This window comes from Rhodococcus sp. NPDC059234, from assembly GCF_042754225.1.
GTDB lineage: Bacteria > Actinomycetota > Actinomycetes > Mycobacteriales > Mycobacteriaceae > Rhodococcus_G.
Genome location: NZ_JBHZAH010000009.1, coordinates 1 through 57,257 on the forward strand (window position 1 = coordinate 1; position 57,257 = coordinate 57,257).

The window sequence follows — 57,257 nt, forward strand, 5'->3', positions numbered from 1 at the left end:
CGCGCACAGGCGGCGGAGCCGCCTACTTGGCGTAGATGGCCTCGATGTCCTTGGCGAAGCTCTGGTGGATGACGTTGCGCTTGAGCTTGAGCGTCGGCGTCAGCTCGCCGGTCTCCTCGGTGAAGTCCACCGGCAGGATCCGGTACTTCTTGATCGACTCGGCGTGCGAGACGAGCTTGTTGGCGTCGGCGATGGCCGCGTCCACCTCGGCGACCAGGTCGACGTCGGCGACCAGGTCGGCGACGGTCGCGCCGGCGGACTTGCCGTTGCGCTCCTTCCAGCCGGGCCACGCCTCCGGATCGACGGTGATCAGGGCGCCGATGAACGGCTTCTGGTCTCCGACGACCAGGGCCTGGCTGATGAGCGGGTGCGCCCGCAGGTGATCCTCGAGGCCGGCGGGGGCGACGTTCTTGCCGCCGGCGGTCACGATGATCTCCTTCTTGCGGCCGGTGATGGTGATGTAGCCCTCGGTGTCGACCGAACCGAGGTCGCCGGTGTGGAACCAGCCGTCCTCGACGGCCTCCTTGCTGGCGGCCTCGTTGCGCCAGTACTCGGAGAAGACCACCGGGCCGCGCAGCAGGATCTCGCCGTCCTCACCGATGCGAACGGCGTTGCCCGCCAACGGCTTGCCGACGGTGCCGACCTTCTGGTGGCCGGGGGTGTTCACCGCGATCGCGGCGGAGGTCTCGGTCAGGCCGTAGCCCTCGTAGATGGTCACGCCCATGCCGCGGAAGAAGTGTCCGAGCCGCGCGCCCAACGGCGCGCCGCCGGAGATCGCGAGCTGGCACTGCCCGCCGAGCGCGGCCCGCAGCTTGCCGTAGACCAGCTTGTCGAACACCGCGTGCTTGACCTTCAGGACCAGCCCGGCGCCGCCGGTGTCCTGGGCCTCGCTCCACTGCACGGCCACCTCCGCGGCCGCGTCGAAGATCTTGCCCTTGCCCTCGCCGTGCGCCTTCTGTCGGGCGGTGTTGTAGACCTTCTCGAACACTCGCGGCACGGACAGGATGAAGTCCGGCTTGAACACCCCGAACGTCGCGACGAGGTTCTTGATGTCGGCGGTGTGGCCGACGGTGGCGCCGGCGTCGAACGCCGCGAGGCTGACGGCGCGGGCCAACACGTGTGCCAACGGCAGGAACATCAGGGTGCTGCGGCCGGGCCGCAGCAGGTCGCCGAAGCCGGAGGTGCTGATGCCACGCGACTCGGCGATCAGGTTCGAGTGGGTGAGCTGGCAGCCCTTGGGACGGCCGGTGGTGCCCGAGGTGTAGATCAGGGTGGCCGGATCGGCGGCGGAGAGGGCGTCGGCGCGGGCGCGGACCTCCTCGTCGGTGACCTCGGCTCCGAGCGCCACGAGCTCCGCGACCGCGCCCGCGCCGTCGCCGCCCTCGATCTGCAGCACCTTGCGCAGGGCGGGCGACTCGTCGGCGACCTGGCCGACGGTCGCGACGTGGGCGTCGTTCTCGACGACGAGCGCGACCGCGGCGGAGTCCTCGAGGATCCAGCGGACCTGCTCGGCGGAGGAGGTCTCGTACACCGGCACGGTGACGCCGCCCGCGGACCAGATGGCGAAGTCGATCAGCGGCCACTCGTAGCGGGTGGCGGACATCAGTGCGACCCGGTCACCGGGCTGCACGCCCAGTGCGATCAGGCCCTTGGCGACCTTGGTGACCTGGTCCGCGAAGTCGCGGGCAGTGACGGGCGTCCAGGTGGATCCGACCAGACGCTTGAAGACGACGAGGTCGGGTCGCTGAGCGGCGTGGGTGAAGACCGCGTCGACAGCGGATGCGTCCTCGGGGATGGTGAATGTTGAGGGAACGCTGAACTCACGCACGAAGACCTCCGACACTGAGGATTACTGACGAGTAGGTTTCTACTCGGTTCCACTGTAACGCCTGCGGATGCGACCTGGGCCACGCCGTGCATCCCCGCGTATGTGAAGCTAATCGGGTGAGCAGCATTCAGGTCGCGGACCAGACCTTCATCGCGGCGGCCCCGGCGCGGGTCGCAGAGTGGCTCGGCGCCCCGTCGAAATGGCGGCGCTGGTGGCCGGATCTCCAGGTCGCGGTGCGGGAAGACCGCGCAGACAAGGGGATTCGCTGGACCGTCAGCGGGGTGCTGACCGGGACGATGGAAGTCTGGCTGGAGCCGGTCCTGGACGGGACGATCGTGCACTACTTCCTGCATGCCGAGCCGACCGGAGTCGGGCCCGCCGATCTGGCGACGATGGATCTGGCTGCCGCGAACCGAACCCGTCGCGTCGCGGGTAAGGAGATGACCTTCGAAGCCAAGAAGTCCCTCGAGGCGGGCCGGGCCGCGGGCGAGGCGCCCGCCCCTGTCACGGGGTAGTCCGCACGTACGCGGCCCGCGAACCGGGCCGTCGGAAAGGAAGCGTTCGCCGCATGGCCGACAAGACCAAGATGTCGATCACCGTCGCCGCACCGCACGATCGGGTGATGGACGTGATCGCCGACTACGACGCGTATCCCGAATGGGTGGCCGCGGCGAAGTCGGTCGAGGTGCTCTCGACCGACCGGCGCGGGCGCGCGCAGCAGGTGCGATTCGTGCTCGACGCGGGCATGGTCAAGGACACCTACGTGCTCGAGTTCGACTGGGCCGCGGACGGCCGCTCGGTCTCCTGGGAACTGGTCTCCGGCGAGATCCAGAAGGCGCAGTCGGGTTCGTACACGCTCGAGCCCCAGCCCGACGGCTCCACCGTGGTGACCTACGAGCTGACGGTGGACCTGAACATCCCGATGATCGGGCTGTTCAAGCGCAAGGCGGAGAAGGCCATCACCGACACCGCGCTCAAGGAATTGAAGAAGAGGGTCGAAGGCTGACCGGGCCGGGCGCCGACGTGTACCCCCGGGTGCAGCTGATCGTCGGCAAGGGAGGCGTCGGGAAGACGACCGTTGCGGCAGCCACCGCGATCGCACTGGCCCGCAAGGGGATGCGGGTCCTCGTCGTCTCGCTCGACCAGGCACATTCGCTCTCGGACGTGTTCGGCGTCCCGCGGCACCCCGGGGACGCGGACACGGCAACCGAAGTGACCGACGGGGTCGAGGTGCTCGAGCTCGACACCCTGGCGCTGCTCGAACAGCGGCTGGCCGCGCTCTCGGCCATGGTCCCGGCCGGCGGCGACCACGAGCACGGGTCGCCGCTGTCGCTGCCGGACCCCGAGGAGCTGACCGGGCTGCCCGGCGCGCAGGAACTGGCCGGTCTCGTGGAGGTGACCCGGCTCGCCGAGTGCGGGGACTGGGACGTGGTGCTGGTGGACTGCCCGGCGACCGCGGACGCGCTGCGCCTGCTGACCGTTCCCGAACTGGTGGCCGACGCGGTCGAGCGGGTCTGGCCGCGGCACCGCCGGGTGACCGCTGGGGCGGGAGCGGCGCAGTGGCAACTGCTCGCCGCGCTGCTCGCGGATCGCCTCGTCGACTCCACGGCCCCGATTCGTGCGCTGCTCACCGACGGCACCAGGACCGGCGTTCGGCTGGTGCTCAGCGCGCGTGCGGTCGCGGCCGCCGAGGCGCGCCGGACCGTGACCGCGCTGGCGCTGCTCGGGCTGCGCCTCGACGGTGTGATCGTGAACAATGTTCTGCCACTCTATGATTCGCAGCCGTCCGGCAGCTTCGAGCATCCCGTGCTTCGGTGGTACGCGGACCGGTGCACCGATCAGCGAGCGGTCGTCGACGGGTTGCGCGACGCGCTCGGCGACGTCCCGGTCCTCGTCGGATCGGACTGTGGCAGTGAGCCGGTAGGGTTGGCCTCTCTCACTGCGCTGGCCAACGCACTCTTTCCGGGTGCGAGCGAGCCGTTGCCGGCCGGAGAGGCAGTGACAGGTCCGACAGTCGCACTGGAATCGGGGGCGGGAGTGGAGTCGTTGTATGCGCTTCGGCTGCCGTTGCCGTTGGTCGACCCGTCGACGCTGACCGTCGGCCGGGTCGAGGACGACCTGCTCATCGGTGCCGCGGGCATCCGCCGCCGGCTCACCCTGGCGTCCGTGCTGCGGCGGTGCGTCACCGACAGCGCCGGCTTCGAGGGCGGCGACCTGGTGGTGCGCTTCCGCCCGGACCCGGAGGTGTGGCCGACGTGAGCGGCGACCACGCGGACCTGATCGCGGAGTTGCGCGCGCTCACCCATCTCGCACTCGAGCGGCTCGAACCGATGCTGGACCGGGCGGCGGAGGCGGCCGCGAACGCGGCGGATCCCGACGACGGCGAGCCCGGACCCTACGGCTGCACCTGGTGCCCGGTCTGCGCGCTGGCGGCGCTGGCGCGGGGCGAGCAGCACGACCTGGTCACGTTGCTGGCCTCACAGGCCGCGACCCTGCTCGCGCTGGTCCGGGCCCTGCTCGACGAGCACGGGTCGCACCCGGGCCCCGGCGACGGTCCGGGCGGCGGCGACGCGCCGACGGGCCGGCCACGCTCGTTCGTCCCGATCACCGTGCGGGTCGAGGACAATCCCTGACATGGGCACTCGCGCGGGCACCTCGGCACTGACGGTCGGGATCGACGTCGGCGGAACCAGCATCCGGGCCTCGGTGGTCGACGCGGACGGGCAGGTGCTCGACTCCGCGCAGGCGCCGACCCCGCAGTCCGCCAAGCCGCTCGACGAGGCGCTGGACCGGACGGTGCGCGAACTGGTGGACCGGCACGAGATCGGGGCGGTCGGGCTCGCGGTCGCCGGCTTCGTCAACCGTGACCGGACGCGGGTGCGGTTCGCACCGCACCTGCCGTGGGCGGACGTGTCGGTGGCGCGCGAGCTGTCCGACCGGGTCGGGCTGCCGGTGGTCCTCGAACACGACGCGAACGCGGCGGCCTGGGCGGAGCATCGATTCGGTGCGGCGTCAGGGGGCGGCAACGTGGTGACGGTCGCGATCGGCACCGGAATCGGTGCGGCCCTGTTGATCGACGGTGTGCTGTACCGCGGCAGTCACGGCGTCGCACCGGAACTCGGTCACCTGCAGGTCGTGCCGGACGGTCGGGCCTGTGCGTGCGGCAAGCGCGGGTGTTGGGAACGGTATTGCAGCGGAACGGCATTGGTGCAGACGGCAATCGAGATGCTGGCCGCGAACCCGGACGAGTCGACGGTCCTCGCCCCGGAGGTCGCCCGGGACCCCGGGTCGCTCACCGGCCGGCGGGTGGCGGGGGCGGCGCAGGACGGCGACAAGCTGGCGCTGCGCACGATGGCGGACTTCGCGCAGTGGCTCGGGGTCGGGCTGGCGATGGTCGGGGACGTCTTCGACCCCGACCTGGTGGTGATCGCGGGTGGGGTGGCCGGCTCCGCCGGGTTGTACCTCGACGACGCGCGCGAGCACTACACCCGGCTGCTGACCGGCGCCGGGCACCGGCCGCGCGCGCGGATCAGGCGCACCCAGCTCGGAGAGGCGGCGGCGATGATCGGCGCCGCGGAGCTCGCCCGCGTCGCACTCACGTGACTGCCCGGCCCGCTCCGGACGGCCGGGTCCGGCTGTGAGCACGACCACCGTGGGTCCCACGTGTGGTCGTCGGAACGGGCTGCCCGGTACAGTCGTGGAACACGAAAATACGGTGTGAGCACGGTTGACTTCGGGAAGGCGCCATGTGGTACTGGCTGTTCAAATACGTTCTTCTCGGGCCGATTCTGTTCGCCCTCGGCAGGCCGCGCATCGAAGGCGCGGAGCATCTTCCGACCAAGGGTCCGGCGATCCTCGCCAGCAATCACCAGGCCGTGATGGACTCGTTCTACCTGCCGCTGATGTCGCCGCGGATGATCACCTTCCTCGCCAAGAGCGAGTACTTCACCGGCACCGGGTTCAAGGGCCGGTTCCAGAAGTGGTTCTTCTCCGCGGTCGGGCAGGTTCCGATCGACCGGACCGGTGCCGACGCGGCCAGTGACGCCCTCAATGCGGGTCTGCGGGTCCTCGGGGAGGGCAACCTGCTCGGCATCTACCCCGAGGGCACCCGGTCGCCGGACGGTCGGCTGTACAAGGGCAAGACGGGGATGGCGCGGATGGCGTTGCAGGCCGGTGTGCCGGTGATCCCGGTGGCGATGGTCGGCACCGACAAGCTGAACCCGATCGGCTCGAAGTTTCCCCGGCCCACGAAGATCGTGGTGAAGGTCGGTGCGCCGCTGGACTTCTCGCGTTTCAACGGTATGGCGGGGAACCGGTTCGTCGAGCGGGCCGTCACCGACGAGGTGATGTACACGTTGATGAAGCTCTCGGGTCAGGAGTACGTCGACATCTACGCCGCGACGCTGCGGAACCGGCCCGCCGCGTCCGGTCCGGTCGCCCCGGAGGTCTCCGCCGTCACCGACGGCGACACCGGTACCCAGGGCGACGGTGGCGGCGCCGACCGGATTCCCGACACCCAGGCCAGCTGACCCCCGGCCGCCCCCGGCCGTCTGTCAGCCGACCGGGACCGGCGTCAGGTCCGCCTCGTCGACGCTGCGCTCTCGTCCCACGGGCACCGGTGCGATCCGGACCGCCGCGATGAGGACGAGGGTCGCGATGCCCCACCACACGTACGAGGACGCCAGGAACTGGTCCCACAGCGGCCAACCCAGCCCGCTGCTGCGGCCCGGGGCCAGACGCCAGTGCGGCGCGATCACCAGCAGGGCGACGCTGCCGATCGTCCAGCCCGCCCACAGTGCCCTCCGCCACGCGTCCTGCGGCGCCGCCGCGAACGCCAGGTGGCCGAAGATCATCAGGACGGGCACCACCCACACCCAGTGGTGTGACCACGACACCGGCGAGGCCAGCAGGCCGAACAGGGCCGTCGCGGTGAGCGCGAGCGCGGGTTGCCCGGACGCGAACGCGCGCCGCACCGCGATCACCGTCACCACGAGAACGAGCAGGCACAACAGCGCCCACACCGGAGTCCGCAGCGACGGGTCGAGGCCCAGCCGGGCCAGCATCCCGGTGATCGACTGGTTGCCCGGGTAGGCGGGCTTGCCGATCCGGTTCGAGTCGATCAGGGTGTCGGTCCAGTACTGCTTCGAGTCCGAGAACGTGACCGCGAAACCGATCGCGGTGCCGCCGAGGAATCCGATCGCGGTCCACACGGTGGCACGGAAGTCCTTGCGCAGCAGGAAGTACAGCACGAACACGGCGGGCGTCAGCTTCACCGCGGCGACCAGGCCGACCAGCAGTCCGCGCGGCCACGGCGTCTTCGGCAGCAGGCAGTCCGCGACGACGAGGGCCATCAGCACGATATTGATCTGGCCGTAGTCGAGGGTCGAGTAGACCGGTTCGAGGACGAGGGCGCCGGCGAACACCGCGCCCGCCGTCCACCACGTCGTCGTGCGGTCGACGAAACCGAGGGAGCGCAACGTCAGCAGGACCGTCGCGAGCAGTGCGGCCAGCGACAGCACCGTCAGCGCGACGCTGGCCTGATCGAGGGTCAGCGCGGACAGCGGACCGAACACGATCGCGGCCAGCGGGGGGTAGGTGAACGGCAGCGGATTGCCCAGCGCGGTCGCGGGCAGCTGACCGTACAGCGGCACGCCGTGCGCGAACGCGGTTCCCCCGATCCGGTACACGTCGAGGTCGATCCGGTAGAAGCTGCCGACTTCGCGCAGTCGAGGGAAGCCCACCAGGTTGTACGCCACACCGACGACCACCGCGACCAGCACGCCGAGGCGGGCCAGCGCGCCGAGCGCCGTCGCGCCCGAAGGGCGTGCGCCGGGGTCGGCGGTGCGGGCAGCGTCGGTCCCAGCGTCACGGGGAGTCTGCACCAGTCATCCTTCGGGTCGGGGGCAGTCGCAGCACCAGTGTGCCGGGCGCACTACTGTTCCTGCGTGCGCTACTTCTACGACTGCGAGTTCATCGAGGATGGTCGCACAATCGACCTGGTGTCGATCGGTGTGGCCGCCGAGGACGGCCGGGAGTTCTACGCCGTCTCCACCGAGTTCGACCCCGACCGGGCCGGGAAGTGGGTGCGGGCGAACGTGCTCCCGAAGCTCCCGCAGCCGTCCTCGCCGCTGTGGCGTTCTCGTGAACAGATCCGCAACGACCTGCTGAAATTCCTGATCCCGAGGCCGGGCATCACCCCCGAGCTGTGGGCCTGGGTCGCCGCCTACGACCACGTCGCGCTGTGTCAGCTGTGGGGTGACATGACCGCGCTGCCGCAGTCGATGCCGCGATTCACCCGCGAGCTCAAGCAGTACTGGGAGGACTCCGGATCGCCTGCGCTCCCCGCGGCGCCCGGTGACGCCCACGACGCGCTCGCCGACGCCCGCCACAACCTGGTCAAGTTCGAGGCGATCCGCACTGCGCTCACGCTTCGCTGACAGTCGAACGACGGACACGGCCCGCCGAATCGCACCCATCGCGCCGCCGGATCGGGATTGCGAATATCCTGTACGGGTGAACTGGACTGTCGACGTGCCGATCGACCGCTTGCCCGAACTCCCGCCGCTGCCCGCAGCGATGCGTCAGAAGCTGGACGAGGCGCTGAGCAAGCCCGCCGCTCAGCAGCCGTCCTGGCCGGAGGACCAGGCCGCGGCGATGCGCACCGTTCTCGAGAGCGTGCCGCCGATCACCGTGGCGAGCGAGGTGGAGCAGCTCCAGGCCAACCTCGCCGACGTGGCCCGCGGCGAGGCCTTCCTGCTGCAGGGCGGTGACTGCGCGGAGACCTTCGCCGACAACACCGAGCCGCACATCAAGGGCAACATCCGCACGCTGCTGCAGATGGCGGTCGTGCTGACCTACGGCGCGAGCCTGCCGGTGGTCAAGGTCGCCCGCATCGCCGGTCAGTACGCCAAGCCGCGGTCGGCGGACGTCGACTCGCTCGGGCTCAAGTCGTACCGCGGCGACATGGTGAACTCGCTGGTCGCCGACGCGGCCGTGCGTGAGCACGACCCGTCCCGGCTGGTGCGCGCGTACGCCAACGCCAGCGCCGCGATGAACCTGGTGCGCGCCCTCACCGGCGCCGGGATGGCGGACCTGCACAAGGTGCACGACTGGAACCGCGAGTTCGTCGCGTCCTCGCCCGCCGGCGCCCGCTACGAGTCGCTGGCCAAGGAGATCGACCACGGCCTCCGGTTCATGAGTGCGTGCGGCGTCACCGACCCGACGCTGCACCAGGCGAAGATCTTCGCCAGCCACGAGGCGCTGGTCCTCGACTACGAGCGCGCGATGCTGCGCCTCGACAACGACGACGACCACCCCAAGCTCTACGACCTGTCGGCTCACTTCCTGTGGATCGGCGATCGCACCCGTCAGCTCGACGGCGCGCACATCGCGTTCGCCGAGCTGGTCTCGAACCCGATCGGCCTCAAGATCGGTCCGACGACGACGCCGGAGATGGCCGTCGAGTACGTCGAGCGCCTCGACCCCACCAACAAGCCGGGCCGGCTCACGCTGATCTCGCGGATGGGCAACGGCAAGGTCCGCGACCTGCTGCCCGCGATCATCGAGAAGGTCCAGGCCACCGGTCACCAGGTGATCTGGCAGTGCGACCCCATGCACGGCAACACGCACGAGGCGTCCACCGGCTACAAGACCCGCCACTTCGACCGCATCGTCGACGAGGTGCAGGGGTTCTTCGAGGTGCACAACGGTCTGGGCACCCATCCGGGCGGCATCCACGTGGAGCTCACCGGCGAGAACGTCACCGAGTGCCTCGGCGGCGCGCAGGACATCTCGGACCTCGACCTGTCGGGCCGGTACGAGACCGCGTGCGACCCCCGGCTGAACACCCAGCAGTCGCTCGAACTGGCCTTCCTCGTCGCGGAGATGCTGCGCGGCTGAGCGAAACGACGTCGACGCGACACGGTCCGTCCCCGATGTGGGGCGGGCCGTTTCGCGTCTCGGCCGGACTCGAACATGTCGGTGCCCGGCGCTACCGTCGCGGTGATCGGTTCGACACACCAACCGGAGTGAGGGAATCGCCATGAAGATCACCGAAACGCAGCTCGGCGCGCCCTGTTGGGCGGAGCTCGGCACCACCGACACCGACGCCGCCGGAGCGTTCTACGGCGGACTGCTCGGCTGGCAGCCGGAGGCCGAACCGAACACCGAGGCCGGCGGCTACACGATGATGCTGCTCGACGAGGATCCCGTCGCCGCGGTGACGCCGCTGTTCCAGGAGGGACAGCCGGTCGCGTGGACGGCGTCGATCGCGGTCGCCGACGTCGATGCGACGGTGCGGGCGGCCACCGAGGCGGGCGGGACGGTGATGGTCGAGGCGATGGACGTGTTCGACCTGGGACGGTTCGCGGTGCTCGCCGACCCGACGGGCGCGGTGATCTCGGTCTGGGAGGGCCGCGCGTTCCCGGGTGCGGGACGCCTGAACGAGACCGGCGCGCTGTGCTGGATCGAACTGCGAACCCGGGACACCGCCGCGGCACAGGCGTTCTACACGAGGGTCTTCGACTGGACCGTCAACGCCGGCGACGGCTACACCCAGTTCGGGGTGGCCGGCAACGACTTCGGCGGGATGATGGCGATGGGCGTGGACTTCCCGGACGACGTGCCGCCGCACTGGGCGCTGTACTTCGGGGTCGACGACGTCGACGCCGCGGTCGCGAAGGCGACGTCCCTCGGTGGCCAGGTGCACGTGCCGGGTACCGACATCCCGGACACCGGCCGATTCGCGTTGCTGACCGATCCGCAGGGCGGCGCCTTCGCCGTGTTCAACGGGAAGGACTGAGCCGGGGCCGTGGGTCAGCTGCCGGTAACCCACATCGGGTAGACGAAGTGTCCGGGTCCGGCGCCGGGCAACAGCGATCCTGGCAACCGTCCCCGCGATCTCAGGGCAAGGCCACCAGCGTGACCTTGCTGCCCGGCCGGACTCGTTCGCCGGCCCCTGGCGTCTGCGTGAGGACCAGGGAACGGTCGGTCACCACCGCCTGCCTGACCTGTACCTCGAGTCCGAGTCCGGTCAGCTCCTCGCGGGCGGATCCGACCGTGCGCCCTAGCATCGACGGCAGCTTCACAGCATTCGAGACGGTCAGCTTCACCGTCGAACCCGCACCCACCGTGGTTCCGCCGGCCGGATCGGTCCCGACGACGTCGCCTGCGTCGACACCCGCGTCGAAGACCTCTTCGGTGCCGGAGACCACCACGCCGATTCCGTCCAGCGCCGCCCGGGCCTCGTCGACCGACTTGCCGCGCAGGTTGGGAATCTGGGCGGGCGGGGACCCCTTGCTCCGCACGATCCGCACCTGCGAGCCCACGTCCAGCACCGTGCCCGGCCCCGGATCGAGTGCCGCGACCGCACCGACCGGCGCCTTCGTGCTGAACGCCTCGCCACCGTCGACCGGCACGAACGTCCGGTCCTTCAGCTCCTGCTCGACCCGCGCGCGGTCCTCGCCGGCCGTCAGCGCGGGAACCGCAGGACGGCCCTGCGACACCAGCAGCGCGACCGTTCCGTTTCGGGCCACCCGCGAACCGGCGGTCGGATCGGTGCCGAGCAGGGCGTCGACCGGGGCAGTGTTCGAGTACTCGCCGCGGACCTCGGAATCGAGTCCCGCCGCCGCCAGCGTGGACGCGGCGGTCGCCCGATCCATTCCGTTGACCGCGGGCACCGCCGTGTAGCGGCCCGACCCCATCCACCAGCCGCCGATCCCGACCGCCAGCGCGAGCAACAGGATCACGGTCAGCCATACGAGCATCGAGCGCCGCGACCGCTGTCGCTGCGCCGCGAAGTCCGGGTACTCGTACTGCGCCGCCTCCCGGCGCTGGACCCTCGTCGCCTCGACGGGAGCCTCGTCCGAGCGGCGGGTCACGTCGGTGACCACCTTCGTGTGCTGGGGCGCCACGTGCTCGACCGCGGGATGGGGGCCGAGCGCGACGGTTGCGGGTGCGGGAGGCGCCGCCGTCACCACGGTGGGCGCGGCATCGGCCGCGGTCGGTCCCGCGGGACGCGGTTCGACCGCCCCGGCGACCTGCATCGCCGCGCTCAGGTGCTGCGCCGACTGGCGCGGGGCCGGCACTCGGTACGCGGGCAGCTGCAGCAGGTGACCGACCGACCGCAGTGCCGCGGCCATGTCGCCCGCGTTGGCGAAGCGTTCGTCGGGGTTGCGGGCCGTCGCGTCGAGCACCAGCTGGTCGAACTCCTCGGGCACCCCGGGAATCACCGAACCGGGGCTGGGCACGTCGGCGTTGATCCGCTGATAGGCGATGGACAGCGAGGTGTCTCCGGTGAAAGGCGTTCGCCCGGTGAGCATTTCGAACAGCAGCACGCCGGTCGCGTAGACGTCGCTGCGGGCGTCCGCATTGCCGCTCGTCACCTGTTCCGGTGACAGGTACGCCGCGGTGCCGAGGATCACGCTGGTCGAGGTCGCGTTCGACCCCGCCACCGCGCGCACCAGGCCGAAGTCGGCGATCTTCACCTCGCCGGAATCGGAGATCAGGATGTTCTCCGGCTTGATGTCGCGATGCACCAGCCCCGCACGGTGCGCGACGGCCAGCGCGTCGAGCACCGGACCGGTGACGGCGGCCGCTGCGTGCGGCGGCATCGGTCCGCGCTCGCGCAGCAGCTCACGCAGCGTGCCGCCGGCGACCAGCTCCATCACCAGGAAGGCGTGCTCGCCGTCGACCCCCTGGTCGTACACGGCGACCAGACCGGGATGGCTGAGCCGAGCCACCGCCCGCGCCTCGAACTCGAAACGGGCGACGAACTGCGGGTCCTGCGCGAACTTGGGATCCATCACCTTGATCGCGACCGGACGGTCCAACCGCAGGTCCATCCCGCGATAGACCATCGACATGCCGCCGCGCGCGATCGGGGAGTCCACCCGATAGCGGCGGTCGAGCAGTGTGCCGATCAGTCGCTGATCTCCTGGCCCCACCCGTGCATACCCCTCTTCCCGTCGACAATGTCCGCATCGATGGTAGCCAGCGGCGCGGAGCTGCGGCGGCACCCGATACCGTTAGCGGTGTGAGTGCCATCCCTTATTGCGACGACGTCCTCGACCCCTCCGTGGAACTGTGGCAGCTGCCCGACGTGGCGAAGCTGCTCGGCGTGGCCGTCACGCGCGTGCACCAGATGCTCCGCGACGGCTCGCTGATCGCGGTCCGCCGGTCAGGCGTGCTCGGCGTCCCCGAGGCCTTCTTCGTCGAGGAGGGCGAGGTGGTCCGGTTCCTGCCCGGACTGCTGGTGGTCCTGCGCGACGGCGGTTACAGCGACGAGGAGATCCTGCGCTGGCTGTTCACCGAGGACGAGACCCTGCCGGGCACCCCGGCCGCCGTGCTGCACACCGACTCCGCCCGCGAGGTGGTCCGCCGAGCCCAGGCAATGGCGTTCTGACCTGACCCAGGCAATGGCGTACCGACCTGACCCAGGTCGGGGCCTCCTGAGATCCGGCCGTCCCGGCGATTCCCGGTCGGGACCCGTCCGCGCGATCTAGGCTCGACAGTCATGACCAGTCTGTCCGGCAAGGTCGTCCTCATCACCGGTGGCGCGCGCGGGGTGGGCGCAGAGGTCGCCAGACGCCTGCACCGGCGCGGCGCTCGCCTGGTCCTGGTGGACCTGGACCGCGAACCCCTGGCGGCGCTCGCCGACGAACTCGGTCCCCACGCGCTGCCCGTCGTTGCGGACGTGCGTGACCTGTCCGCCATGGAGGCGGCGGTGGCGCAGGGGATCGAGCGGTTCGGCGGCATCGACATCGTGATGGCCAACGCCGGCATCGCCAGCTACGGCAGCGTGCTCGCCGTGGACCCGGCGGCGTTCCGGCGCGTGATCGAGGTCAATGTGCTGGGTGTCTTCCACACCGTGCGCGCCGCGCTCCCGTCGATCGTCGAACGTCGGGGCTACGTCCTGGTCGTCTCCTCGGCTGCGGCGTACGCGGCGGCGCCGGGACTGACGGCGTACTGCACTGCCAAGGCGGGGGTGGAACACTTCGCGAACTCGCTGCGGCTCGAGGTCGCGCATCTCGGCGTCGACGTGGGGTCCGCACACATGGCGTGGATCGACACCCCGATGGTCCAGGACGCGAAGGCCGACCTGCCCGCGTTCCGGAAGATGCTCGCCGCGCTGCCGGGCCCGCTGGGCAAGACGACGACCGTCGAGGCCTGCGGCCGCCGCTTCGAGCGGGGTGTCGAGCGTCGTGCCAAGCGGATCAACGTACCCGGCTGGGTCGGCGCGGCCCGCTGGCTGAAGCCCCTCATGCAGACCCCGCTCGCCGAACGCGACGTCCGGAGGAACGCGCGGAGGCTGCTGCCCGAGATGGACGCGGAGGTCGCGGGACTCGGCCGGTCGGTCAGTGCCCGCGTGCAGGCGCTCGGCGAGGCCGCCTCGACGGACTAGAAGCCGACCCCACGGACTAACGGACGGTCGCCGCGAGCATGCCCAGCAGCCGTGGGGCGGTGAGCGCGACCCGCCGGCGCCGGGGCACCACCGCCCGCCGGTCCAGCACCCGGTAGCCGCCGTCCTCGACCTCGCCGAGGATCGCCGCGTACAGCTCGAAGGCGGCGGTCATCCCGGGCCGCACCCGGCGGTCGAGCATCGCCAGCCCGGGCTCGGCGCGCCGGTAGTAGTCGCGGTTGACGGCCACGAAATGCGCCAGCGCCCGCTCGACCCGCGGATCCGTCCGGCCGGTGCGCTGGCAGTCGCGCAGCAGGTCCGCGTCCACGCCGAACGCCGAGAGCTCGTCGGCGGGCAGGTAGACCCGACCGCGGCGGAGGTCCTCACCGACGTCGCGGATGAAGTTGGTGAGCTGGAACGCCTCGCCCAGCGCCGCGGCGGCGGGCTCGGCTTCCGCGACCGTGGTCACGGTGCCGAGGACGGGCAGCATCTGCATTCCGATGGCGGCCGCCGACCCGTGCATGTACTCGCGCAACTCGTCCATCGTGCCGTAGACGGCCCGGTAGCCGGGGGCGCCGGGCAGGTCCATCCGCATGGACGAGAGAAAGGCGGTGAAGTGGTCGAGTTCGATCGAGTACCGGTCGATGGTGTCTGCGACGGCCAGTACCGCCGCCCGGGTGCCGCGCCGCGGCGCACCCGCGACCGCGGCGAGCAGTTCGGACTCCACCCGGTCGAGTTCGGCGAGGCAGTCCGCGGCCGGGCGACCGGCGGTCGCCTCGACGTCGACCAGGTCGTCGACGGTGCGGGCGAACCCGTACAGGGCGTGGACGGCTGGACGGCGCCGTTCGGGCAGGAGCCGGGTGGCCAGGTAGTAGCTCTTGCCGTGTTCGGCGGCGAGCCGACGGCAGTACCGGTAGGCGTCGGCGAGGTCGCCGACCGCCGGGACCGCCCCCGGCGCGGCGTCGTGCAGTGCGGTCATGTCAGTCCCGGGCGACGGCCAGGCCGGGCGTGGGCGCGCTCGAGGACGCTTCGGGCTCGGACCCGGGATGCCCGCTGACCGACCGGATCCGCAGCGGGTCCACGGTCACGAGCGAACGGGCCGCCACGACCGCCGCGAACGTCGCGAGCAGCACGTGGGGCAGGGTGTAGAGGCCGATCGAGCCGTCCGGCTGGAAGACCAGCATCAGCCAGGTCGACAGCCCGACCAGGATCACCAGCGTCGTGGTGGACATGGCGAATCCGGCGGCGATGGCCAGCGGCCACGAGTAGTACCAGGGCAGCGCGGCGGGGGAGAGCACCACGATGACCACCAGCGCGACGAGGATGCCGAGCACGGCCTGTCGTGGGGTCTTGCGGAAGCGCCACCAGACGGCCACCAGTGCGATCACCATCGCGACCGCACAGATCGCGCGGGTCACCTCGAGCACCGGGCCCAGCCGCAGGCCGGTGAACCAGGACGTCCCGACGGTGACCACGTGCGCCATGATCGTCGGCAGCGAGAGCCAGTTGATGATCTTCGCGGAGCCGGACAGTGCGGTGAGCCAGCCGAGGCCGACCCCGGCGATCAGCGAGGCGGCCGCGAAGACGGCGGCGAAGACCGCGAGCCCGGCGCCCGCGGTCTTCGCGAACAGCGCGATCGGTCCGGCCGGCTCCCGACGCTGCGCTACTTCGCCCGAGGCTTCGCCCGAGGAGGCCTCGGCGCGCTCGCGCTCGTGGATCATCCAGATCCAGACCAGGAACGGCAGCGCCACCCCGGCCATCGCCTTGACCGCGACGCCGAGCGCGACCAACGCGATGCCCGCGACGTGGTGCCGGTCCAGCACGAGTGTGATGCCGGCGACCATCAGGCCGACCATCAGGATCTCGTTGTGCACGCCGCCGATGAGGTGGATCAGGATCAGCGGGTTGAGCACCGCCAGCCACAGCGCCACCGCGGGGTTGCCACCGAGCTGGCGGGCCAGCCGCGGCAGCGCCCACATGGTCAGGGCGAGGCCGGGCAGCATGGTCAGGCGCAGCAGCATCGTCCCGGCGATCACGTTGTCGCCGGTGATCGAGGTGATGCCCTGGCCGAGCAGCAGCGACACCGGCCCGTAGGGCGCGGTGGTGGTGGTCCACACGTTGCTGACGTTGTCGAGCAGTACTCCGGGATTCGCGACGGGGCCGACCGCGTACGGGTCGAAGCCGTCGCGCAGCAGCGCGCCCTGGGCCAGGTACGAGAAGGCGTCGCGGCTGAACATCGGCACCGCGAGCAGCAGCGGTGCGGTCCAGGCCGGGACGATCCAGCGCAGCTCGCCGACACTGACGTCGTCGGCGAGCGTGGCGCGGCCGAGCCGCACCCACGCCGCGATCATGAGCAGCACACCGATCCAGACGATCGCGGTCGAGAGGACGAGACCGTGACCGAACCGCAGCCACGACAGGTGCAGGGCCTCGAGCAGGGGATCCTGTCGCCGTACCGCACCGGACCCGAACCCGCCGAAGGTGATCATCACCGCGCCAAGGAACCCGGTGACGGCGGCGTGCCCGGCATCGCAGCGCAGGAAGTCCGCGACCGCGCGCGAGCGGCCGCCGGCGGCGGCGGGGGCGTCACCGTCGGTGCGTCCGTCGACAGCGGGAGTGGGGGACGTCATCTGTGCGGATCTTCCCCCAAGGTTGCGCGGCGTGGCCACCGCGGTCGTGCGGGACGGCGGTGGCAGGTGTGGACGGTGGGCCAGTTTAGTAGCTCCGCGGCCGGGCCTGGGAAACGACGTGATCAGCGACGCCTGTCGGGTGCGTGTTCGCGCAGTTCACCTGCGGTTCGCCCGGGCGACACCCGGGCGAGCGCCGATGATCCGTTGTGCGGCCAGCTTGCCCGAGACGAGAACGGTCGGCACCCCGACTCCGGGCGTGGTGCCGCAGCCTGCCAGCACCACGTTCGAGGCTCCCGTATCGAGGTTGCCGCGCCGGAAAGGTCCGGTCTGCGCGAAGGTGTGCGCGGCCGCGAAGGGGGTGCCCGCGGACATGCCGAGGTCCGCCCACGTCTGCGGCGTGTCGACGAGATCGACCCGGAAGTGCTTCGCGATGCCGGTGTAGCCACGGCCCTCGAGTTCGGCGAGCAGCTCGCGGACGTACGGTCCGCCGAGGGCCGGCCAGTCCAGCGGCGCGCTCTCGAGGTTGGGGCACGGCGCGAGTATCGACAGCGGTTCGTGCGACTGCCCGTCGCGGGTCAGCAGCAGGCTCTCGTCGGTGCACGCCGGCCGGGTCAGCAGCAGCGACGGGTCGCTCATCAGCCGGCCGCGACCGCGCCGCGCGGTGATCTCGGTGAACGTGCGCTCCCACTCGGCACCGAAGTCGATGGTGTGGTGACCGCTTCCGGCCCACCGCCGCGTCACCTCGACGGGGATCGTGCCGTGCGCGACCACCGCGGACGGGGAGTGCCGCACCGGCCTGCGGGGCCGAATGCGCGAGGGCAGCAGCGCCTGCGCGCCGCCGAGGTCGGCGGTGAGCACCACGGCGTCGCTCTCGACGCTCGACCCGTCGGCGGTGAGCACTCGCCGGGCGCGGTCGCCTTCGTACTCGATGCGGGTGACCTCGGTGCCCAGTTGGAGCACTCCGCCCGCGCCTGTGAACGCGTTCGCCATCGCCTGCGCGATGGTGCGCATCCCGCCGTCGGGGAAGTAGACGCCCATCGAGGTGTCCATGTGGGCGATCACGCCGTAGATGCCGAGCGCCTTCGCGGGACTGGTGCCGGCGTACAGCGACTGGAAGGTGAACACCCGCTGCAGCCGAGGGTCCCGGACGAGCCGCGCGACCTTCGGTCCCAGCCGGCCGAACCCGCCGATCCGGACCAGGGTGGTGACGTCGGCCCATGCGAGTCGAGAGTTGACCAGGTCCAGCGCGGAGTCGAAGTTCGCGTCGATGAAGCGGTCGAACTCGGCGGCGTACAGACGCGCGAGCCAGTCCCGCAGCCCGCGGTACCGCGTCGCCTCCGCGGGCCCGAACACCCGCGCGACCTCCGCCGCCATCGCGTCGGGGTCGGAGTGGACCTCGAGGGCGGTGCCGTCGGCGAACCGCGCGTGGTAGGCGGGGGTGAGGGGCCGCAGTCGCAGCGGTGGGTCGACGGTGCCGAAGTCTGCGCCGACCGCTGCCAGGGCCTCGGTTACCAGTTCGGGCATCGTCAGAACGGTTGCACCGCTGTCGATCTCGTATCCGGGTCCGGAGCGCATGCCGACCCGGCCGCCGACCGTGTCGTCGCGCTCGAGGAGGGTCACCTCCCGGCCGGAACCGCGCAGGTGCAGCGCCGCCGCGAGCCCGGACAGCCCGGCCCCGACGACCACCACCCGGTCGGTGCGGCCGGGAACGACCCGCGTCATCAGGCGTCGCGTCGGGCGACGGCCATCGCCATCGACCGCAGACTGGACGTGGCCTCCGCGGTCGCGGACGAGGCCTCCAGTGCGCGCAGGCCCGTCGTGGTCAACTCGTCGATGCGACGCTCCACCGCGTCGACGGCGCCCAGGTCGGTGATGACCTCGCGGAGCCGGTGCACCTGCTCGTCGGAGAGGTCGGTGCCGATGCTGCGGCGCAGCACGTCCGCGGTGCCGCGATCGCTCGCGTCGGCACGCAGCAGCGCCTCGGCGAACAGCACGGTCCGCTTGCCCTCGCGCAGGTCGTCGCCCGAAGGCTTGCCGGTGACCTCGGGATCGCCGAACACGCCGAGCAGGTCGTCGCGCAGCTGGAAGGCGATGCCGATGTCGGTGCCGAACTCGCGGTACGCGGCGATCAGGTCGTCGTCGGCGCCGGCCAGCGCCGCGCCCAGGTGCAGCGGCCGCTCGATGGTGTAGGCCGCCGTCTTGTACCGGTTGATGCGCAGGGCCGCCGCCACCGACTCGTCGGCGGTGACCTCGGTGCTCACGTCCAGGTACTGCCCGCCCAGGACCTCGGTCCGCATCGCCGACCACACCGGCCCGAGCCGTCGCTGCGCGGCCGCGTCAACCCCGGACTCGCGGATCATGTCGTCCGCCCAGGCCAGCGCCAGGTCGCCGAGCAGGATCGCGATCGACTCGCCGAACTTCGCCGGTTCGCCCGACCACAGGCCGGTGCGATGCCGATCCGCGAACTCGACGTGCAATGTCGGGAACCCGCGCCGGGTGCCGGAGGAGTCGATGATGTCGTCGTGCACCAGGGCGCAGGCCTGCACCAGTTCCAGAGCCGAGCAGGCCCGCAGCACCGCGTCGGCGTCCGGGCCGGCGGCGTCGCCGCCCGCACCGAGCCAGCCGGTCCAGGCGAACGCCGGCCGCACCCGCTTGCCGCCGCGCAGGACGAAGGACTCGAGCGCGGCGACCGCGTCGGTGAACGTCCCGCCGACGGCGTCGGTGAGGCCGCGGCGACTGGCGAAGAACTCACGCAGAGCCGACTCGACGGCCGGGGGTACCGAGGTCATCGGGTCGGGAGGGGTACTCATGACCGACACCCTAGTGGTCGCCGGGGAAGGGTCCGGACGGCCGCCACTATGATTGACCGGTGACATTTGATGCCGTCAGGGGGCGGTCCAGCGACGGCTGGGTGACCAGTACCCCCTCGATCGTGGACCGGATCCGCTCGTCGTCGGGCAGCCGGATCCCCTTCTCCGTGGAGTTCTCGCCGCCGCGCGACGCGGACGCCGAGGCGCGTTTGTGGCGCGCGGTCCGAGAGTTCGAGCGGCTCGGTCCCGCTTTCGTCTCCATGACGTACGGGGCGGGCGGCTCGACCCGCGACCGCACCGTCCGGGTGACCGGACAGCTCGCCGAGGACACCACGCTGCTGCCGGTCGCGCACCTGACCGCGGTCGGCCACAGCCTCGACGAGCTGCGCTCGATGTGCGGTGCCTACGCGGACCGCGGCATCAGCAACATCTTGGTGCTGCGCGGCGACCCGCCCGGCGACCCGCTCGGCGAGTGGGTCAAGCATCCCGACGGCGTCGAGTACGCCGAGGAGCTCGTCCGGCTCGTTCGTGACATGGGCGACTTCCACGTCGGGGTCGCGTCGTTCCCCGAGGGGCACTACCGCGCCCCCGACCTCGACCACGACACGAAGTATCTGGTGTCGAAGCTGCGCGCCGGGGCGGAATACTCGATCACCCAGATGTTCTTCGACGTGGACGACTATCTGCGGCTTCGCGACCGGGTGTCCGCCTGCGACCGCGAGCAGGGCGAGAAACCGATCATTCCGGAGATCATGCCCATCACCTCGCTGCGCTCGGCGCGCCGCAGCCTCGAGCTGTCGGGCTCGAAGCTGCCGCCGGTCCTGGAGGAGCGGCTCACCCGGGCCGCAGGCACGGGACCGGAGGAGAACCGCGCCGCGGTCCGTGAGATCGGCATCGAGGTGGCCACCGAGATGAGCGAGCGGCTGATCGCGGAGGGTGCCCCCTGCCTGCACTTCATCACGCTCAACTTCGCCCGCGCGACCAGCGAGGTGCTCACGAACCTCGGCATGGCCGCGACGGTGACCTAGGCGTCCGAACCGGCCAGGCGCCGGTCCTTCCAGCTGTGCCCGCCCCGGCGGTGTCGCAGGTGCGAGTCGACGGTCAGCGCGACCAGTCCGATCACCGACAGCGGGTGCGCGAGGGCGTCCACGCCGTCGCGGGCGGTCAACGTGCCGCCGGACTCCGTGCGCCGCGCGAGCAGCCGGGAGGCCACCGCGCACCCGTACCCTGCCAGCCCCCAGCGGCGGACGCTGCCGCGACCGAACGCCGCCGCCAGGGGAGGGACGAGGTACGCGGTCAGTGCCGCGGCGAGCACCGCGCTCGCGCCGGCGGGTGATCCGAACGCGGTCCACAGCCACCGGCCGTGGCCGGCCCGTGCCTGCGCCGGCCCGTCGTACATCCGGCAGCGCGCCAGACCGCCCGCCGCGGCGACCACTGTCCGCCGGCCCGACCGCCGCAGGACCCGGGCCAGCTCGAGGTCTTCGACCACGCTGTCCGCCACCGCGTGGTGGCCGCCGACGGCTCGGTACGCGCGCGCGTCGAACACCAGGAACTGCCCGCAGGCGACGGCCATCGACGGTCGGGTGCTGCGATTGGCGACGGGCACCGGCGCGGTCGCGAACCACGACCAGCACAGCAGTGGTTGCAGCGCCCGCTCGGCCGCGGTGACGGCCGTCTGGAAGGGCCAGGGGCACAACAGGTCCGCCCCCGAGGTTCGCAACTCGTCGACGGACGCGGCGAGCGCGTCCGGGGCCAGTCGCACGTCGGCGTCGAGGAACACCAGCACACCGGAACGGTCCGCGGACAGCTCGGCGAGCCGGGCGCAGGCGGCGGGTTTGCCGACCCATCCGGGCGGCGGATCCCCGTCGCGGCGGTGCAGCACGAAGCGGGGGTCGCCGTCGATCGCGTCCCGCACGGCTGCGCCGGTGCCGTCGGTGGAGTCGTCGTCGAGGACCAGCACGCGGAGGTCGGCGACGCCGCGTTGGGCGCGCAGATCGGCGATCAGCCGGGGTGCGGTGTCGGCCTCGTCACGGGCGGGGATGCAGACCGTGACCGGTTCGGTCGTTGCGGCCCGGCCGCCCAGCCGCGGCACGGTACTGGCGTTGACCGTCGCGACGACCGCACCGGCCGCGGACAACGCGGTTCCGGCGCGAACCAGGACCCGCAGCGGCCGGCTCACACGTGCTGCTTGTCCTTGCCCGCGCCGCCGGTGCGCACGAATCGCGGCGAGCGATCGCGGGCGAGGTAGGCCATGGCGCCGACGATCACCGCGACGCCGAGCCCCACGCCGGTGACGATGCCCGCCCAGCCGGCGAAACCGCGGGTGTTCGGGTCGGCGTAGCGCACCTCCGCGCGCATGGTGTTGGTCTCGCCCGGCGTCAGCTTCCAGGTCACGATCGAATCGCCGTCGCGGGTGCCGTTGGTGGTCGCCACCCGGGCCGGGAACGCGACGCTGAACTGCACGTCGCTGCCGTCGGGCACGGCCTTGAGATCAGCCTTGCCGTCGAGCACCACCACGTCGCCCGCGCGCTGGAAGTTCAGCTGCAGGGCGCTGCCCACCTGTCCGGACATCGACCCGAGCTGCTGAACCTCACCGAAGGTCAGGTCGCTGAAGAACGCCTGACTGCCCACGTAGCCGTCCTGCTTGTAGTCCTGCACCCGGATCTTGTTGGCCAGGGAGTTCGGCGCGGTCAGCTGCGGACCCTTGTCCTTGTCGTTGGCCGGCACCGCGGCGGCGACGATCTGGCCGGACACCCGGTCGTTGGGGGACACCCCCATCGAGACCTGGACGCGCAGGCAGCCGCTGAGCAGCGGGACGGCCAGCAGCAGCAGAGCGGTCAGCGCGGCCAGCCGGGCGCGGGGGCGTCGGGCACGGGACCGTTCTTCACTGGTTCGGGGCGTCAGCACCTGGTCATGGTGCCAGCCCGGCTCAGGCGCGCGAGCAGCGGCACGCCGACGACGCCCATGCCGAGCAGTCCGTACACCGCAGACCACCCCAATTCGGGCAGGAACACCGCATGAGCCAGGGCGGACCCGAGCCATGTCCACAGGAACAGAACGAGGGGAACCGCATCGGCCGCCGGGCTCGGCTCGGGGCCGGCGCGGCGGCGGTCCAGCCAGGTCAGGGTCGCCGCGATCGTGGCGGCGACGAGCAGCCAGCCCGCGTAGTTCGTCCATGGGATCGGTTCGAGGCCCGGTGGCGCCGGGTGCGACGAACACCAGTGCCACTGGCCGTCGGCGACCATCTGCGGATCCAGATACAGGTCCCACGCCACGATCCCGGCCGCGGTGAGCGCGGCCCGGGCCAGTGGACGGCTGCGGTCGACGACGTGGGTGACCGCGCACCACACCGGGTAGCTGCCCGCCGTCCACGCCAGCGGTACCACCAACGGGACGCCCGCCACCGCCGGGCCGAGCCTGTCCGCGGCGTAGTCGTAGCAGCCGAACGGGAAACCGGTTGCGGTGCCGACGATCTCCGACAGCAGTCCGAGGCCGGCGGTGACAGCGAGCAGTGCCGCGGTCCACCGGACCCCGCGCGTGGACCAGGCGTGGGTGAGCGCCGCTGCCGCGAGGGCGAGCACGACGACCACCGTCACGACGTCTCTCGCGGACCCGTGCACCAGCGGGTAGACGATCTGCGCGGCGACCGCCAGTGCCGCGAGCGCGGCGGGAACCAGGCGGCCGGTCATCGGCGCAGGGCGCGCCGCAGTCGTCCGAACTTGGCGTCGGACAGTGCCACCGAGGCCGCGCTCCGCCCGCTCGCCCCGGACACCCCGCCGCCGGGGTGGGTGGATGCGCCGGTCAGGTACAGCCCCGCCGCGTCGGGCACCCGGTGTCCCGACAGCTCGGGCAGCGGGCGCCACATGAACATCTGGTCCAGCGACATCTCCACGTGCATGACGTTGCCGCCGATCAGGCCCATCTCCGACTCGATGTCGACGGGGGACTGGACCAGGCGGTGGCGCACCGAACCGGCGAAACCCGGTGCCAGTCGTTCGATCTCGGCGACCACCCGATCGCCCTCGGTCTCGGCGAGGTCGGCCCATCGCCTGTCGCCGCTGAGCTGGTACGGGTGCCACTGCGACCACAGCGTCACCTGGTGTTCGCCGGGCGGGCTCAGGCTGGGGTCGATTCCGCTGAAGCTCATCGCGAGCACGGCGGGGGTCGGCGGCAGCTCGCCGGCGAGCGCGGACCCGTGCGCGAGCCGCAGCTGGGCGCGGTCGGACACCAGTAGCTGCAGGCCGGAGGTGACGGTCTCGTCGTCGGGGGCGCTCGGATAGGCGGGCAGCGCATCGGTGGCCAGCCGCACGACCATCCCGATCCCGGGTCCGACCCGGATCCGTCGCCGCCAGTCGTCGAGCTGGGCGCGGTCGTGACCGCCCCGGTCGAGCAGGTCCAGGGTGGTCAGGATGTGGCAGCCCGCGACGACCACCCGGGACCGCACCTCGCGGCCGGACTCGGTGCGGCTCAGCCAGCCGTTGCCGCTGCGTCGTAGCTCGACGACGGCGTCCCCGAGCGCGACGGTCCCGCCGTCGGCGGTCAGCCGCGACGCCAGCGCCGCGGTCAGGGCGCCGCTGCCGCCGACCGCTCGGCCCGGCGGCAGCGTGTGCATCAGCGCGGCGAACCCGACCATCGGTGCGGTGCCCGGCTCGGACATCGGGGGCCCGGACTGGGCGCCGAACCAGGCCAGGGCCGCCTTGAGTCGTTCGTCGTCGAAGTAGTTGTCCAGCAAGGCATCCCCGGAGGACAGGAACTCGCGCGAGAGCGCAGCCGCGCCGGCGCCGGTGTCCAGGCCCCAGAACGAGCGAACCAGTCGGCCGCCGGTCGGCGGCCCGCCGAACGACCGCATCACCGATGCGGTCCGAGGTCCCCAGTCCGCCACGAAGCGGCGGTAGGCGTGCGCGTCGGCCGTGCCGCAGGACTCCGCGACGGACCGGCACGTCCGGTCCAGGTCGCGGTGGAAGACGATGCCCGGACGTCCGGACCCGGCCGGGGTGGGCGCGAACGCCCACGGGTCGCAGTCCAGGTAGCGCAGTCCGTGGTCGGCGAGCTCGAGATCCTCGACGATCCCGGTGTGCCGGATCATGATGTGCGCCGAGGATCCGCGGTCCACCCGGTGCCCGGGGAAGCGTTCGACGGTGGAGACCGCGCCGCCGATCACGGTGTCGCGCTCGAGCACCTCCACCGACCAGCCGGCCCGGGCCAGATAGCACGCCGAGACCAGCGCATTGTGCCCGGAACCCACCACCACCGCGTCGATCATCAGGCCAGGCTAGCGGGGTGCTCCGACGGGTCTGCATCGGCAGCCCGCGGCGCTCAGAGGGGCAGGCTGCGGCCGAGCACGGCGAACGCCCGGCTGTCGCCGGTGAAGGTGAAATGGCGCACCACGTCGGTGAATCCGAGTCGGCGGTAGAGCCGCCAGGCGCGGTTGTCCTCGTCGGGTACCTCCGGGGTGGACAGGAGTACGCCGCGCTCGGGCCTGTCGGCGAGCAGGGCGAGCAGCATCGCCTCGCCGGTGCCGTGACCCTGGGCGCGGGGGGAGACGTGCAGTTCGGTCAGCTCGAAGTAGTCGCCGAGTACGTCGTGGATTCGTCGGTCGTCGGCGCCGGACCGACTCATGCCGTCCCGGACCTGCTGATGCCACCACTGGTGCGCGGCGCCGCGGTAGCCGTAGGCGATGCCGACCATCCGTTCGCGCTGACCGGGTGCGGCGGGGGCGAGGGCGGCCACGGCGCGCCAGCCGGGCCGAGAGGTGTGTTCGGTCCACATCGGCGCGCGGTGGAACTCGGTGCCCCTGGGATATCCCATTGCCTCGACATAGATGGCGAGGGCCTCGTCGAGGCGGCGGCGGAGGTCGTGTGCCGACAGTTCGACCAGTCGTGGGGCGGCATTGGTGTCGACCGGACTCACCCTCTCTCTTGACGACGTGTCGGTGGGTGCAGCTATATTGAATACATCGAACGGATGTTCGATGTCGGCAATCCGGCGAAGCGCGAGGGAAGCGGGCTTCTCCGGATTGCCGAGCCTAAGGCCAACCCCTGTGCATGCGGGAGGTGTGCGGAAGATGGCACTACGAGTAAACCTGCTCGATCGGGCGGACTCGCTGCTCGCCGAGGCGGCCGGTGCGCGTGACCCCTCCGACCGGTTCCGGGCCGCCTATCTGGCGGCGTTGCGAGGGGCGGGCGCGGCGCTCGCCGGTCGTCGGTCGCGATCGGGCTCGCGCAGCGCCTGGGTTCAGTTGACGAAGGTGGAACCGGCGCTCGCGTCCTGGGCCGAGTTCTTCGCCGGTCACTCCGCCACGAGAGCGGCGATCGAGGCCGGAATATCCCGAACTGTCACCGCGGAAGAGGCGGATCGATTCTTTCGCGAGGTGTCTCGATTCCTCACCGCCGTCGAGGACCATCTCGGCGGTGAGAATCGTCTCGATCGGGCTCCCGGATCGGTGACGGGGAGGTCTGCCTAGCAGCGCGATTGCGGCGTTCGGGAAATTGGTACTCAACTCGTTGTTGGACTAGGTGGTACGCCGTCGCGCCTACTCGTATCATTGACGGCAGGTAGTCGCGATCGGCGGCAACCGGTCGTTTCGACCCAACGAAGCGGCCGCCACCATTTCAGTGCCGGGGGAGGTACCGTGCCACTCTCCGAGCACGAGCAGCGGATGCTCGATCAGATCGAGAGCGCTCTCTACGCCGAAGACCCCAAGTTCGCCTCCTCTGTGAGGGGAGGCCGAATGCGAGCCGCCTCGAGCAAACGACGGCTGCAGGCGGGGGCTCTCTTCGTTCTCGGACTCGTCCTACTTGTCGCGGGCATTCCACTCGCAGCCAAGTCGGAAGCGCTCCTGATCGTCAGCCTGCTCGGTTTCCTTGTGATGTTTGGAGCCGGGGTCCTGTTCCTCATGGGAGGAACGAAGAAGGGCCACGCGGCAGTGCGAGACGAGAAGTCCGGTCCCGCATCGGGATCGGGTGCAGGCAAGCCCTCGGGCGGCCGTAAGGCCGGCGGTGGGTTCTCGTCGCGCATGGAGGATCGGTTCAAGAGAAGGTTCGAGCAGGAGTAGCTCGCTTCGGCCCCGTCCGCTCGGACGGTCCGAGAGCAGCCACGGTTCGACAGGCGCGGCACCGACAGGTGCCGCGCCGTTCTCGTTCCCGGGCATGCCTCGTGTGCCCCCGCCTCGCCCCACATTCCCCCCTCTGAGGGGTCGGTGTCCGTGGCTCTCTGTGCTGACCTGGGAGTTCAACGGCGTTGCGGGCTCGTGAGCGGCCGAATCCGGCCGCCGTGGCCGAGGCCACACAACTTTTCCCCCACCTTGCGTCACCGCTGTGAACTGCGGATTCACCTGCGACAGGCCGAACTTCACCGCCTGTTGTCCTTGAAAGTGGGGCAAAGTGGGGTAACGTGGTGCGCAGCGGTTGGGAAGTTGAACCGCAGGGCATAGGGCGTTCGAAATTCGATCCATCGAAGTTCGGAATACGCAGTGGGAGGTGTCGAGAGTGTTTCTCGGTACCTACACGCCGAAGCTCGACGACAAGGGGCGACTGACGTTGCCCGCGAAGTTTCGCGATGCACTGGCGGGAGGGTTGATGGTCACGAAAGGGCAGGACCACAGCCTCGCGGTGTATCCCCGAGAAGAGTTCGCCGCACTCGCGCGACGAGCCGCCGCCGCATCGCGGAGCAACCCGGAGGCCCGGGCCTTCGTGCGCGGACTCGCGGCCGGCGCCGACGAGCAGCATCCCGACGCCCAGGGGCGGATCACCCTCTCCGCGGACCACCGGCGTTACGCCGGGTTGTCCAAGGAGTGCGTGGTGATCGGATCGGTCGACTTCCTCGAGATCTGGGACGCCCAGGCGTGGCAGACCTACTCGGAGGAGAACGAAGAGAGCTATTCCCAAGCAAGATCCGAGCCACTGAGCGAGATCCTCTAGCGCACCCACCGCTTCGGCGAGTGCCGCGAGGCCTCTGCCCGACGCCGACCCTGACGCACTTCCCCAGCGCCAGGTCCGGCTCATCGGACAGGGACCTCGAGGCATTCGCCCCCACTTCCCCTCCCAGGATCGTCAGCATCCGCAGCCACGAACGAAGACCCGGAGGTAGCAATCGTGGACGACGAGGTCACCCCGTCCCCATCCTCCGGCGAGTTCGGCCACATCCCGGTCCTGCTCGGCCGCGCCGACGAACTTCTCGGTCCCGCTCTGACTCGTGAGTCGCCCGATGCCGAAGGCGCGGTCATGATCGACGCGACACTCGGCCTCGGCGGCCACTCCGAGCACTTCCTCCGGACCTACCCCGGACTGCAGCTCATCGGCCTGGACCGAGACCCCGCGGCGCTCGAGATCGCCGGTGCGCGGCTCGCCCCGTTCGGTGATCGAGTCACGTTGGTGCACACCAGGTATGACGGCATCGTCGACGCACTGGAACTGGCCGGCTTCGATCAGGTCGAGTCGGTGCACGGCATCCTGTTCGACCTGGGCGTCTCGTCGATGCAGTTGGACGAGGCGGACCGCGGTTTCGCCTATTCGGTGGACGCGCCGCTCGACATGCGGATGGACCCGACCAAGGGCCTTACCGCGGCCGACATCCTCAACACCTACAGTCACGGCGAACTCGCCCGCGTGCTGAGCACGTACGGCGAGGAGCGGTTCGCCGGACGAATCGCCTCGGAGGTGTTGCGGCGCAGGCAGATCGAGCCGTTCACCACCAGCGCGCAGCTGGTGGAGGTGCTCTACGCCGCGATCCCCGCCGCGACCCGCCGCACCGGTGGTCACCCGGCCAAGCGCACCTTCCAGGCGCTGCGAGTGGAGGTCAACGGCGAACTCGATTCGCTGCGGGCCGCGATCCCCGCCGCGCTGGACGCCCTCGCGGTCGGGGGGCGGGTGGTGTTCATGTCGTACCAGTCGCTCGAGGACCGTCTGGTCAAGCAGGAGCTGACCCCGCGCACCAAATCCCGTAGCCCGGAGGGACTTCCGATGGAGCTCCCCGGGATGGGGCCGGAGTTCGAACTGCTCACCCGTGGTGCGGAACGGGCGAGCGCGCAGGAGATCGAGGACAACCCCCGGTCGGCTCCGGTCCGACTGCGGAGCGCCGAACGGATTTCGAGGAGGGTGACGGCATGACAGTTCCCGTGCGTGATCGCAGTGGTGCGTCGACCGTTCGGCCGAAGGTGCACGGCCGCGCGCCCGCGACCATCCCGTCACGGTCGAACGCCCCCGCCAAGTCCGCGAAGAAGACTGCCGCTCAGCGGGCCTACGCCAAGCGCAGCCAGCGTGCGTCGACCGACAACGCGGCGGAGGTCGTCAAGCGGGGCTCGTTCAAGGCGCGGATTCCGTTCGTCGCCAGCATCATCGGGCTGCTGTCCGTCGGCCTGGCAGTGACGCTCCTGCTGACCACCCGCGCGGCGGAGGACTCGTACAAGCTCAGCGCGGCGAAGGCACACAACCAGAGCCTGATCGAGCAGCGGGCCGCGCTCGAGCGCGACTACCAGACCGCGACGTCCGCGCCGGAGCTCGCCCGCAAGGCCGCCGACCTCGGCATGATCCCGGCCAAGGACGTCGCCCGACTCGTCGTCGACGACCGCGGCGGGGTTCAGGTCGTCGGCAAGCCGACCCCGGCGCAGGGCGCACCGGTGCCGCCGCTGAACAAGCAGCCCGGCAACACCCAGGCGAACGCCGGTCGCCCGGTCGCCAACCCGGCCTCGCCTGCGCAGACGGCGCGCGCAGGCGCCCCGACGACCGGGGCGTCGCGCCCCGGCGCGCCGCTGGCAGCCAATCAGCCGCTACTGCCCTCGCAGGGTGAACAATTGGTTCCCATGAACCAGCCCCGCACGACCTCGGGACAGGCAGGTAGCGCGGGCGGTCAGCGGTGACCCGAGGTCCCTCCGCTGCTCCACCCCGCATACGTCCGGCCCAGCGCGGTACCGCCCGACCCAAGGACACCTCGTCCTTCCGGTTCCGGTACCGCACGGGCCGGATCGGCATGTTCGTCGTACTCGGCATCGCGGTGCTCCAGCTGATGTGGATCATGGGCGTCAAGGCGCCAGCGCTGTCCGCGGAGGCCGCCAACCAGCGTTCCACCACGATGATCGAACCCGCCACCCGCGGATCCATCACCGACCGGCACGGTAACCCGATCGCGTTCACCATGGAGGCGAAGGCGCTGACCTTCCAGCCGCCCAAGGTGCGCAAGGAGATCGAGGAGGCGGCGAAGAAGGCGGGCAAGGATGCCAAGGTCGACGATCGGCTCGCCGCCATCGCCAAGGGCATTCACGACAAGCTCGGCGACAGCGCTCCCGAGAAGGACGTGCTCGCCAAGCTGAAGAGCAAGGAGACCTTCGAGTACCTGGCGCGCAGTGTCGACCCGAACGTGGCGGCCAAGATCGTCGACGACTTCCCGGAGGTCGGTCTCGAGCGTCAGGACATCCGCGAGTACCCCGGCGGCGCGCTGGCCGCGAACATGGTCGGCGCGACCGGCTGGAACGGTCACGGACTGCTCGGCCTCGAGGACTCGATGGACTCGACCCTGGCGGGCACCGACGGTTCGCAGACCTACGACCGCGGCTCTGACGGCGCCGTCATCCCGGGCAGCTGGCGCGACAAGCAGCCTGCCGTCAACGGGTCGGGCGTCGAGCTGACCATCGATTCCGACCTGCAGTACTACGTGCAGCAGCAGGTCCAGCAGGCCAAGGACCTCTCCGGCGCGAAGAACGCGTCCGCGGTGGTGCTGGACTCGCACACCGGCGAGGTGCTGGCGATGTCCAACGACAACACCTTCAACCCGGCCGTCGGCGTGGGCAACAACCCCAAGGCCGAGATGGGAAACCTGCCGGTCAGTACCCCGTTCGAGCCGGGCTCGGTGAACAAGATCGTCACCGCCGCCGCCGCGATCGAGTACGGGCTCACCAAACCCGACGAGGTCCTGCAGGTTCCGGGCTCGATCCAGATGGCGGGCGTGTCGGTCAAGGACGCCTGGGCCCACGGGGTCGCGCCGTACACCACGACCGGTGTCTTCGGGAAGTCGTCCAACGTCGGGACCCTGATGCTCGCGCAGCGGGTGGGGGAGGACCGGTACGCCGACATGCTCGGCCGGTTCGGGCTCGGCCAGCGCACCGACGTCGGGTTGCCCGGCGAGAGCGCGGGCGACGTGCCCAGCCGCGACCAGTGGTCGGGCGGCACCTTCGCGAACCTGCCCATCGGACAGGGCCTTTCGATGACCCTGCTGCAGATGACCGGCATGTACCAGGCGATCGCCAACGACGGGGTCCGGATTCCGCCACGGATCGTGCGGGCCACCGTCGACGCCGACGGCAACCGCACGGAGACGACGACACCGGACACTGTCCAGGTGGTGAGCGCGCAGACCGCGGCCACCGTGCGGAACATGTTCCGCGCGGTCACCCAGCGCGACCCGATGGGGTACCAGCAGGGCACCGGCGCCTCGGCGGGCGTCGAGGGGTACCAGGTGAGCGGCAAGACCGGCACCGCGCAGCAGGTCGACCCCGCCTGCAAGTGCTACTCGAACTCGAATTACTGGATCACGTTCGCCGGCATCGCGCCCGCCGACAATCCGCGCTTCGTGATCGGCATCATGCTCGACGCCCCGCAACGCAGCGCCGACGGGACCGGCGGCATGTCCGCGGCCCCGCTGTTCCACAGCATCGCGTCGTGGATGCTGCAGCGGGACAAGGTCCCGCTGTCCGCCGATCCGGGCCCCCGCCTGGTGCTCCAGGCGGACTGACACACGCCGAGTCCCCGTCGGGGACCGTCCGCCGGTAACCTGACACGTCGGCTTGCGACCGTGGCGTGCACCGCCATCGAAACCGAATTCTCGAGAGGAGTCACCTGCCCGTGCATGGGACCACTGCTCCGCAGCACGCGAACGGGCCGGGTGGCCTGCGACCGGCGCACCCGCCGACCACCGAGGTCGCGGCGCTGGCGGACCTGATCGGTGCCGACCTCCGCTGGCTCGGGGAGCCGGCCGAGGGTTCGACGGTCACCGGCGTGGAACTGCGGGCCCAGGGCATCGAACCGGGCGACCTGTTCGCGGCGCTGCCGGGGGCACGGGCGCACGGCGCCGAGTTCGCCGCCACCGCCCTCGAGCGGGGTGCCACCGCGGTGCTCACCGACGAGGCCGGCGTGGCCGTACTCGCGAAGGCCCAGGTCCAGGGGCCGGTCGGGGTGCTGGTGCACCCGAATCCGCGGGCGGTACTCGGCACCGTGTCCGCGACGATCTACGGCAATCCCTCCGAGCGACTGCAGGTCGTCGGGATCACCGGCACCTCAGGCAAGACCACCACCTCGTACCTCGTCGAGGCGGGACTGACCGCCGCCGGCCGGCGCGCCGGTCTCGTCGGCACGATCGAGACCCGCATCGACGGTCGCCGGGTGCCGAGTGCGCTGACCACGCCGGAGGCGCCGCAACTGCACGCGCTGTTCGCGGCGATGCTCGAACGCGGCATCGACACCGTGGTGATGGAGGTGTCGAGTCACGCGCTCGCGCTCGGCAGGGTCGACGGCACCCACTTCGCGATCGGCGCCTTCACCAACCTTTCGCAGGACCACCTGGACTTCCACACCGATCTCGACGACTACTTCTCGGCGAAGGCGCGACTGTTCGCGCCGAGCTCGACCGTCCACGCGCAGCGCGCGGTGGTCTGCGTCGACGACGAGTGGGGCCGGCGGATGGCCGAGGTCGCCGAGCAGGCAACCACGGTGTCGACGACCGGTCCGGCCGACTGGACGGCCGCCGAGATCGAGGCCACCGACGACGGCTCGCAGCAGTTCGTCGCGACCGCGCCGGACGGCTCCGCGCGACGCGTCGGACTGCGACTGCCCGGCCGGTACAACGTTGCCAACGCCCTGCTCGCTCTCGCCACGCTGGAGGCCTGCGGGGTCGACGTGGACCGGGCCGTGGACGGCATCGGGTCGGTGGACGTGCCCGGCCGGGTGCAGCGCGTCGAACGCGGCCAGGACTTCCTCGCGGTGGTGGACTACGCCCACAAGCCTGCCGCGCTCGAGGCCGTGATCGCGACGCTGCGCGGGCAGACCCGGGGCCGTGTCGCGGTGGTCGTCGGCGCTGGCGGCGACCGGGACCAGGGCAAGAGGCCGATGATGGGCGAGGTCAGCGCGCGAGGCGCCGACCTCGTCGTGGTCACCGACGACAATCCGCGCACCGAGGACCCGGCGACCATCCGGGCGTCGGTGCGCGCGGGCGCGCTGGGCGTGCCTGCGGACCAGCGGGCCGAGGTCCGCGAGTTCGCGGACCGCGCGGCGGCCATCGCCGACGCGGTGCGATGGGCGGCGGCCGGGGACGTCGTCCTCGTCGCAGGCAAGGGACACGAGATCGGGCAGGAGATCAACGGGGTGAAGTACCCATTCGACGACCGCGAGGTCCTCGCGGCGGCCATCGACGACGTGCTCGGAGGTGGCTTCCCGGGCGAGCGAAGCGACGGGGGAGTTTCGCTGTGATCCCCATGAGCCTGGCCCGGATCGCCGAGATCGTCGGCGGCACCCTGCACGACGTGCCGGACCCCGACGCCGTCGTGACCGGAACCGTCGAGTTCGACTCCCGCCAGGTCACCCCCGGCGGGCTGTTCCTGGCCCTGCCGGGCGCCCGCGTCGACGGGCACGAGCACGCTTCGTCCGCCGTAGCGGCCGGCGCCATCGCGGTGCTCGCGGCCCGCCCCGTCGGGGTGCCCGCGATCGTGGTGACGCCGCTGCCGCCCGTCGAGACGAACGCGATGGCCCTCGAGCACGACACCGACGGTTCCGGTGCCGCCGTGCTTGCGGCGCTGGCGAAGCTGGCGACCGCGGTCACCACCGAACTGACGGCCGCCGGCCTCACCGTCGTCGGCGTCACCGGTTCGTCCGGGAAGACCTCGACCAAGGACCTGCTCGCCGCGGTGCTGAGCCCGCTCGGGGCGGTCGTCGCACCGCCCGGGTCCTTCAACAACGAACTGGGCCACCCGTGGACGGCGTTGCGCGCCGACGCCGGCACCGACTACCTCGTGCTCGAGCTGTCCGCCCGCGGCATCGGACACGTCGCCGCGCTCGCGGAGTCGGTGCCGCCGCGGATCGGCGTGGTCCTCAACGTCGGCACCGCGCACCTCGGCGAGTTCGGCTCGCAGGACGCGATCGCACAGGCGAAGGGCGAACTGGTCGAAGCGCTTCCGCCCGCCGATCGGGGCGGCGTCGCGGTGCTCAACGCGGACGATCGGCTCGTGGCGGCGATGGCCACCCGCACCCGGGCACGCGTCGTGCTGGTCGGGCAGTCGGGCAATGCGGACGTGCGCGCGGTCGACGTGCGGCTCGACGACCAGGCCCGCGCGAGTTTCACGCTCGTCACTGTCGACGGTTCGGTGGACGTGCGGCTCGCCGTGCACGGCGAGCACCAGGTCGGCAACGCGCTGGCCGCCGCCGCGGTGGCGCTCGAGTGCGGCGCGAGTCTCGACCAGGCCGCGGCGGCGCTCGGCCAGGCCCGTGCGGTCTCGGCCAAGCGGATGGACGTGCGCACCCGTGCCGACGGTGTCACCGTGATCAACGACTCCTACAACGCGAACCCCGACTCGATGCGGGCCGCGCTCAAGGCGCTGGTGACCATGAGCCGGTCCGGCGGGGGCGCACCGCGCCGCACGTGGGCCGTGCTCGGGGAAATGGCCGAACTCGGGCCGGAGTCGGTGATCGAGCACGACGCCATCGGTCGGCTGCTGGTCCGCCTCGACGTGACGCGGCTGATCGTGGTCGGCACCGGCCGGCCCCTGCGCGGCATGCATCAGGGCGCCGTCATGGAAGGTTCGTGGGGTGAGGAGTCGATGCTCGTTCCCGACGCCGAGGCGGCTCTCGCGGTGCTGCGCGCCGAGGTGAGCGGTGACGACATCGTGCTCGTGAAGGCGTCGCAGTCGGTGGGGCTGTGGACCGTGGCCGACGCACTGCTGGCAGATCAGACGGAAACTTCGGAGGCGAACCAGTGAGACAGATCCTCTTCGCGGGAGGCATCGCGCTGGCGGTCTCCATCCTGCTCACCCCGGTCCTGATCAAGCTGTTCTCCCGTCAGGGCTTCGGCCAGGAGATCCGAGTCGAGGGCCCGGCCAGTCACCAGGCCAAGCGGGGCACCCCGACGATGGGCGGCGTCGCGATCATCGCGGGCATCTGGGCCGGCTACTGGGGCTCGCACCTGGTCGGCATCGGGTACGACGCCGACGGCCCGCGCGCCTCCACGCTGCTGGTGCTCGGCCTGACCACGGTGCTCGGCGGTGTCGGTTTCCTCGACGACTTCATCAAGATCCGCAAGCAGCGCAACCTGGGGCTGAACAAGACCGCCAAGCTGGTCGGCCAGCTCGTCGCGGCGGTGCTGTTCGGCATCCTCGCCCTGCAGTTCCGGGGCGCAACCGGTCTGACGCCGGGCAGCACGCACCTGTCGTACGTGCGTGACATCACCACCGTCACCATGGGCTCGGTCGTGTTCATCCTGTTCGTGTACCTGCTGGTCAGCGCGTGGTCGAACGCGGTGAACCTGACCGACGGCCTCGACGGCCTCGCCGCCGGGTCGATGACGCTGGTGCTCGGCGCCTACACCGTCATCACGTTCTGGCAGTACCGCAATGCCTGCGAGACCAACCCCGGCAAGGGCTGCTACGACGTGCGCGACCCGCTCGACCTCGCGCTGATCTGTGCCGCCGCGGCCGGCGCGTGCATCGGCTTCCTGTGGTGGAATGCGGCGCCCGCGAAGATCTTCATGGGCGACACCGGCTCGCTCGCGCTCGGAGGTCTGCTCGCCGGACTGTCCATCACCACCCGCACCGAGCTGCTGATGGTCGTCGTCGGCGCACTGTTCGTCGCCGAAGCGGCGTCGGTGGTCGTGCAGGTCGCGGTCTTCCGTTCCAGCCGCAGACGCGTGTTCCGGATGGCACCGTTCCACCACCACTTCGAACTCGGTGGCTGGGCGGAAACCACGGTGATCATCAGGTTCTGGCTACTCGCGGCCATCGCGTCGGCGGTCGGCCTCGCGCTGTTCTACAGCGAGTACCTCGCCGTCGTCGGGAACTAGCCCGGTGGCACTCCAGGATTCGACGCCGTCCCTGCCCGCCGACCTGAGTCGTCTCGCCGGGCGTGGCGTCCTGGTCGCCGGTGCGCGGGTGTCCGGGCTGGCCCTGATCGCGCCGCTGCGGGACCTCGGCGCCGAGGTCGTCCTCGTGGACGGCGACGCGAGCCTGCTCGACGCGGCCGCGAGCGACCACGGGGTCGAGGTGTGCACGCCGGAGCAGGCGATCGCCGACATCTCCCGTTTCGCGCTGGTGGTCACCAGCCCGGGCTGGCGGCCCGACGCCCCGGTGCTCGCCGCCGCGGCGGCCGCGACTGTGCCGGTCTGGGGTGACGTCGAGTTCGCCTGGCGACTCGACCGCGCCGAGGTCTACGGACCCGCCCGCCGGTGGCTGGTGGTGACCGGGACCAACGGCAAGACGACCACCACCTCGATGCTCGAATCGATCGTGCGGGCCGCCGCAATCCCGTCGGTGGCCTGCGGAAACATCGGCCTGCCGATCACCGACGCGCTGCGCGCCGGGAGCGGCGAGGACGAGTCGCCCCGCAACGAGGTGCTGGCCGTCGAGCTGTCGAGCTTCCAGCTGCACTGGGCGCCGTCGGTGCACCCGGCCGCGGGCGCGGTGCTCAACATCGCCGAGGACCACCTGGACTGGCACGGCGGCATGCAGGGCTACATCGACGCCAAGGCGCAGGCGCTGACCGGGGACGTGGCCGTGCTCGGTCTGGACGACCCGGTCGCGGCATCCCTGGGTGACCGTGGCGGCGCACAGCGCACCGTCGGGTTCCGGCTCGGCGTCCCGACGGCAGGCGAACTCGGCGTCGACGGCGACCGCCTCGTCGACCGGGCCTTCGCCGCCGACGAGACCCTCGCCCGCACAGAGGAGATCACCCCTCCGGGACCGGCCGGACTGATGGACGCGCTGGCCGCGGCGGCGCTCGCCAGGTCGATCGGGGTGTCCCCGGAGGCCGTCCGCGAGGGCCTGCGCTGCTACCAGGTGGGCCCGCACCGGGCGGCACTGGTCGCCGAGGTCGGCGGCGTCACCTACGTCGACGACTCGAAGGCCACCAACCCGCATGCTGCGCGGGTGTCGATCTTGGCGCACCCGCGCGTGGTCTGGGTGGCCGGCGGACTGCTCAAGGGCGCGAGCGTCGACGAACTGGTCGCAGAGGTCGCGGACCGACTGGTCGGGGCCGTGCTGCTGGGCCGGGATGCGACGCAGATCGCAGCGGCACTGGCCCGACACGCGCCGCAGGTCCCCGTGGTCCGCGTCGACCAGGGGCACGATGATCGGGTGACCACGACCGATGCGCCCGACGCCGTCATGGCGCGCGCGGTCGAGTCCGCCGCCGAGATGGCCCGGCCGGGGGACACCGTGCTGCTCGCGCCTGCGGCGGCCTCGCTCGACATGTTCGCCGACTACGGCCACCGCGGTCGCAGCTTCGCCGACGCCGTGCTGCGACTCGACGGGCCGGGTCCGGCCGGAGCGGAGCCCGCGGAGCGACCAGAGAGCGCCGGATGAAGAACCCAGCGGGCCCGCGTACCCGGTTCGGTGCCTGGCTGGCCCGGCCGCTCGCCTCGTTCCATCTGATCGTCACCATTGCCACCCTGCTCACCGTGCTCGGTCTGGTGATGGTGCTGTCGGCGTCGAGCCCGGAGTCGTACGCCGACACCGGGTCGGCGTACGGACTGTTCACCCAGCAGGTGATCTTCGCGGCGCTCGGCACGGTGCTGTTCTACGTGGCGCTCCGGTTGCCGGTGCGGGTGATGCGCACGCTCGCCCTGCCGGGGTTCGTCGTGTCGGTGGTGCTGCTGGCGCTGGTGCTGATCCCCGGTGTCGGTACCGCCTCCGGCGGCGCGCAACGCTGGTTCCAGTTCTTCGGCGTGTCCTTCCAGCCGTCGGAGCTGGCGAAGGTTGCGCTGGTGATCTGGGGTGCGCACGTGCTGGCGACCCGACGTCAGGGTGCGCCGCCGAAGGAGCTGCTGATCCCGCTGCTGCCGGGCGCCGGACTGGCCTCGCTCCTGGTGATCCTGCAGCCGAACTACTCGACCACGGTCACGTTCGCGATCGTGGTCGGTGCCCTGCTGTGGTTCGCCGGGCTGCCGACCCGGTTGTTCGTGATCGCGGTGACGGGTGGACTGGTTGCGGCCGTCGTCCTGGCACTGTCCGCCGACTACCGGGCGGCCCGGGTGTTCGGCTTCCTCAATCCCGGCGACGACCCGCAGGGCGCCAACTACCAGAGCCGCCAGGCCAAGTTCTCGCTGGCCGACGGTGGGCTGTTCGGCCGCGGGCTGGGGCAGTCTCGCGCCAAGTGGAGTTACCTGCCCAACGCACACAACGACTTCATCTTCGCGATCATCGGCGAGGAACTGGGCTTCCTCGGATGCCTCGCGGTGATCATCCTGCTCGCGCTGTTCGTCTTCGCGGGCCTGCGTATCGCGATGCGGTCGGTCGACCCCTTCCTGCGACTGCTCACCGCGACCGCGACCACCTGGATCCTCGCGCAGTCCATGATCAACATCGGGTACGTGGTCGGCCTGCTGCCGGTGACCGGGCAGCAGCTGCCGCTGGTCTCGGCGGGCGGCACCTCGACCGCCATCACGCTGTTGATGTTCGGCATCATCGCGAACGCCGCGCGGCACGAACCCGAGGCGGTGGCGGCGCTGCACGCCGGCCAGGACGGTCGCTTCGGCAGGCTGCTGCGGCTGCCGAAGCCGGAGCAGTACTCGCCGGAGCGCGCCGAGGCGGCCCGTCGGGCCGCACAGGCCAAGGCGGCCCAGAAGCGGGCGGCCCAGCAGCGCGCCGCACAGCAGCGGGCCGCTCAGGAACGTGCCGCGCAGCGCAGGCTCGCCGAACCGCCGCGCCGGCAGGGCCCCGCCCGCGGCCGCCCTGCCGATCCGCGGCGCGGCGATCCGCGCGGCAGGCAGGCACTACCATCGGACGAACGGACACGACGGTCGAACGACCGCGCAGGAGAGCGAGGATTTCGTAGGTGAGCGGCACATCGGACACACCACCCGTCGCGTCACCCAGCTCAGGAACACTTTCGATCGTCGTCGCAGGTGGTGGCACCGCGGGCCACATCGAGCCCGCGCTGGCCGTTGCCGACGCGCTGCGCCGGATCGACCCGGCCGTCAGGGTGACCGCGCTCGGCACCGAGCGCGGACTCGAGACGACCCTCGTGCCCGAGCGGGGCTACCCGCTCGAACTCGTTCCGCCGGTGCCGTTGCCGCGCAAGCCCACGATGGACCTGCTGCGCCTGCCCGGCCGGGTGCGCGCCTCGGTCCGGCGCACCCGTGAGGTGCTCGACAGCACGGGGGCCGACGTGATCGTCGGGTTCGGCGGCTACGTGGCGCTGCCCGCGTACCTCGCCGCGGGGCGGGGAGTGCTGCGCCGGCGGCGCGCGATTCCGGTCGTGGTGCACGAGGCCAACGCCAGCGCCGGCATCGCGAACAAGATCGGTGCGAGGGTCGCGGCCCGGGTCCTGGCGGCGGTGCCCGGTTCCGGCGTCGCGAAGTCGGCCGAGATCGTCGGCATCCCGGTTCGCGCCTCGATCACCGGACTCGACCGCGTCGCGCTGCGCGCGGAGGCCCGCGCACACTTCGGACTGCCGGCCGACGGCCCGGTGCTGCTGGTGACCGGCGGGTCGCAGGGTGCTCGCTCGCTCAACGAGGCGATCTCCGGTGCCGCGAAAGAACTTGCCGCAGCAGGGATCTCCGTGCTGCATGCGCACGGCCCCAAGAACACCCTCGACGTGCCGCAGACCAACCCGGCGGCGCCCTACGTCGCGGTGCCGTACCTGTCCCGGATGGACCTGGCGTACGCGGCGGCGGACGCGACCGTCTGCCGGTCGGGGGCCATGACCGTCGCGGAGGTGTCCGCGGTCGGCCTGCCTGCGATCTACGTCCCGCTGCCGCACGGCAACGGGGAACAGGAACTCAATGCCCGGCCCGTGGTCGCCGCCGGCGGCGGTGTGCTGGTCGCCGATGCCGACCTGACACCGCAATTCGTGGCGGACACCGTGATTCCGTTGCTCACGGACCCGGACCGGCTCGCCGCCATGAGCGCGGCCGCTGCCGGCGCCGGTCATCGGGACGCGGCGGACGCGGTTGCAGCGATCGTGCTCGAGGTCGCCCGGGCGTCGGGGAACTAGAGGGGACAGCGATGAACGAGACCGATCTGCCGGAGCACCTGCGACGCGTGCACATGGTCGGCATCGGCGGTGCGGGCATGTCCGGCATCGCCCGGATCCTGCTGGCGCGGGGCGGGCAGGTGTCCGGTTCCGACGCCAAGGAGAGCCGCACGGTGCTGGCCTTGCGGGCCCGCGGCGCCCAGGTGCGCATCGGGCACGACGGCGGCGCCCTCGACCTGCTGCCCGGCGGACCGACGGTCGTGGTCACCACGCACGCCGCGATCCCGAAGGACAACCCCGAACTGGTCGCCGCCGCCGCGCGGGGCATCCCGGTGATCCTGCGTCCCGCAGTGCTCGCGTCGCTGATGCACGGTCAGCGCACGCTGCTGGTCGCGGGTACCCACGGCAAGACTTCGACCACCTCCATGCTGGTCGTCGCGCTGCAGCACTGCGGGGTCGACCCGTCGTTCGCGGTCGGCGGGGAACTCAACGAGGCGGGCACAAACGCGCACCACGGCTCCGGCGACGTCTTCGTCGCGGAGGCCGACGAGAGCGACGGCTCGCTGCTGCAGTACGACCCGAACGTCGTGATCGTGACGAATGTCGAGGCCGACCACCTGGACTACTTCGGGACGACCGAGGCGTACGTCCAGGTGTTCGACGACTTCGCCGCACGGATTTCGGCCGGCGGGCTGCTGGTGGCCTGTCTCGACGACCCCGGTTCCGCGGCGCTGGCCGAGCGGGTCGTCGCGAGCGACCTGCCGATCCGGGTACTCGGATACGGCAGCGGCGACGTACCGGCCGACAGTGACATCGCCCGAGGCTCCGCCCGAGGTGGTGTCGAACTGGGTGCCCGACTGCTCAGCTGGGAGGCCCGCGACGTCGGCGGTGTGGCGGAGGTCCAGCTGTCCGGCGAGATCGGTTCGCGCACATTGCGACTGGCGGTCCCGGGCCGGCACATGGCACTCAACGCCCTGGGGGCGATCCTCGCCGCCCGCGACGTGGGTGCGCCCGTCGACGAGATCTTCGAGGGCATCGGCGGATTCGGCGGCGTGCACCGCCGCTTCCAGTACACCGGGCGCGAGAACGGGGTGCGGGTGTTCGACGACTACGCCCACCACCCCACGGAGGTGCGGGCGGTGCTCGGCGCCGCACGCGAGCTGGTGCGCACCGGAGGCGGCCGGGTCGTCGTGGTGTTCCAGCCACACCTGTACTCGCGGACCGCTGCGTTCGCGGAGGAGTTCGGCACCGCGCTCGACCTCGCGGACGAGGTGGTCGTGCTCGACGTCTACGGCGCCCGCGAGGAGCCGCTGCCCGGTGTGAGCGGAGCGCTTGTCGCGCAGGCGGTCTCGCGGCCGGTGCACTACCAGCCGGACCTGTCGGTCGCGCCGCGTCAGGTGGCCTCGCTCGCGCGATCGGGCGACATCGTGATCACGATGGGGGCAGGCGACGTCACGATGCTGGGCAAGGAGATCCTCGGAGCGCTGGCCGCCTCGCCGGCGGCGGCGCGGTCGCGGGCCGGGTCGGGACGGGCCGGGGAGCCCTCGTGAGCGCCGACCGGCGGCCGGGACGGTCCGAGCGCGCCGGTCGGCCGGGCCGTGCGGGGGCCGAGCGGTCCGCGCGTCCCGGAACCCGGCGGCAGGCACGGCCGGACCAGACGCGGCGCGAGGATGTGCCGGACGAGTCGGGTGCGCCCGTCGGGCAGGAACCCGTCGACGGTTCGGATCGACCCCGACCGGCGGCTGCGAAGGCCGCTCCGGGGCAGAAGAAGGGCCGGCCGCGGCGCCGGCCGCAGGTCCGTCGTGGACCGCGGCGCAAACCGGTCCTGCTCGCCGCCCTCGCGGTGGTGGTTCTCGTCGGCGTCGGCATCGCGGCCTGGTTCACGCCGGTGCTGTCCGCCCGCACGATCGCCGTCGTCGGCAATGTCGGCGTCCCGAGCGACGAGGTGCTCGCCGCGCTGGCGATCCCGGTCGGAAAGCCACTGTTGCGCATCGACACCGGCGCCGCGGCCCAGCGGGTGGCCGGGATCGCGAAGGTCGACCACGCACGCGTCGAACGGGTCTACCCGTCGACCCTCCGGGTGACCGTCGTCGAGCGCACCCCCGCGGTCTTCTACGACGCCCCGGAGGGAACCCACCTGATGGACGCGTCCGGGGTGGCGTACGCCATCGAGCCGGCACCGCCCGGCGTGCCGCGGCTGAAGGCCGACCGTCCGAGCCGCGACGATCCGCGCACCGTCGATGCACTGGCGGCGCTGACCTCGCTGCCGCCGGACCTGCGCGGGCAGGTGACCGAGGTGACGGTCGGCTCGTTGGACGACATTCGACTGTCGCTCACCGACGACCGGCAGTTGATCTGGGGGAGTGCGGCCAGTTCCGCCCGCAAGGCCGCGATTGCCCCGCCGTTGCTGAGTCAGCCGGGCAAGGTTTACGACGTGTCGAGTCCGGACCTGCCGACGATTCGGTGACCGCCCGCGACAAATCGCCGCGCCCGTCGGCGCGCCTGCTGGCGGAACGTGGTCCGCGTGCATAGCGTTTCGCCTCAGTCAGCCACTTGACATAACTGTAAACCTATGGTTGAGGGTTTAGGGAATTCCCCGGCACTCGGTCGCAATGTGCACACGCGCCACGCAGATTGCATCAGCAACATCAGTAACCTCAGCACCACCAGTAACGTCAGTACTGCTAGCAACATCGGTACCGCTAGCACCACCCAGTGGAATTCACACACACGGAAGGCGAGAGCCCATGACGCCCCCGCACAACTACCTCGCCGTTATCAAGGTCGTCGGCATCGGCGGCGGCGGCGTAAATGCGGTCAACCGCATGATCGAGCAGGGACTCAAGGGAGTCGAGTTCATCGCCGTCAACACCGACGCCCAGGCGCTGCTGATGAGCGACGCCGACGTCAAGCTGGACGTCGGACGTGAACTGACCCGCGGTCTCGGCGCAGGCGCCGATCCGGAGGTCGGCCGCAAGGCCGCCGAGGACCACAAGGACGAGATCGAAGAGGTGCTCAAGGGCGCCGACATGGTCTTCGTCACCGCGGGTGAGGGCGGTGGCACCGGCACCGGCGGCGCGCCCGTCGTCGCCAGCATCGCGCGCAAGCTCGGCGCCCTGACCGTCGGCGTCGTCACCCGCCCCTTCTCCTTCGAGGGCAAGCGTCGCGGCGGCCAGGCGGACAGCGGCATCCAGGCGCTGCGCGAGTCCTGCGACACCCTCATCGTCATTCCCAACGACCGGCTGCTCCAGCTCGGCGACGCCGCGGTGAGCCTGATGGACGCCTTCCGCTCCGCTGACGAGGTCCTGCTCAACGGCGTCCAGGGCATCACCGACCTGATCACCACCCCGGGTCTGATCAACGTCGACTTCGCGGACGTCAAGGGCGTCATGTCGGGCGCAGGCAGCGCCCTGATGGGCATCGGATCCTCCCGCGGGGAGGGCCGGGCGATCAAGGCGGCCGAGTCGGCGATCAACTCGCCGCTGCTCGAGGCCTCGATGGAAGGTGCCCGGGGCGTGCTGCTCTCGATCGCGGGCGGATCCGACCTGGGTCTGTTCGAGATCAACGAGGCCGCCTCGCTGGTGCAGGAGGCCGCGCACATCGACGCCAACATCATCTTCGGCACCGTGATCGACGACTCGCTCGGCGACGAGGTCCGCGTCACCGTCATCGCCGCGGGCTTCGACGGCGGCGCCCCGGTCCGCCGGGCGGTCGAGCCCGCGCCGAACGCCGGCCGCGGCAACATCGGCGTCGGTCGGGCGGGGGAGATCGGGCGCTCGCCCGCGGGAACGCCCGAGGAGGCCGTCGCAGCCGTGCCGCAGCAGCGCGAGCCGCAGCACAGCGCCGAGGCCCGCGAGCGTCGCGAGCCGCGCGAGACGGGTGCCTCGAGCCTGCCGCCCATCCCGGTCAGTGCTCCGAGTCGGGCTGTCCCGGTCTCGACCGAGGACGGCGAGGACGAGGTGGACGTGCCCGACTTCATGCGTCGGTGACCGCCCACGTCCGGGTCCGCCGGGTTGTCACCTCGCGGGCCGGGGGCGTCTCGGCGGCCCCTTACGACACGTTCAACCTCGGTGACCACGTCGGCGACGATCCGGCGGCGGTCGACGCGAACCGGCGTCGGCTAGCGGCCGGCATCGGGCTGCCGTACGAGCGGCTGGTGTGGATGGAACAGATCCACAGCCGCAACGTCACCGTCGTCGACGGACCGGTCGACGGGCCGGTCGAGGCGACCGACGCGCTGGTCACGGACGTACCGAACCTCGCGTTGGTGGTGCTGACGGCCGACTGCGTGCCGCTGCTGCTCTCCGACGACCAGGCGGGGGTGATCGCCGCCGTGCACGCGGGCCGGGTCGGCGCCCGGATCGGTATCGTGCCGCGGGTGCTCGAGGCGATGGTCGCGAAGGGTGCCGCGGTGGAGCGGATCGGTGCGTTCCTCGGCCCGGCCGCCAGCGGACGGCAGTACGAGGTACCGGTCGCGATGCGGGCGGACGTGGAGGCACACCTGCCCGGCAGCGCGACCACCACCGTCCGCGGCACCCCCGGACTCGACCTGAGGGCGGGCCTGCGGAGGCAACTGCTCGAGGCGGGCATCGGCGGGATCGCCGAGGATCCGCGCTGCACCATCGAGGACCGCACCCTCTTCAGCTATCGGCGGTCGGGGACGACGGGCCGGATCGCGGGCGCGGTGTGGATGGAGCCGGCCGTGCCCGAGGTGAAGGGTGTCTGACGGCACGGTCGAGGCTCGCACCGCGCAGATCGCCGATGCCCTCGGTGAGGTGCGAGACCGGCTGTCGCGGGCCTGCGTCGACGCGGGCCGGGACCCGGCCGAGGTGCAGCTGCTGCCGGTGACGAAGTTCTTCCCGGCGTCCGATGCCCGAATCCTGTACGCACTGGGCTGTCGCGAGTTCGGCGAGTCCCGCGAGCAGGAGGCATCGGCGAAGGTCGCCGAGCTCGCCGATCTGCTGGCGGGGTCCGACAGTTCCGCAGGCTCCGCCACCGGTCACGTCCGGTGGCACATGATCGGCAGCCTGCAGCGGAACAAGGCCCGCGCGGTTGCCCGGTGGGCGCACGCCGTCCACTCGGTCGACAGCGACCGGTTGGTCGACGCGCTGTCGAAGGGATCGGTCGAGGCCCTCGCGGACGGCGCCCGGACCGAGCCGCTGCGAGTCCTTCTCCAGGTGAGCCTCGACGCCGACCCGAAGCGCGGCGGGGTGCTGCCCGCCGAGTTGCCGGCGTTGGCGCGGCACACGACGACGGCGGCTGGCGTCGAACTCGCCGGGCTGATGGCCGTGCCGCCGCTCGGCGCCGACCCGGACGCCGCCTTCGCGACCCTGGCCGAACTGCACCGGACACTGCTGCTCGAGCACCCGGACGCGACCATGCTGTCGGCCGGCATGACGGGCGACCTCGAGAGTGCCGTCCGACACGGATCCACCTGCGTGCGTGTCGGAACCGCGTTGTTGGGCTCCCGGCCGATAACCTCGGACTGATCGGCGTCCCGACCGATTCGCCGCCACGCCAAGGAAGGTCGATCGATGAGCACTCTGCACAAGTTCAAGGCTTACTTCGGCATGGTCCCGCTCGAGGATTACGAAGACGACTACCTCGAGGAGCCGCGTCGTTCGCCGCGCGGCGGCCGGTACGAGGACGGTCTCGACGGCGGCTACGAGGACAGCGGCTACTCCGATCGCGGCCTCGACGACATCGATCGGCAGCCCGTGCCGAGGCGGATGGAGCCGCTCCCGGCCCGCAGCCCACGTCCCGGTGTGTCCGTCGGTGCGCCGCCGCGCGCCACCGCCACGCGTGGTGCGCTCGCGGTCGATGCGCGGACCGAATCCCGCATCGAGGGCAGGCGCGCCCCGATCTTCGACGAGGGTGGACCGTTGTCCAAGATCACCACGCTCCGTCCCCGCGACTACGGCGAGGCGCGCATCATCGGTGAGCGATTCCGTGACGGAACCCCGGTCATCATGGACCTGGTCGAGATGAGCAACGCCGACGCGAAGCGCCTGGTGGACTTCGCCGCCGGCCTGGCCTTCGCCCTGCGTGGCTCGTTCGACAAGGTGGCCACGAAGGTGTTCCTGCTCTCACCCGCGGACATCGACGTCTCGGCCGAGGAGCGTCGCCGGATCGCCGAGAACGGCTTCTACAATCAGAAGTAACGGGGCCTCCGGAGCTCGCCGGGGGCGGGCTCGCACAGGTGCGGTCGGGGTCATCCGGCCGCACCTGGTTTTGATTGCGCCCGTTGCGTCAGGCAGAGTGGTGGAGTGCCCTTGTTCGCGGTGATCTACTTCGTGCTGTTCGTTTTCTGGTTGCTGATCATCGGACGAATCATCGTCGAGTTCATCCGGACATTTGCAAGGGAATGGCGGCCCACTGGCTTTGTCGTCGTCATTCTCGAAGCCATATTTACGGTCACGGATCCTCCGATCAAGTTGCTGCGGCGACTTATTCCATCGGTATCGCTCGGTGGAGTTCGGTTGGATCTTTCAATCATGGTCTTGCTCTTCGTGGTGTTCATCTTGATGCAAGTCGTTCAGAGGCTTGCCGTATGACGTGCACGAATCAGCTTGTGGCGCAGCCTCCGGGTCTGGTGTGACAGAATGGACGCCAGTTGCAGTGCGAATGCCTGGAGCAGCACTGGATGCGCTATAACTGAATGTTTGCTAGACCGCCAACAGATGCGTGAAGGGATCCTTCCATGCCGCTGACACCAGCTGATGTTCACAACGTCGCGTTCAGCAAGCCGCCTATCGGTAAGCGGGGCTACAACGAGGACGAGGTAGATGCGTTTCTCGACCTCGTCGAGCAGGAGCTGTCGCGACTGATCGAGGAGAACGCGGACCTCCGCCAGCGCGTGGGTGAGCTCGATCAGGAGCTCGCGGATGCGAAGAAGGCCCCCCGCCCTGTGGGCGCGGCACCCGAGCCGGCTCGCGTCGTCGAGCCGCCGAAGCCGGTCGCGCCCGTCGCGCCGGTCGCGGCCCCCGTCGCCGCCGCTCCCGTTGCCCGGACAGGCAGCACCGAGGAAGCGAACCTGCAGGCCGCGAAGATCCTGGGTCTGGCGCAGGAGATGGCCGACCGGCTCACCGGCGACGCGAAGACCGAGTCCGAGCAGCTCGTCACCACCGCTCGCACCAACTCCGAGCAGTTGGTGAGCGATGCGCGCACCCGCTCCGAGGCGATGATCGGCGACGCCCGTCAGAAGTCCGAGGCCCTGCTCTCCGACGCCCAGACCCGCTCCGAGACTCAGCTGCGTCAGGCGAAGGAGAAGGCGGACGCGCTGCAGGCCGACGCGGAGAAGAAGCACTCCGAGATCATGGCGACCATCAACCAGCAGCGCAGTGTGCTGGAGGGTCGGATCGAGCAGCTCAAGACGTTCGAGCGCGAGTACCGGGTGCGGCTGAAGTCCTACCTGGAGTCGCAGCTCGAGGAGCTCGAGCAGCGCGGTTCGGCGGTCCCGGTTGACGGCGGTCAGGATGCCTTCGGCGGCGAGTCCAAGCCGGGCCTCGGCCAGTCCTTCGCCAAGGGAAGTAACTGACCCGGGTCCGATAGGCCCGCGCCCGAATCGGTCCACCTCAGGGGATTGTCGTGCTGGTCCTGACGCTCGCTATGGCGGCGGTGGGGTTCGCCCTACTGGTACTCGCTCTGATGACAGGCTCGGTCGTGTGGGCCTGGGGATGCATCGTGGTCTGTGTGATCGGTGCCGTGTTGCTGCTCATCGGATCGCTTCGTGGCGGTGCGGCGACCGGCGAGGACAGTCGCCGACGCCGACACAGTTCCACCTGATCACCACTCGCACGCACCGAACGGGAGTGCGCGGATCGCTTTCGTCGAGAAAGCGCCGTGACCTCTCGTTCGGTGCATGCGCACGCCCCCGTGGGGGTGTTTGACGGCGCCGACTAGAATCGGCGGAGAACGTGGCGACGATCCGGCCATCACCGGGGAGCCTTCGGAAGAACGGCGCGAGCGCTCAGTAGAACCGAACGGGTGGGCCCGTCACAGCCCGGCACGAGAGGTCCGGCCGCGACAGCGACCGGGCAAGCGGGGTGGTACCGCGGCCAGGCGCACAGGCGCCCACGTCGTCCCCGTGCCAGAGACACCAGGCACGAGGAGTACGACAGTGAGCGAGACCTATCCCCGCGTCGACCTGACCGGTGGCCGGTCCAGCGCAGGCGTGAACTTCCCCGAACTCGAGCAGCGCGTGCTCGCGGCGTGGGATGCCGACGACACCTTCCGTGCGTCCGTCGCCAACCGCGCCGACGCCGAGGAGTTCGTCTTCTACGACGGCCCGCCCTTCGCCAACGGCCTGCCGCACTACGGCCACCTGCTCACCGGCTACGTCAAGGACCTCATCCCGCGCTACCAGACCATGCGCGGCAAGAAGGTCGAGCGGCGCTTCGGCTGGGACTGCCACGGCCTGCCCGCCGAGCTCGAGGCGGAGAAGCAGCTCGGCATCAAGGACAAGTCGCAGATCGACGCGATGGGACTGGCCGAGTTCAACGCGTACTGCAAGCAGTCCGTGCTGCGCTACACCGACGAGTGGCGCGACTACGTCACCCGGCAGGCGCGCTGGGTCGATTTCGACAACGACTACAAGACGCTCGACCTCGACTTCATGGAGTCGGTCATGTGGGCGTTCAAGGAGCTCCACGACAAGGGGCTGATCTACCAGGGCTTCCGGGTGCTGCCGTACTCCTGGTACGAGCAGACCCCGCTGTCGAACCAGGAGACCCGCCTGGACGACGCCTACAAGATGCGCCAGGACCCGGCCGTCACCGTGGACATGGTGCTGACGGCGCCGGAGCGGAGCCTGCGGAGCGACCAGAAGCACCTCACTGTCCTCGACGGCGCGAACGCGCTGATCTGGACCACCACGCCGTGGACGCTGCCGTCCAACCTGGCGATCGCGGTGCACCCCGAGGTCGACTACGTGCTGGTCGCCGGCGAGGACGGCAAGCGCTACGTGCTCGGCGCGGCACGCGTCGGTCACTACGCGCGCGAACTGGGTGAATCCCCGGAGGTGCTGGGCGAGTTCAAGGGTGCCGAGCTCGTCGGCCTCACCTACACGCCGCCGTTCGACTTCTTCCACGGCCCCGACAAGGGCCACGCCGAGGCGCACCGTGTGCTGGCAGCGGACTACGTGACCACCGAATCCGGCACCGGAATCGTTCACCTCGCACCGGCTTTCGGTGAGGAGGACATGGACGTCGCGACGGCGAACGGCATCGAGATCGTCCAGCCGCTCGATCCCGGCGGCAAGTTCACCTCGATGGTGCCGCCGTACGAGGGCATGCAGGTCTTCGACGCGAACCCGGTCATCATCAAGGACCTCAAGGCAGCCGGAAAGCTGTTGCGGCACGAGACGATCGAGCACTCGTACCCGCACAGCTGGCGCAGCGGCCAGCCGCTGATCTACATGGCGGTGCCGTCCTGGTTCGTCGCGGTGACCAAGTTCCGTGACCGGATGGTCGAGCTGAACCAGGAGATCACCTGGGTGCCCGAGCACATCAAGGACGGCCAGTTCGGCAAGTGGCTCGAGGGTGCACGCGACTGGAACATCAGCCGAAACCGATACTGGGGCAGCCCGATCCCCGTCTGGGTCTCGGACGACCCGGCGTACCCGCGCGTCGACGTGTACGGCTCGCTGGACCAGCTCGAGGCGGACTTCGGGGTGCGCCCGACGGACCTGCACCGGCCGATGATCGACGAGTTGACCCGCCCCAACCCGGACGACCCGACCGGCCGCTCGACGATGCGTCGGGTGCCCGAGGTGCTGGACTGCTGGTTCGAGTCCGGGTCGATGCCGTACGCCCAGGTGCACTTCCCGTTCGAGAACCGGGAGTGGTTTCAGACCCACAACCCCGGTGACTTCATCGTCGAGTACAACGGCCAGACCCGCGGCTGGTTCTACACCCTGCACGTGCTCGCGACCGCCTTGTTCGACCGTCCGGCGTTCAAAACCGTTGCCGCGCATGGCATCGTGCTCGGCGACGACGGTCTGAAGATGAGCAAGTCGAAGGGCAACTACCCGGATGTGAAGGAGGTGTTCGACCGCGACGGGTCGGACGCCATGCGGTGGTTCCTGATGTCCTCGCCGATCCTGCGGGGCGGCAACCTGGTCGTCACCGAACAGGGCATCCGCGAGGGCGTCCGCCAGGCGCTGCTGCCCTTGTGGAACGCGTGGAGCTTCCTGCAGCTCTACGCCTCGAAGCCGGGCGAGTGGCGCACCGACTCGCCGAACGTGCTGGACCGCTACATCCTGGCCAAGCTCGCTTCGACGCGGGACGCGATCACCGGCGCGCTCGACGTCAACGACATCGCGGGCGCCTGCGACGAGCTCCGCACCTTCTGCGACGCGCTCACCAACTGGTATGTGCGCCGGTCGCGTTCGCGCTTCTGGGACGAGGACCGCGACGCCATCGACACGCTGCACACGGTGCTCGAGGTCGTCTGCCGGCTCGCGGCGCCGCTGCTGCCGTTGGCCACCGAGGTGATCTGGCGCGGGCTGACCGGTGGCCGGTCCGTCCATCTGACCGACTGGGTCGGCGAGTCCGCTTTGCCGGCCGACGCCGAGTTGGTCGAGTCGATGGACGAGGTTCGCTCGGTCTGCGGGGCGGTCCTCGGCCTGCGCAAGGCGCAGAACCTGCGGGTCCGGCTGCCCCTGCCGGAGGTCACCGTCGCGGCGCCCGGCGCCGAGCGGCTGCGTCCGTTCCTGGACATCATCGCCGACGAGGTCAACGTCCGGAAGGTGGACCTCACCGACGACGTCGACGTGCACGGCCGCTTCGAGCTCGTGGTCAACGCCCGCGCCGCGGGCCCGCGCCTGGGCAAGAACGTGCAGACCGTGATCAAGGCGGTCAAGGCCGGCGACTGGTCCGAGGTCGACGGTGTGGTCATGGTGTACCCGGGGCGCTCCGCGGGCTCCGCTCCTGCGGCGGGCATCGCGCTGCTGCCGGAGGAGTACACCCAGCGCCTCGTCGCCGCCGAGCCGGAGTCCACCGCCGCGCTGCCCGCCAATGCGGGCCTGGTGGTGCTCGATTCGGTGGTCACCGAGGAGCTCGAGGCCGAGGGTTGGGCCAAGGACCGGATCCGGGAACTGCAGGACGCCCGCCGGGCCGCCGGCCTGGACGTCTCGGACCGGATCACGGTGACGCTCGAGGTGCCCGCCGAGCGGCTCGACTGGGCCCAGCGGCACCGCGACCTGATCGCCGGCGAGATCCTTGCGACCTCACTGGAGTTGGGCGCCGCGGGCGCCGGTGCCGTCGATCTCGGCGAGGGCGTGCGGGCGAGCCTGGCGAAGGCCTGATCCGAGCCGAACTGTCGGTGCGGCGGCGTAGGTTGCTGCCATGAGCACGAACAGTGAGACGGTCGCGTACGTCCTGGGGCAGCTCGAGCCCCTGGACGTACGCGCCCGGGCGATGTTCGGCGAGTACGGGTTGTACTGCGACGAGAAGATGGTCGCGATGATCTGCAACGACACCGTGTTCGTGAAGCCGAGCGAGGTGGCCGAGGAGTACCTCGGCCCCGAGGCGCTGGCGCCGCCGTATCCGGGCGCGAAGGACCACTTCGCCGTTCCGGAGGCGCGGCTCGCCGACGTCGACTGGCTGCACGCGTTCGTCCAGCGGACCGCGGACGTCCTGCCCGCGCCGAAGCCGAAGAAGCCGAAGAAGCCGAGCCCCGAGAAGAAGCCCACGCCTGGATGACCCGACCAGCCACGTCCCGTCGATGGGTACTGCACCTCGACATGGATGCGTTCTTCGCGTCCGTCGAGCAGCTGACCCGGCCGACACTGCGGGGACGGCCGGTTCTGGTCGGTGGCCTCGGCGGCCGAGGGGTGGTCGCAGGCGCCAGCTACGAGGCGCGGGCGTTCGGCGCGCGCTCCGCGATGCCGATGCACCAGGCCCGGCGGATGGTCGGGGCCGGAGCGGTGGTCCTGCCGCCACGCGCCGGCCTGTACTCGACGTTGAGCAAGGCCGTGTTCGATGCCCTGCGCACGCGGATGCCGGTGCTCGAGATGCTCTCGATGGACGAGGCGTTCGGGGAGCCTGCCGAACTCGCGGGCGCGGACGCGGAGTCGGTCCGCGTCTTCGCGGAGGAGTTGCGGGCGCTGGTCTTCGCCGAGACCGGCCTGGTGGCGTCGATCGGCGCGGGCTCCGGAAAGCAGATCGCGAAGATCGCGTCGGGGCTGGCCAAGCCGGACGGGGTGCGGGTGGTGACGCCCGACGAGCAGCGCCCGCTGTTCGAGGCGCTGCCCGTGCGCAAACTCTGGGGCATCGGCCCGGTTGCCGAGGAACGTCTGCGTCGCCTGGGCGTGGAGACGATCGGCGGCCTGGCCGCGACCTCGGAGGCCGAGGTCGTCTCGGCGCTGGGCGCGACGGTCGGACCGGGCCTGCACCGGCTCGCCCGCGGCATCGACGACCGTCCGGTAGCCGAGCGCGCGGACGCCAAACAGGTCAGTGCGGAGACCACCTTCCCCGCCGACCTGGTGACGCTGGACCAGCTGCGGGCGGCCGTCGAACGAACGGGAGCCAGCGCGCACGCGCGACTGCTGCGCGACGGTCGCGCCGCCCGGACGGTGGTGCTCAAGCTGAAGAAGGCGGACATGTCCGTCGTGACCCGCTCTGCGACGCTGCCGTACGCGACCGCGGACCGGCAGACACTGGTGGCCACGGCGCAGCGGCAGGTGATCGACCCGCTCGAGCTGGGACCGGTGCGGCTGGTGGGGGTCTCGCTGGGCGGATTGTCCTCGACCGCACAGGGTTCGCTGTTCCCGGACCTCGAGCACGGCGCCGCGACCGAGGGTGCTGTGACTCTCGACACAGTGCCCGCGCTGCACTCGGTTCAGTCCGCCGCACCGGCACCGACACCGGAGACCGGTTCGCGGTGGCGTCCGGGCCACGACGTCGCGCACGAGGAGTTCGGTCACGGCTGGGTACAGGGCTGCGGGCACGGCGTGGTGACCGTCCGATTCGAGACCAGGTCGACGGGGCCGGGCCAGGCCCGGACCTTCGCGGAGTCCGATCCGGCGCTGACGATCGCCGATCCCGCCGACAGTCTTCATTAAGGAAGCCCTTATCTTCTTCCTGTTAACTATCGTGACAGGCGTCCGTGGGTGGACGGCTCTCGCCGTGACCGCCCGCGCGACCCGAGCAGCGCAACCGAATCGCCCTGGGGCAGATACGAGCGCCCCGGAAGATCGTCAGAAGTAGTTCATCCGAAGAGAAGGACAAGCAATTGATGCTCCGTAAGACCCTCGTCGCCGGTGCCGCCCTGGCCGCCGTGTTCGCGCTGGGCGCCTGCAGCTCCAACGACGGCGGCACCACCACGACCACCACCAAGAAGGCCACCACCTCCGCCGTCGCGCCCGTCGACAGCCCGCCGGTGCCGACCGCTGCCGAGCTCAACGCGATGCTGGTCAAGGGCCTCGACCCGGCCACCCCGGTCGCCGAGAAGGTCACCCTGGTGCAGGACGGCGCGGCCGATCCCGGACTGTTCGACCAGGTCGCCGCCGCCGCCAAGCAGTCCAACGCGACCGTCACGATCGTCGACCCGATCCTCGACAACGGCGACGGCACCCTCACCGCCACCGTGAACATGAACATCGGCGGCCAGGTCAACCCGGGCACCGCGACCTTCGTGGTCGAGAACGGCAAGTGGGTGCTCTCGAAGGAGTACGCCTGCAACATCGTCAAGCTGGCGAACCTCACCTCGCCCGCCTGCGCCTGATCCACCCGAGCGGACTCGTCCGTTCACCTCGACCGAATGCCGGTGTCCCGTACGGGGCGCCGGCATTCGGCGTTCCATGGGGAGGCGCGCGCCGCTCCGGGTCAGCCCGCGACGGCCGCGCCGCGGATCCGGTCGGCCGCGGTGCGCGCCAGACCCGTCAGGACGGCGGGCTCGACGGGCCGCTGCCCGGAGGCGACCACCTGCAGCACCGTCGAGCCGACGACCGCGACCACCACGTCCGAGGTCATCGTGACCCCGTCGCTGGTGGTGGTCAGCCGGACCGCTGTCGAGGCGTCGCCGACCGTCGGCTGGTCGACGCCGCCGAGGTTGTAGTCGACCCGCACGCCGTCGGCGTCGGTCCCGCTGTAGGCGGTGCACTGCGTCAGCGTGGACTGGATGCGCGTGAAGGCCTGCGCCGCACCGTTGTCGGCGTAGCTGGCCGCGTCGGTGTCGACGCTGGTGAAGTCGGGACCGCCGAAGCGGGCCGCCGCGCGGGCGAGCGAGCCGGGGGACTGGTCGGCCACCTCGGCCAGCACCTGTGCGCACGCCTGGGGCGTGGTGCTCGACTTGTCGGCGCCCGCCGATGTGCTCGCGGGCGGCAGACCGAGGTCGCGGACCGGGTCGGGCAGCGCGACGAATCCGGCGGGAAGTTCCGCCGTGGTGAGCAGTGCGGCCTGCAGCCGGTTCGGGTCGCCGATCGGCCCGGCGTTCGGGGTGGCGGGAGCGGCGACGGTGACCACCGGCGGCAGCGCGGTCGGTTGGGCCTCGCTGCCGCCGCCACAGGCGGTCAGGGTGAGGGTGAGCGCGGTCAGCGCGACCGATCCGGCTCCCACGCCCCGCATCGAGGTCACTGCGTGACCCACTTGACCCGGCTCGAGGTGGCTTGCCGCAACCGGGTGGTGCTGTTCGGATCGCTGTAGGTCTGTTCGCCACCGACGTCGACGGTGCCGTCGATCGGCAGCGGCGCGTCCAGGTCGAAGACCAAGGTGCCCTTGCCTGCCATCACGTAGGTGTCGACGTTGAGGGTGCCGGCCTCGCCGGGCAGGTCCCACACCTTCGAGACCGGGGTCTGATTGACCGAGACGTCGACGGTGAGCCGGTCGCCGTCGCGCTCGCGGAGCGTCGCGGTGGTCACCTGGTTGAGGGCGATACCGCTGGTCACCTGCTGCTGCACGGTCCACACCGCGCCGACGCCGATCTCGGTGTCGGGGAACGCGACGGTGCGGTAGACGGATTGGTAGAACGCCTGCTCGACGGCCGAGCGGGCGATGTCCTTGGAGTCGGGCGCGGGGGTGATGCGCAGCGCGGTCACCGAACCGGACGGTGTGATCGTCATTCCGGCCTTCGACCCGTCCGACGGCTTCAGCGCGTCCTGCAGCCGGGCGTCCGGCGTGGTGAGGGTGCCGAGCGTCAGATCGACGGAATGCGCGGGATCGTGCTGGCCGCCCCTGACGACCGCGGTCAGCGGCATGCCGAGTTCGGGGGTGGAGAAGTCCTGCTGCGGCTGGTCGTCGATCTGCTGGTACACCTGCGAGGTCGTCGTCAGCAGGACGTGTTGCTCGACGTCGGTGCTCGGGTGGAACGTGACCCTCTCCCGGGGCTCGGCGCCGGGATCGAGCACCTGAGTGGTGACCGCGGAGACCGGGACGGTGGTCTCGTTGGAAGCCGAGGCAGCGGTCGTGGTCGGTGCGGAATCGTCGGTGCCGGCGCAGGCGGTGACGAGGGTGGCGGCGGCGAGCGCCGCGGCGACGAGACCCGTGCGGGCCGTGACGGCGAGCACGGTGCGCGCGGCGACGGGTGAGGGCACGGACCGATTCGAGAACACTGGCACCCGACCAGGTTAGCCACGGCTCGGGTGGGCTGCGGTCGACGACGCCGCGATAAGGGATGATGGCGGTGTGAGTGAAGCGGAGAAAGCCGAGAAGTTCGCACCGAAGGAGGTGTCCGGCACTGCACCGCTGCGGATGCGACTGCTGATCGCGATCGCCGTGGTGGTCCTCGGACTGGACCTGGCCACCAAGATCGCGGTGGTTCGGTTCGTCGAACCGGGCAAGCCGATCCGGATCGTCGGCGACGTCGTCACCTTGAACCTGATTCGCAATCCCGGCGCCGCGTTCTCGATGGCGACAGGCATGACCTGGCTGCTGACGCTGGTCGCGATCGGTGTGGTGATCGGTGTGATCAAGATCGGTCGCACGCTGCGTTCGCCGTGGTGGGCGCTCGGTCTCGGGCTCGTCCTCGGCGGCGCGCTGGGTAATCTGATCGACCGCATCTTCCGGGCCCCCGGTCCGCTGCAGGGGCACGTCGTCGATTTCGTGTCGGTGGGCTGGTGGCCGGTGTTCAACGTCGCCGACTCGGCGATCGTGTGCGGAGCGGTGTTGCTGGTCGCGCTGACGTTGTTCGGCTTCAACCCCGACGGCACGCGCGGCACCGAGCCGGATCCCGACGACAGCGCCGACACGAACACGGCACCCGACACCACCACCAGCAGCGACACGAACACCGAGGAGAACTCCTGATGCGCGAGACACGGTCGATGCCGGTGCCGGACGGGCTCGAGGGCATGCGGGTCGACGCCGGACTGGCGCGCCTGCTCGGACTGTCCCGGACCGCGGTCGCCTCGCTCACCGACGAGGGCGCCGTCCTGATCGACGGGACCGCGGTCGGCAAGTCCGATCGGCTGCCGTCCGGTGCGTGGCTCGAGGTCGAACTGCCGGAACCGGCCAGGCCGCTGACGGTCGAGGCGCAGCCGGTCGAGGGGATGGACATCCTCTACGCCGACGACGACATCGTCGCCGTCGACAAGCCGGTGGGCGTGGCGGCGCACGCCAGCGTCGGCTGGACCGGACCGACCGTCGTCGGCGGACTGGCCGCCGCCGGGTACCGCATCTCCACCTCGGGCGCCCACGAGCGGCAGGGCATCGTGCACCGACTCGACGTCGGCACCTCCGGCGTGATGGTCGTCGCGACCAGCGAGCGGGCGTACACCGTGCTGAAGCGGGCGTTCAAGCAGCGCACGATCGACAAGCGCTATCACGCCCTGGTCCAGGGTCACCCCGACCCGAGCAGCGGCACCATCGACGCGCCGATCGGCCGGCATCGCAGCAACGACTGGAAGTTCGCCGTCACCGCCGACGGCAAGCCGTCCATCACGCACTACGACACGGTGGAGGCCTTCCAGGCGGCGAGCCTGCTCGACATCCACCTCGAGACCGGTCGTACCCACCAGATCCGGGTGCACTTTGCCGCCCTGCGCCACCCCTGCTGCGGTGACCTGACCTACGGCGCCGACCCCCGCCTCGCGGAACGCCTCGGTCTGGAACGGCAGTGGCTGCACGCCCGCTCGCTCGGATTCGCGCATCCCGCGGACGGCCGCTGGATCGAGATCACCAGCGAGTACCCGAAGGACCTGCAACACGCGCTCGAGGTTCTGCGGGGTGCGTGATGGCGACCTGGTCGCTGCGCAGGCTCCGCTCCGGGCAGGCGTGGCGACGACCGTCGCCTGCGCCGTCGCCCTGGTCGTGCTCGTCCTCCTGCTGGGCGTGCTCACGCCGCCCCGACCGTCGTCCATCGCGACCGACCGGCTCGGCCCGGACTCGGGTGAGCCGGTCGCCGACTACCTGGACCGCGCCCGCACGAGCCTCGCCGACCTGGACGGCGCGAGCCAGCGGTGGGCGCTGGTCTCGTTCGATCCGGAGCAGACCGCGG

The 57,257-nt window shown here is 70.9% G+C and carries 54 protein-coding genes (1 of these 54 running past the window's edge); 40 read left to right on the forward strand and 14 right to left on the reverse strand.

From position 1 onward, the window contains the following. Positions 1 to 22 precede the first annotated feature (22 nt). Positions 23 to 1,828: an AMP-dependent synthetase/ligase gene (locus tag ACFXGJ_RS03575; RefSeq protein WP_378616560.1), complete on the reverse strand. Its 1,806-nt coding sequence runs from the start codon at positions 1,826 to 1,828 to the stop codon at positions 23 to 25. Positions 1,829 to 1,944: 116 nt separating this feature from the next. Here ACFXGJ_RS03575 and ACFXGJ_RS03580 point away from each other — a divergent pair, with 116 nt between their 5' ends. The 6 genes from ACFXGJ_RS03580 (at position 1,945) to ACFXGJ_RS03605 (ending at position 6,357) form a co-directional block, all read left to right on the forward strand. Next, on the forward strand, positions 1,945 to 2,343 hold the full coding sequence (locus ACFXGJ_RS03580) for a polyketide cyclase / dehydrase and lipid transport (protein ID WP_378616562.1): 399 nt from the start codon (positions 1,945 to 1,947) through the stop codon (positions 2,341 to 2,343). Between the two features lie 53 nt (positions 2,344 to 2,396). Then, the gene (locus ACFXGJ_RS03585; RefSeq protein ID WP_378616564.1) at positions 2,397 to 2,834 is read left to right on the forward strand and encodes an SRPBCC family protein; all 438 of its coding nucleotides are present in this window, start codon (positions 2,397 to 2,399) and stop codon (positions 2,832 to 2,834) included. Further along, entirely contained in the window at positions 2,831 to 4,087 is a 1,257-nt protein-coding gene (locus ACFXGJ_RS03590) for an ArsA family ATPase (RefSeq protein ID WP_378616692.1), read from the forward strand. The genes ACFXGJ_RS03585 and ACFXGJ_RS03590 overlap by 4 nt, the downstream gene beginning before the upstream one ends. Next, positions 4,084 to 4,461 (forward strand): hypothetical protein, encoded by a 378-nt coding sequence (locus ACFXGJ_RS03595; protein ID WP_378616566.1) that lies wholly within the window; start codon positions 4,084 to 4,086, stop codon positions 4,459 to 4,461. Before ACFXGJ_RS03590 ends, ACFXGJ_RS03595 begins: the two co-directional genes overlap by 4 nt. Position 4,462: 1 nt before the next feature. Then, entirely contained in the window at positions 4,463 to 5,431 is a 969-nt protein-coding gene (locus tag ACFXGJ_RS03600; RefSeq protein WP_378616568.1) for an ROK family protein, read from the forward strand. Positions 5,432 to 5,574: 143 nt separating this feature from the next. Further along, positions 5,575 to 6,357, forward strand: coding sequence for a lysophospholipid acyltransferase family protein (locus tag ACFXGJ_RS03605; RefSeq protein WP_378616570.1), 783 nt, complete (start codon positions 5,575 to 5,577; stop codon positions 6,355 to 6,357). A 24-nt stretch (positions 6,358 to 6,381) separates the two neighbouring features. Here ACFXGJ_RS03605 and ACFXGJ_RS03610 read toward each other — a convergent pair whose 3' ends face one another. Continuing rightward, positions 6,382 to 7,710: a glycosyltransferase 87 family protein gene (locus ACFXGJ_RS03610; RefSeq protein ID WP_378616572.1), complete on the reverse strand. Its 1,329-nt coding sequence runs from the start codon at positions 7,708 to 7,710 to the stop codon at positions 6,382 to 6,384. Positions 7,711 to 7,773: 63 nt separating this feature from the next. On the opposite strand from ACFXGJ_RS03610, the gene ACFXGJ_RS03615 reads away from it, so the two are divergent. From ACFXGJ_RS03615 to ACFXGJ_RS03625, 3 genes are all read left to right on the forward strand, one after another. Continuing rightward, positions 7,774 to 8,265, forward strand: coding sequence for a polyadenylate-specific 3'-exoribonuclease AS (locus ACFXGJ_RS03615; RefSeq protein WP_378616574.1), 492 nt, complete (start codon positions 7,774 to 7,776; stop codon positions 8,263 to 8,265). Positions 8,266 to 8,341: 76 nt separating this feature from the next. Continuing rightward, positions 8,342 to 9,727, forward strand: coding sequence for a class II 3-deoxy-7-phosphoheptulonate synthase (locus ACFXGJ_RS03620; RefSeq protein ID WP_378616576.1), 1,386 nt, complete (start codon positions 8,342 to 8,344; stop codon positions 9,725 to 9,727). A 142-nt stretch (positions 9,728 to 9,869) separates the two neighbouring features. Continuing rightward, positions 9,870 to 10,628: a VOC family protein gene (locus ACFXGJ_RS03625; RefSeq protein ID WP_378616578.1), complete on the forward strand. Its 759-nt coding sequence runs from the start codon at positions 9,870 to 9,872 to the stop codon at positions 10,626 to 10,628. 100 nt (positions 10,629 to 10,728) lie between these two features. Here ACFXGJ_RS03625 and pknB read toward each other — a convergent pair whose 3' ends face one another. Further along, complete coding sequence (gene pknB, locus ACFXGJ_RS03630; RefSeq protein WP_378616580.1) at positions 10,729 to 12,771, reverse strand: Stk1 family PASTA domain-containing Ser/Thr kinase; 2,043 nt, start codon at positions 12,769 to 12,771, stop codon at positions 10,729 to 10,731. 89 nt (positions 12,772 to 12,860) lie between these two features. On the opposite strand from pknB, the gene ACFXGJ_RS03635 reads away from it, so the two are divergent. Further along, on the forward strand, positions 12,861 to 13,229 hold the full coding sequence (locus ACFXGJ_RS03635; RefSeq protein WP_378616582.1) for an Rv2175c family DNA-binding protein: 369 nt from the start codon (positions 12,861 to 12,863) through the stop codon (positions 13,227 to 13,229). Between the two features lie 111 nt (positions 13,230 to 13,340). Then, complete coding sequence (locus ACFXGJ_RS03640; protein WP_378616584.1) at positions 13,341 to 14,228, forward strand: SDR family oxidoreductase; 888 nt, start codon at positions 13,341 to 13,343, stop codon at positions 14,226 to 14,228. 16 nt (positions 14,229 to 14,244) lie between these two features. On the opposite strand, the gene ACFXGJ_RS03645 is transcribed toward ACFXGJ_RS03640, so the two are convergent. The 4 genes from ACFXGJ_RS03645 to ACFXGJ_RS03660 form a co-directional block, all read right to left on the reverse strand. Next, positions 14,245 to 15,204, reverse strand: coding sequence for a phytoene/squalene synthase family protein (locus ACFXGJ_RS03645; RefSeq protein ID WP_378616586.1), 960 nt, complete (start codon positions 15,202 to 15,204; stop codon positions 14,245 to 14,247). Between the two features lies 1 nt (position 15,205). Continuing rightward, a complete protein-coding gene (locus ACFXGJ_RS03650) occupies positions 15,206 to 16,855 on the reverse strand; it encodes an alpha-(1->6)-mannopyranosyltransferase A (protein WP_378616588.1) in 1,650 nt (549 codons plus the stop codon). A gap of 156 nt (positions 16,856 to 17,011) precedes the next feature. After that, on the reverse strand, positions 17,012 to 18,577 hold the full coding sequence (gene crtI, locus ACFXGJ_RS03655; protein WP_378616590.1) for a phytoene desaturase family protein: 1,566 nt from the start codon (positions 18,575 to 18,577) through the stop codon (positions 17,012 to 17,014). Next, complete coding sequence (locus ACFXGJ_RS03660) at positions 18,577 to 19,665, reverse strand: polyprenyl synthetase family protein (RefSeq protein ID WP_378616591.1); 1,089 nt, start codon at positions 19,663 to 19,665, stop codon at positions 18,577 to 18,579. The genes crtI and ACFXGJ_RS03660 overlap by 1 nt, the downstream gene beginning before the upstream one ends. A gap of 101 nt (positions 19,666 to 19,766) precedes the next feature. Here ACFXGJ_RS03660 and ACFXGJ_RS03665 point away from each other — a divergent pair, with 101 nt between their 5' ends. Next, on the forward strand, positions 19,767 to 20,693 hold the full coding sequence (locus ACFXGJ_RS03665) for a methylenetetrahydrofolate reductase (RefSeq protein ID WP_378616694.1): 927 nt from the start codon (positions 19,767 to 19,769) through the stop codon (positions 20,691 to 20,693). Here the strand turns inward: ACFXGJ_RS03665 and ACFXGJ_RS03670 are convergent. The 5 genes from ACFXGJ_RS03670 to ACFXGJ_RS03690 are packed head-to-tail and all read right to left on the reverse strand — an operon-like array spanning position 20,690 to position 25,575. Then, a complete protein-coding gene (locus ACFXGJ_RS03670) occupies positions 20,690 to 21,844 on the reverse strand; it encodes a glycosyltransferase (RefSeq protein WP_378616593.1) in 1,155 nt (384 codons plus the stop codon). The genes ACFXGJ_RS03665 and ACFXGJ_RS03670 overlap by 4 nt on opposite strands. Beyond that, on the reverse strand, positions 21,841 to 22,572 hold the full coding sequence (locus ACFXGJ_RS03675) for an LppM family (lipo)protein (RefSeq protein ID WP_378616595.1): 732 nt from the start codon (positions 22,570 to 22,572) through the stop codon (positions 21,841 to 21,843). Before ACFXGJ_RS03675 ends, ACFXGJ_RS03670 begins: the two co-directional genes overlap by 4 nt. After that, positions 22,566 to 23,354: a carotenoid biosynthesis protein gene (locus ACFXGJ_RS03680; RefSeq protein WP_378616597.1), complete on the reverse strand. Its 789-nt coding sequence runs from the start codon at positions 23,352 to 23,354 to the stop codon at positions 22,566 to 22,568. Before ACFXGJ_RS03680 ends, ACFXGJ_RS03675 begins: the two co-directional genes overlap by 7 nt. Next, the gene (locus tag ACFXGJ_RS03685; protein ID WP_378616599.1) at positions 23,351 to 24,928 is read right to left on the reverse strand and encodes a phytoene desaturase family protein; all 1,578 of its coding nucleotides are present in this window, start codon (positions 24,926 to 24,928) and stop codon (positions 23,351 to 23,353) included. The genes ACFXGJ_RS03680 and ACFXGJ_RS03685 overlap by 4 nt, the downstream gene beginning before the upstream one ends. Positions 24,929 to 24,981: 53 nt before the next feature. Then, positions 24,982 to 25,575 (reverse strand): GNAT family N-acetyltransferase, encoded by a 594-nt coding sequence (locus tag ACFXGJ_RS03690; RefSeq protein ID WP_378616601.1) that lies wholly within the window; start codon positions 25,573 to 25,575, stop codon positions 24,982 to 24,984. A gap of 154 nt (positions 25,576 to 25,729) precedes the next feature. On the opposite strand from ACFXGJ_RS03690, the gene ACFXGJ_RS03695 reads away from it, so the two are divergent. The 25 genes from ACFXGJ_RS03695 (at position 25,730) to ACFXGJ_RS03815 (ending at position 53,549) form a co-directional block, all read left to right on the forward strand. Beyond that, positions 25,730 to 26,128 carry an SAV_6107 family HEPN domain-containing protein gene (locus ACFXGJ_RS03695; protein ID WP_378616603.1) on the forward strand — a complete coding sequence of 133 codons (399 nt, stop codon included), beginning with the start codon at positions 25,730 to 25,732 and terminating at the stop codon, positions 26,126 to 26,128. Positions 26,129 to 26,296: 168 nt separating this feature from the next. Then, on the forward strand, positions 26,297 to 26,719 hold the full coding sequence (locus tag ACFXGJ_RS03700) for a DUF3040 domain-containing protein (protein WP_378426852.1): 423 nt from the start codon (positions 26,297 to 26,299) through the stop codon (positions 26,717 to 26,719). 433 nt (positions 26,720 to 27,152) lie between these two features. After that, positions 27,153 to 27,584: a division/cell wall cluster transcriptional repressor MraZ gene (gene mraZ, locus ACFXGJ_RS03705; protein WP_378616605.1), complete on the forward strand. Its 432-nt coding sequence runs from the start codon at positions 27,153 to 27,155 to the stop codon at positions 27,582 to 27,584. Between the two features lie 171 nt (positions 27,585 to 27,755). After that, entirely contained in the window at positions 27,756 to 28,772 is a 1,017-nt protein-coding gene (gene rsmH, locus ACFXGJ_RS03710) for a 16S rRNA (cytosine(1402)-N(4))-methyltransferase RsmH (RefSeq protein WP_378426948.1), read from the forward strand. Continuing rightward, on the forward strand, positions 28,769 to 29,521 hold the full coding sequence (locus ACFXGJ_RS03715; RefSeq protein ID WP_378616607.1) for a hypothetical protein: 753 nt from the start codon (positions 28,769 to 28,771) through the stop codon (positions 29,519 to 29,521). Before rsmH ends, ACFXGJ_RS03715 begins: the two co-directional genes overlap by 4 nt. A gap of 29 nt (positions 29,522 to 29,550) precedes the next feature. Beyond that, positions 29,551 to 31,389: a peptidoglycan D,D-transpeptidase FtsI family protein gene (locus ACFXGJ_RS03720; protein ID WP_378616696.1), complete on the forward strand. Its 1,839-nt coding sequence runs from the start codon at positions 29,551 to 29,553 to the stop codon at positions 31,387 to 31,389. Positions 31,390 to 31,493: 104 nt separating this feature from the next. Further along, positions 31,494 to 33,119 carry a UDP-N-acetylmuramoyl-L-alanyl-D-glutamate--2,6-diaminopimelate ligase gene (locus ACFXGJ_RS03725; protein WP_378616698.1) on the forward strand — a complete coding sequence of 542 codons (1,626 nt, stop codon included), beginning with the start codon at positions 31,494 to 31,496 and terminating at the stop codon, positions 33,117 to 33,119. Continuing rightward, complete coding sequence (gene murF / locus ACFXGJ_RS03730) at positions 33,116 to 34,621, forward strand: UDP-N-acetylmuramoyl-tripeptide--D-alanyl-D-alanine ligase (RefSeq protein WP_378616613.1); 1,506 nt, start codon at positions 33,116 to 33,118, stop codon at positions 34,619 to 34,621. The genes ACFXGJ_RS03725 and murF overlap by 4 nt, the downstream gene beginning before the upstream one ends. Continuing rightward, positions 34,618 to 35,697 carry a phospho-N-acetylmuramoyl-pentapeptide-transferase gene (mraY, locus tag ACFXGJ_RS03735; RefSeq protein ID WP_378616615.1) on the forward strand — a complete coding sequence of 360 codons (1,080 nt, stop codon included), beginning with the start codon at positions 34,618 to 34,620 and terminating at the stop codon, positions 35,695 to 35,697. Before murF ends, mraY begins: the two co-directional genes overlap by 4 nt. A 4-nt stretch (positions 35,698 to 35,701) precedes the next feature. Then, a complete protein-coding gene (gene murD, locus ACFXGJ_RS03740; RefSeq protein ID WP_378616617.1) occupies positions 35,702 to 37,213 on the forward strand; it encodes a UDP-N-acetylmuramoyl-L-alanine--D-glutamate ligase in 1,512 nt (503 codons plus the stop codon). Continuing rightward, a complete protein-coding gene (ftsW, locus tag ACFXGJ_RS03745) occupies positions 37,210 to 38,688 on the forward strand; it encodes a putative lipid II flippase FtsW (RefSeq protein WP_378616619.1) in 1,479 nt (492 codons plus the stop codon). Before murD ends, ftsW begins: the two co-directional genes overlap by 4 nt. Continuing rightward, positions 38,685 to 39,845: an undecaprenyldiphospho-muramoylpentapeptide beta-N-acetylglucosaminyltransferase gene (gene murG, locus ACFXGJ_RS03750; protein WP_378616621.1), complete on the forward strand. Its 1,161-nt coding sequence runs from the start codon at positions 38,685 to 38,687 to the stop codon at positions 39,843 to 39,845. Before ftsW ends, murG begins: the two co-directional genes overlap by 4 nt. A gap of 11 nt (positions 39,846 to 39,856) precedes the next feature. Then, positions 39,857 to 41,374, forward strand: coding sequence for a UDP-N-acetylmuramate--L-alanine ligase (gene murC, locus ACFXGJ_RS03755; protein ID WP_378616623.1), 1,518 nt, complete (start codon positions 39,857 to 39,859; stop codon positions 41,372 to 41,374). Continuing rightward, positions 41,371 to 42,291 (forward strand): cell division protein FtsQ/DivIB, encoded by a 921-nt coding sequence (locus tag ACFXGJ_RS03760; RefSeq protein ID WP_378616625.1) that lies wholly within the window; start codon positions 41,371 to 41,373, stop codon positions 42,289 to 42,291. Before murC ends, ACFXGJ_RS03760 begins: the two co-directional genes overlap by 4 nt. Before the next feature lie 280 nt (positions 42,292 to 42,571). Further along, a complete protein-coding gene (gene ftsZ, locus ACFXGJ_RS03765; protein WP_378616627.1) occupies positions 42,572 to 43,813 on the forward strand; it encodes a cell division protein FtsZ in 1,242 nt (413 codons plus the stop codon). After that, positions 43,810 to 44,550, forward strand: coding sequence for a peptidoglycan editing factor PgeF (pgeF, locus tag ACFXGJ_RS03770; RefSeq protein ID WP_378616629.1), 741 nt, complete (start codon positions 43,810 to 43,812; stop codon positions 44,548 to 44,550). Before ftsZ ends, pgeF begins: the two co-directional genes overlap by 4 nt. Continuing rightward, the gene (locus ACFXGJ_RS03775; RefSeq protein ID WP_378616630.1) at positions 44,543 to 45,313 is read left to right on the forward strand and encodes a YggS family pyridoxal phosphate-dependent enzyme; all 771 of its coding nucleotides are present in this window, start codon (positions 44,543 to 44,545) and stop codon (positions 45,311 to 45,313) included. Before pgeF ends, ACFXGJ_RS03775 begins: the two co-directional genes overlap by 8 nt. A gap of 45 nt (positions 45,314 to 45,358) precedes the next feature. Beyond that, positions 45,359 to 45,985: a cell division protein SepF gene (locus ACFXGJ_RS03780; RefSeq protein WP_378616631.1), complete on the forward strand. Its 627-nt coding sequence runs from the start codon at positions 45,359 to 45,361 to the stop codon at positions 45,983 to 45,985. Between the two features lie 105 nt (positions 45,986 to 46,090). Next, entirely contained in the window at positions 46,091 to 46,378 is a 288-nt protein-coding gene (locus ACFXGJ_RS03785; RefSeq protein ID WP_378426874.1) for a YggT family protein, read from the forward strand. A 146-nt stretch (positions 46,379 to 46,524) separates the two neighbouring features. Continuing rightward, complete coding sequence (locus ACFXGJ_RS03790; protein ID WP_378616634.1) at positions 46,525 to 47,361, forward strand: DivIVA domain-containing protein; 837 nt, start codon at positions 46,525 to 46,527, stop codon at positions 47,359 to 47,361. A 50-nt stretch (positions 47,362 to 47,411) separates the two neighbouring features. Continuing rightward, entirely contained in the window at positions 47,412 to 47,609 is a 198-nt protein-coding gene (locus ACFXGJ_RS03795) for a hypothetical protein (RefSeq protein ID WP_378616636.1), read from the forward strand. Between the two features lie 334 nt (positions 47,610 to 47,943). Next, positions 47,944 to 51,129 carry an isoleucine--tRNA ligase gene (ileS, locus tag ACFXGJ_RS03800; RefSeq protein ID WP_378616638.1) on the forward strand — a complete coding sequence of 1,062 codons (3,186 nt, stop codon included), beginning with the start codon at positions 47,944 to 47,946 and terminating at the stop codon, positions 51,127 to 51,129. A 40-nt stretch (positions 51,130 to 51,169) separates the two neighbouring features. After that, positions 51,170 to 51,526, forward strand: a complete 357-nt coding sequence (locus ACFXGJ_RS03805; RefSeq protein WP_378616640.1) for a TfoX/Sxy family protein — start codon at positions 51,170 to 51,172, stop codon at positions 51,524 to 51,526. Beyond that, complete coding sequence (locus ACFXGJ_RS03810; RefSeq protein WP_378616642.1) at positions 51,523 to 52,887, forward strand: DNA polymerase IV; 1,365 nt, start codon at positions 51,523 to 51,525, stop codon at positions 52,885 to 52,887. Before ACFXGJ_RS03805 ends, ACFXGJ_RS03810 begins: the two co-directional genes overlap by 4 nt. A 173-nt stretch (positions 52,888 to 53,060) precedes the next feature. Then, positions 53,061 to 53,549: a hypothetical protein gene (locus ACFXGJ_RS03815; protein WP_378616644.1), complete on the forward strand. Its 489-nt coding sequence runs from the start codon at positions 53,061 to 53,063 to the stop codon at positions 53,547 to 53,549. Between the two features lie 101 nt (positions 53,550 to 53,650). Here the strand turns inward: ACFXGJ_RS03815 and ACFXGJ_RS03820 are convergent, their stop codons facing one another. Both ACFXGJ_RS03820 and ACFXGJ_RS03825 read right to left on the reverse strand, forming a co-directional pair. Beyond that, entirely contained in the window at positions 53,651 to 54,391 is a 741-nt protein-coding gene (locus ACFXGJ_RS03820; RefSeq protein ID WP_378616646.1) for a sensor domain-containing protein, read from the reverse strand. A 5-nt stretch (positions 54,392 to 54,396) separates the two neighbouring features. Then, positions 54,397 to 55,329, reverse strand: coding sequence for a hypothetical protein (locus tag ACFXGJ_RS03825; protein WP_378616700.1), 933 nt, complete (start codon positions 55,327 to 55,329; stop codon positions 54,397 to 54,399). A 184-nt stretch (positions 55,330 to 55,513) separates the two neighbouring features. On the opposite strand from ACFXGJ_RS03825, the gene lspA reads away from it, so the two are divergent. The 3 genes in view from lspA to ACFXGJ_RS03840 are tightly spaced (each overlapping or abutting the next) and all read left to right on the forward strand, a layout consistent with a single transcriptional unit that may run on beyond the window. Next, entirely contained in the window at positions 55,514 to 56,068 is a 555-nt protein-coding gene (gene lspA, locus ACFXGJ_RS03830) for a signal peptidase II (RefSeq protein WP_378616702.1), read from the forward strand. Beyond that, on the forward strand, positions 56,068 to 56,994 hold the full coding sequence (locus ACFXGJ_RS03835) for an RluA family pseudouridine synthase (RefSeq protein ID WP_378616648.1): 927 nt from the start codon (positions 56,068 to 56,070) through the stop codon (positions 56,992 to 56,994). Before lspA ends, ACFXGJ_RS03835 begins: the two co-directional genes overlap by 1 nt. Next, positions 56,987 to 57,257: the 5' end (the start) of a hypothetical protein gene (locus ACFXGJ_RS03840; RefSeq protein ID WP_378616650.1), read on the forward strand. 419 nt of this gene lie beyond the right edge of the window; only the first 271 of its 690 coding nucleotides appear in the window; the start codon lies at positions 56,987 to 56,989; its stop codon lies off the right edge, out of view. The genes ACFXGJ_RS03835 and ACFXGJ_RS03840 overlap by 8 nt, the downstream gene beginning before the upstream one ends.

Excerpts from the sequence above, each read along its gene's own strand:
- ACFXGJ_RS03585 (WP_378616564.1), top strand. The coding sequence starts at position 2,397 with ATGGCCGACAAGACCAAGATGTCGATCACCGTCGCCGCACCGCACGAT.
- ACFXGJ_RS03600 (WP_378616568.1), top strand. The coding sequence starts at position 4,463 with ATGGGCACTCGCGCGGGCACCTCGGCACTGACGGTCGGGATCGACGTC.
- ACFXGJ_RS03605 (WP_378616570.1), top strand. The coding sequence starts at position 5,575 with ATGTGGTACTGGCTGTTCAAATACGTTCTTCTCGGGCCGATTCTGTTC.
- ACFXGJ_RS03625 (WP_378616578.1), top strand. The coding sequence starts at position 9,870 with ATGAAGATCACCGAAACGCAGCTCGGCGCGCCCTGTTGGGCGGAGCTC.
- ACFXGJ_RS03640 (WP_378616584.1), top strand. The coding sequence starts at position 13,341 with ATGACCAGTCTGTCCGGCAAGGTCGTCCTCATCACCGGTGGCGCGCGC.
- ACFXGJ_RS03645 (WP_378616586.1), bottom strand. The coding sequence starts at position 15,204 with ATGACCGCACTGCACGACGCCGCGCCGGGGGCGGTCCCGGCGGTCGGC.
- ACFXGJ_RS03650 (WP_378616588.1), bottom strand. The coding sequence starts at position 16,855 with ATGACGTCCCCCACTCCCGCTGTCGACGGACGCACCGACGGTGACGCC.
- crtI (WP_378616590.1), bottom strand. The coding sequence starts at position 18,577 with ATGACGCGGGTCGTTCCCGGCCGCACCGACCGGGTGGTGGTCGTCGGG.
- ACFXGJ_RS03660 (WP_378616591.1), bottom strand. The coding sequence starts at position 19,665 with ATGAGTACCCCTCCCGACCCGATGACCTCGGTACCCCCGGCCGTCGAG.
- ACFXGJ_RS03680 (WP_378616597.1), bottom strand. The coding sequence starts at position 23,354 with ATGACCGGCCGCCTGGTTCCCGCCGCGCTCGCGGCACTGGCGGTCGCC.
- ACFXGJ_RS03685 (WP_378616599.1), bottom strand. The coding sequence starts at position 24,928 with ATGATCGACGCGGTGGTGGTGGGTTCCGGGCACAATGCGCTGGTCTCG.
- ACFXGJ_RS03695 (WP_378616603.1), top strand. The coding sequence starts at position 25,730 with ATGGCACTACGAGTAAACCTGCTCGATCGGGCGGACTCGCTGCTCGCC.
- ACFXGJ_RS03715 (WP_378616607.1), top strand. The coding sequence starts at position 28,769 with ATGACAGTTCCCGTGCGTGATCGCAGTGGTGCGTCGACCGTTCGGCCG.
- ftsW (WP_378616619.1), top strand. The coding sequence starts at position 37,210 with ATGAAGAACCCAGCGGGCCCGCGTACCCGGTTCGGTGCCTGGCTGGCC.
- murC (WP_378616623.1), top strand. The coding sequence starts at position 39,857 with ATGAACGAGACCGATCTGCCGGAGCACCTGCGACGCGTGCACATGGTC.
- ftsZ (WP_378616627.1), top strand. The coding sequence starts at position 42,572 with ATGACGCCCCCGCACAACTACCTCGCCGTTATCAAGGTCGTCGGCATC.
- ACFXGJ_RS03780 (WP_378616631.1), top strand. The coding sequence starts at position 45,359 with ATGAGCACTCTGCACAAGTTCAAGGCTTACTTCGGCATGGTCCCGCTC.
- ACFXGJ_RS03790 (WP_378616634.1), top strand. The coding sequence starts at position 46,525 with ATGCCGCTGACACCAGCTGATGTTCACAACGTCGCGTTCAGCAAGCCG.
- ACFXGJ_RS03805 (WP_378616640.1), top strand. The coding sequence starts at position 51,170 with ATGAGCACGAACAGTGAGACGGTCGCGTACGTCCTGGGGCAGCTCGAG.
- ACFXGJ_RS03810 (WP_378616642.1), top strand. The coding sequence starts at position 51,523 with ATGACCCGACCAGCCACGTCCCGTCGATGGGTACTGCACCTCGACATG.
- ACFXGJ_RS03815 (WP_378616644.1), top strand. The coding sequence starts at position 53,061 with ATGCTCCGTAAGACCCTCGTCGCCGGTGCCGCCCTGGCCGCCGTGTTC.
- ACFXGJ_RS03820 (WP_378616646.1), bottom strand. The coding sequence starts at position 54,391 with ATGCGGGGCGTGGGAGCCGGATCGGTCGCGCTGACCGCGCTCACCCTC.
- lspA (WP_378616702.1), top strand. The coding sequence starts at position 55,514 with ATGCGACTGCTGATCGCGATCGCCGTGGTGGTCCTCGGACTGGACCTG.
- ACFXGJ_RS03835 (WP_378616648.1), top strand. The coding sequence starts at position 56,068 with ATGCGCGAGACACGGTCGATGCCGGTGCCGGACGGGCTCGAGGGCATG.